Below are 48,731 nucleotides of genomic sequence, written 5' to 3'. Positions count from 1 at the left end.
AACACTAAAAACTCACAACTAAACACTCAGCACTCAAAATCACTTCTTCTTAAGAAAGTCAATCACTTCAAGGGCCGGATCAGGGCTGCCCATGATGTAGTAGTGCAGGCCGGGTACGCCCGCTTCCATTAGCTCCAGGCTCTGCTGCTTGGCCCATTCAATACCGATCTGACGCGCATTCTTTTCATCAGCGCTTACCTCATCCGCTAAAGCGTCGGGAATATTCAGGTGGAAATTTCGCGGCAGCCTGACCATGTGTCCGGGAGTGGTTAAGATCTTTAATCCCGGCACAATTGGCACATCAATTCCTGCTTTACGGCATTTCTCAACAAAAGTGAAATAGGCGCTGTTGTCAAAAAACATCTGCGTTACGATATAGTCGCCGCCTGCATCCACTTTTTGTTTCAGACGTTTAATATCCCAGTCGAGATTGGGAGCTTCAAAATGTTTCTCGGGATATCCCGCAACCCCCACACAAAAATTGGTCGGTTCTGCATTGATAATATCCTCCAGGTATTTGCCCTGGTTCATGTTTTTAATCTGGTTTACCAGGTCGATCGCAAATTTATTTACCGTGCCGTTCAGGTTCAGGGACGTTTGCGATCCTGTGTTGTCGCCGCGAATGGCCAGCACATTATGAATTCCCAGGTAGTTCAGCTCAATCAGCGCGTCTTCACTCTCCTCTTTTGAAAAGCCCTCACAGATCAGGTGGGGAACCGGATCGATATCGTAGCGGTGAAGAATTGCCGCACAGAGTCCGATCGTGCCCGGCCTTTTTCTGCGAATCACTCGTTTCAGCGTGCCGTCTTTCTGCTCTTCCACATGGGCTTCAGCTGCGTGATAGGTTACATCAATAAATGGTGGTTTCACCTTCTCAACCACCTTATCGAGCGATTCAAATACATTACTGACAGCCCCTCCCCTTTTTGGAGGAATGATTTCAAAGGAAATCAGCGGCTCTTTTGCTTTTTCGTAGTGCTCGATTACTTTCATATAACGTGTGTAATTGACCCGTAAATTGTAGATTTTATAGCGTTTCCCGAATCAGTAAATTAATAATATTTTCAGGTTATGCGTTCCACCCATCCCCTATTCAATCGCTTAAAAGAGCAAATTCTTGTGCTTGATGGTGCAATGGGCACTATGATCCAGAACTACAGCCTAACTGAAAATGACTTCAGAGGAAAGATTCTGAAAGATTTTGATCATGTTCTAAAAGGAAATAATGACCTGTTATCACTGACACAGCCTGATATAATACGGGAAATTCATTCCAATTTCCTCTCTGCCGGTGCAGATATCCTGGAAACCAACACTTTTAATGCCAACCCGATCTCACAGGCCGACTATCACCTGGAGGATAAAAGCTACGATCTGAATGTAGCTTCTGCAAAAGTAGCCCGGGAAGCTGCCGACAAATTCACACAGCAAAATCCGGATAAACCGCGTTTTGTGGCCGGCGCAATCGGGCCTACTAACAAAACCCTCTCTCTTTCACCCGATGTGGAAGATCCCGGGTATCGCGCACTCACCTTTGAGGAGCTTGTAGAGTGCTACACCGTTCAGATAAAAGGGTTGATCGATGGAGGCGTAGACGCCCTTCTCGTGGAAACCGTATTTGATACGCTGAACTGCAAGGCCGCTATCTATGCGATCCATCAGTACACCCGGAAGATCGGCAAACAGCTGCCGATCATGATCTCCGGTACGATTGTGGATCAAAGCGGACGCACACTTTCCGGTCAGACTACCGAAGCGTTCTGGCTCTCTATCAAACACGCCAATCCGCTGCTGAGTGTGGGTCTGAACTGTGCGCTTGGGTCGAAGCAAATGCGACCTTTTATCAAAGAGCTGGCCCAGAATGCTACCTGTTTCACCAGCCTCTATCCAAATGCCGGTCTGCCCGATGAGATGGGTGAATATGGGGAATCTCCCGATTATATGGCCGACCAGTTTGCCGAATACGCAAACGAGGGCTTTGTAAATATTGTGGGAGGATGCTGTGGAACCACACCAGATCACATCAAAGCAATTGCGGAGGAAGCCGCTCGCCACAAACCGAGATCCATCAAAAAACAGGAACCGTACATGCGGCTTAGCGGCCTGGAACCGCTGGTGATTCGTCCCGAAACCAATTTTGTGAATGTGGGGGAACGAACCAACGTAACGGGTTCGGCCAAATTCAAACGCCTGATCAAAAATGAGGAGTACGAAGAAGCATTGTCGGTGGCTCGCGAGCAGGTTGAGGGCGGTGCACAGATTGTGGATGTAAATATGGACGAAGGTCTGCTCGATTCGGAGCAGGTGATGAAAGATTTCCTGAACCTGATGGCAGCCGAACCCGACATTTCCCGGGTTCCGGTGATGGTGGATTCCTCCAAATGGAGCGTGATCCAGGCCGGACTGAAATGTATCCAGGGTAAAGGTGTGGTGAACTCCATCAGCCTGAAAGAGGGTGAAGAGGCCTTTAAAGAGCAGGCCAGAACCATCATGGACTTCGGGGCCGCCGTAGTGATAATGGCCTTTGACGAAGACGGGCAGGCCGATACTCTTGAACGGCGAAAAGTGATCTGCCGGCGCGCTTACGATATTCTTGTGGATGAGGTCGGTTTCCCGGCGGATGATATCATCATGGACCCCAATATTCTTACGGTAGCCACCGGAATTGAGGAGCACAACAACTACGCCGTCGATTTTATCGAGGCAACGAAATGGATCAAGGAAAACCTGCCGCATGCTAAAGTGAGCGGCGGCGTGAGCAACATCTCCTTCTCTTTTCGCGGAAATAACACCGTGCGGGAGGCGATGCACTCCGCATTTCTCTATCACGCCATCCGGGCCGGACTGGATATGGGAATCGTAAATGCGGGTCAGCTCGAAGTCTACCAGGAAATTGAGCCGAAACTGCGCGACCTGGTGGAAGATGTGCTCCTGAATCGCCGGGACGATGCCACCGAACGGTTGCTTGAATACGCTGAAAAAATTAAGGATAAATCCGGCAGCGGAGCAAAGAAGAAAGATGATTCCTGGCGGAAAGAAAGCGTGGAAAAAAGAATTGAACACGCGCTGATTAAAGGAATCGTAGATCATATCGAAGAGGATGTAGAAGAAGCCCGGCAGAAGTACGATCGCCCGATTGAGGTGATAGAGGGCCCGATGATGGACGGGATGAATATCGTGGGTGATCTCTTCGGGGCCGGCAAGATGTTTCTGCCGCAGGTGGTGAAAAGCGCCCGCGTAATGAAAAAAGGCGTGGCGATTCTTACGCCATTCATTGAGGCGGAAAAAGAAAAGAATAAGAGCAAAGAGCCGAAAGCGAAAGTGCTGATGGCAACGGTAAAGGGTGATGTTCACGACATTGGAAAGAACATCGTAGCGGTGGTACTGCGTTGTAACAACTACGATGTGGTGGATATCGGGGTGATGAATCCCGCTGAAAAAATCCTGGCCGCTGCAAAAGAACACAAGGTGGATGTAATTGGACTGAGCGGGCTGATCACACCGTCACTCGACGAGATGGTAAACGTAGCCAACGAAATGAAACGGGAGGCGTTTACCGTGCCGCTGATGATCGGCGGGGCAACCACATCGCGCATGCATACGGCGGTGAAAATTGCTCCATCCTATGACCATCCGGTCATTCATGTGCTGGATGCTTCAAGGAGCGTGACGGTCGTTAACCGGTTGGTATCCAAAACCTTGAAGAATGGTTTTGTAAAGGAGATATCTGATGAGTATGCAGATCTGCGCGTGCAGTACAAGAGCCGCGGAAAGAGAAAGAAATATCTGCCCATCGAAAAAGCGCGGGCAAACCGTACACAAATTAACTGGGAAGAGACGCCTATCCAAAAACCAAAAAAGCTGGGTGTAACCCGGGTTCGGGAGATGGATCTATCGGTGTTGCGCAACTATATTGACTGGACACCCTTTTTCATCGCCTGGGAAATGAAAGGCCGTTTTCCCGATATTCTGGAGGATGAAAAAGCAGGCGTTGAGGCCCGAAAACTATTTGATGACGCAAACCAGCTTCTGGATAAAATCATCAATGAAAAACTGCTAACCGCCCATGGCGTGGCCGGTCTATTTCCCGCCAATGCGGTTGGTGATGACATTGAGGTTTATGCTGATGATTCCCGTAAGGAGGTGATTGCACGCTTTCACACTCTTCGTCAGCAATCGAAAAAGCGGGCCGGCCAGCCGAATAAGGCACTGGCTGATTTCACCGCCCCTAAAGATACAGGCATTGCAGACTACATCGGTGGATTTGCTGTCACAACCGGTCACGGTACCGTTGATCTGGTGACAAAGTTTGAGAAAGATCACGATGACTATAATGCGATACTCACCAAAGCAGTCTCCGACCGCCTGGCCGAAGCATTTGCCGAGTATCTGCATGAAAAAGTACGAAAAGAGCTTTGGGGATATGCCAACAACGAAACCTACAGCAACAAGGAGCTGATCAAAGAGCTTTACCACGGAATTCGTCCCGCACCCGGCTATCCTGCCCAGCCCGACCATACGGAAAAAGAGATTCTTTTCAATCTGATGGATGTCCCGAAAGCCACCGGAATTACGCTCACCGACCACCTGGCGATGGACCCGGCGTCATCGGTCAGCGGACTCTACTTCGCCCATCCCGAAGCAAAATACTTCAACCTCGGCGATATCAAGCGCGACCAGGTGGAAGATTATGCCCAACGAAAGGGAATGCCCGTCAAAAAAGTGGAAGAGTGGCTGCGTCCGAATCTTGCGTATGATGAAGATGAAGCGATAAAGGCCTGATAGATAAGACCTGCCAAAGCATCCGGCGTTTTTCCGTCCCGAAGGCGTTTGGGACTGGCAGAGTCTGGGTTTAGAGAGTGAGAAGTGAAAAGGCAAAAGTGAAAAATGGAGACCTCCAAGGTTTCGAAAACCTTGGAGGTCTGGATTGTTGAAGATCTGGATTAGTGGCCCGGAAGTAATTCCATTTAACGTCCCTCCCAACTTCCTCAAACATTGGATTCTCAATTCCTTATCTTTCAATCATAAAAAGAAAATCTACTGAAATTAAGCATAAAATATGTACAATATTGTAAGGATACCCGGAGATGGAATTGGACCTGAAATTACCGATGCGGTTTGTAAAATTCTTGAAGCATCAGGCGTTCAAATCAACTGGATCGATGCAAAAGCCGGAGAGGGAGTTTTCAACGAAACAGGCAATCCACTGCCAGATGAAACAATTGAAGCAATTAAAAAATACCGGATTGTTTTAAAGGGTCCGCTGACCACACCCGTTGGTGCCGGATTCCGGTCTATCAATGTAGCACTTCGCCAAAAGTTTGATCTCTACAGCAACATACGTCCGGCAAAATCGGTGCCTAACGTAGACAGCAACTTCCGCGGTGTGGATATGGTAATGTTCCGCGAAAATACCCAGGGACTGTATATTGGAAAAGAACATTGGGTGGACGATGAAGAGAAACATGCCGAAAGCATTGCTGTTGTTACGGAAGATGCGAGCAGGAAAATAATAACTGCCGCTTTTGAATACGCCAAAAAAAGAGGCCGGAAAAAAGTTACCCTTGTGCACAAAGCCAATATCCTGAAATTAACAACCGGCCTGTTCCTGAAAGTCGGGAAAAAAGTAGCTGAGGATTACCCGGAGATTGAATTCCAGGACCTCATTGTGGACAACATGGCGATGCAGATGGTGATCAACCCAAGCCAGTTTGATGTAATTGTTACCACAAATCTTTTCGGGGATATCCTGTCTGATCTCGCCTCCGGCCTGGTTGGCGGACTCGGCGTAACCGGGGCAGCTAACATTGGTGATGATGCCGCGATGTTTGAAGCGGTTCACGGTTCAGCCCCCGACATTGCCGGACAAGATAAAGCCAACCCGATTGCGCTCCTGTTTTCCGCATTGATGATGCTGGAATATCTTGATGAAAATCATGCAGTTGAGCGAATTCGATCAGCTGTATACGCCGTCCTGCAAGATTATAAAGAAGATTGCACACCCGATATAGGCGGAGAGGGAAGCACGACAAGTTTTACCAATTCAGTCTGCCGGATACTGAAGAACTAAGCTTTTTTCCGAGATACAAAAATTGAAAAGGGCGACATGTTTGGACAATATGTCCGGCTTGTCGTCTTTTTTTATAGCTCAATAAACTCTACATGTTGTGTATCGGTATCCAAAAAGGCGATCATCGCATCATCATCAAATCCGTTCACGCTCCCTGGGTTTATCGATATCACATCACCAACCGTTTCTACGCCCGGCATATGTGTGTGACCCGTAATTACCACATCGTACATCCCTGATTTTTCAAGGCTTTTCGTGAGTTCTTCGTAGGTACCGTGGTAGACCGCAATTTTTGTCCTATCCGCTTCAAAACTGAAAAAATCACCGTGCAGCACAGCGTTGATCTCATCAAATTTTTTCATAAGTGTAAACCGGTCACCATCATTATTTCCGAATATTCCTTCCAGCGGCAGCCCTTCAAATAGTGGAATGGTAAACGGGCTGCAGTAATCCCCGGCATGAATCACCTTTTCGACCTCTCTCTGTCGAAAAACATCAGCAGCTTTTTTAATATGCTCTACATGATCGTGGGAGTCGGAACAGATCCCGATTTTCATAATATATGGGTATCAAAATGAAGATTGAACGAAATTTGCAGCGGCTCACTTTGTCTGAGTTTACAGATTAATTAAAAATATCCTCAAGTAACTCAAATATCAAATGGACTGAGTGGCAAATAACAAAACTGCTAAACCTGGTAATTATTCGCGGGTCAAACGAAGAAGAGTATATCCGCCGGATACATGGTCATTCGCCCGTCCGGTGAGGACTCTGCTGTTTTCTGATATATTCAGATTAGCACTTCCCATCGTTCCAAATACCGTCTCGTACGAAAGGCTGATTTGTGCCCCGGAGACAGTACCGTTGCCCGAGGCCGTAATTCCAAACATACCATATTCTACAAACTCCACTGTATTACCATACTGAGTAATTTCGTATACAGATCCGTCATCGCCATACCAGATTCCCGTTACCGATTGGCGTGTGGCCGATTCTTCAGTAATTGCAGTACGGCCATTTGGAGACGAAACTTCGCGGTGCACCTCAGGCACTTCCGTTCTCTGTCCAGGTGTTTGGTTGGCGATATCCGGTTCAACCAAACTTCCGCCCGCGTCGGTTAGATTCCGTTGTGATTCTATCGGTGTAACTGTTCTGTCTGGAATGGCTACCTCACCCGCACTTTGACTGGAAGGCTCGCTTCTCGAGTCGAACTCTGCTTCAAAAAAACCGGGAATAACAAGTTTTTTTAATGGCGTACCGCTCATCACCGTAAATACTACCAAAATGATAACTGCAGCACTTACAGAATAAATCAGTGGTTTTTTCTCTTTTAAATCCATACCGACTTCCCCCTGTTTTATTTAATATAAAAGTCAGTATAAATAATCTACTTTATTTCTCATGATTGAGCAATTTTAATTTCGATTATAAAATATATTAGGATTTTTGAAAGCCTTGCACCATTTGCATCCCCTCTACTGGAAAATACCCATCTGTAGGTTTTCTTTTCTGGCTGATGGGGATCCTTAACATGCACTTACTCGACAGATACCTGGTCTTTTGCATGAGCATCAATCTCTTTAAGACGATTGTGCAGTTTTTGATATTCAGGCAAATTTAACCCATGCTTCTCCCCCAGGCGGAGCAGCGCGCCGGTAAAGGCATCGTATTCCAGCTTTTTGCCGGAACGCCGATCGTGAAGCGTGGAGGTAGCAAATTCTCCCAGTTCTTTTGTTTTATGGATAATTTTATTCAAATCCCGGCGAGATATATTGGCACTTTCTCTTTTTGCTGTGATTAAGATTTCATCTGCCAGATTCCACAGCAAATCCGCAGGTTCACCGTTGCTGTAAAAATAGTCAACCGTACGATTTTCAGCAGCTGTGACCATATTAAATATCGCATTCCAGGAAAATTTCAGCCAGATTTCCCGTTCGATATCCTGACTGATTCGGCACGTTACATCCACAGCCTCAAAGGCGCGTTTAATATTCACAATTCGCTTCGAGCGTGCACCGTCTGACTCCCCGATGATAACACGCCCGCGCGTGCTATGTTTGATTTTTCCCGGCTCACTAATATGAACCCCGATCCGGCAAACTGCCGGTATGATTCGATCTTCTCCAAATGCACGTATCAGTTTCGGAATGTTTTCGATCCCGTTTTGAAGCGGCAATATTTGAGTCTGACCTTTAACTTTCGGTTTTATTTTTTCGATCGCATCATCTGTATCGTGCGATTTTACTGTGAAGATGATCAGGTCGGGGTCGGGAAGAAAAACCGGATCATCCGAAGCCGGACCGTGAATTGTAAAATCGCCATCCTTGCTGTCTGCGATCAATCCATGTTCAAGTATGGAGAGCAGATGTTCTCCCCGTGCAACCAGCGAGACCCGGCGGCCGGTATGCAGTCCAAGCCTGCCTCCAAAAAAACCGCCCACGCCGCCGGCTCCCATCACCATCACCTCTTTATAATTGATTTTACTCATAGCTTCTTATTCCTTTGCATGGAATTTATTACTTTATACCCCACAATTTTACCCCCCGGGTGAAACAGATTTTTAAATTTAATAAAAAAAACGAGTATGTCAGTTACAAAAGAGGATGTGCAGTATATGGCCCATCTTGCAAGGCTTCAGCTAAAAGATAAGGAAGCAGAAGGCCTCAAAGAGGATATGAATAAAATATTGGGTTACATGGAGAAGCTAGAGCAACTCGACACGTCCGACGTAGAGCCGCTGGAACACGTCACGGAGCAACCCACAATCCTGCGAAAAGATATCGCAAAAGATCCGCTTTCTCATGATGATGCGCTCAAAAACGCCCCGGATGCCGATTCTGATTACTTCCGCGTTCCACGGGTGATTGAATAACTCTCTGCACTATCCAAAAAACGATTGAATGACCGCCAGAAAAAGCAAGAAGTCAGCTCCTGAGATAACGGACACCTGGGCTGAATTTTCATCAAAAAAACAGCATGCCATCTGCCTCGGCTTTCTGTTTCTGCTGCCGTTTATTCTATTCTTCGCATCCACCCTGGGCGGCCAGCAATACATGGGGCATGACGTGATTCAGTGGAGGGCAGGTGCAGAATCGCTGATAGATCACCGCGAAACCCACGATGAAGTTGCGCACTGGGCTGCCAATATGTTCTCCGGCATGCCCGCTACAACCATTTCGCACCCTCCCCAGGTCTGGAACCTGGATACGCTTATCAACAGGGGATTCCAATTTCTATATCCGGCCGTAGAATACTGGGTGCTGTTTGGCGGCGCTTACCTGATGTTCCTGCTGCTTGGCTTCAGGCCCATCACAGCCGTTTTTGGTTCTGTCGTGATTGGCTTCAGCACATACATCCCCATCATCATTGGCGCTGGCCACAACGCAAAATTCCTGGCCTACATCTACATCCCCTGGATATATGTCGGCTACTTGATGATGACGCGCACCAAAGCCAACCGGTGGCTCGCTTTTTTTGCATTCGGACTGGCACTCACGCTTCATCTCCGCGCCTACCATCCACAGGTTACCTATTTCTTCCTTTTTCCTCTCGGCACGCTATTTATTGTGGATGCCGTCCGGGCTTATAAAACCGCTACATTCAATAAATTTTCCCGGCACACAGGCTGGCTCGCATTGGCGGCAGTAGTTGCAACATTAATCACCGTTCAGCTCTACTGGAGCACGGCAGAATACAGTAGCTATAGCATGCGCGGGGGTTCAGAAGTTGAAAACAGGGAAGGCCTCTCCATGGATTACGCCTTCGCATGGTCGCAGGGCCCAGGTGAATTGCTCACGCTCGTTATTCCCGGTTCGTACGGAGGAGCTTCAGGCGATGCGTATTGGGGACCAAAATCATTTACCAGCGGCCCGCATTACATGGGTGCGCTCGTGCTGCTCTTTTTCATTATCGGGTTGATGAAATCCCGCCACGAACTAAAATGGGTCTTCCTCGGGCCCGGTATCGCCACGATGCTCTTTTCGCTCGGCGAAAATTTCCTGCTTCTGAACAGCACCATGTATCACTATTTTCCGCTGTTTGATAAATTCCGTGCCCCGGAAATGTGGCTGATGACAACCGTTTTCTGTTTCGCGGTTGTATCGGTGATGGGGATGGCCTGGATGGCGGATCAGTTTGCGCTGCCCCGGAAAAAACAAAACAGCGACTGGAAACGTGCTCTTTATGCACCCGCCGGTGTGGCCGCACTCTTCATCGTTATTGGATTCACAGCACTCTCATTTGAAAAGCCCGGTGAACGTCAGCAGATCGCGCAGCAAATCGCGCAGCAAAACCAGGTTCCGGCAGACGATCCCCGGGTTGCCCAGTCGGTGAACAACTATATCAACAATGAACTCATCCCGGAACGTGAAAGATTGGCCCGGGGTGACACACTCCGTTTTGGTCTGTTTTTCGCAGCCGGACTTGGCCTGATCTGGTTTGCCGGAAATCGAAAAGTCGCACCCTCCATTGCGCTCGGGGCAATCTGTGTTATTCTTGCATTCGATATGATCCAGGTGGACAAACGATATCTTAGCGAAAGTTCTCTGGTTGATGGCGGTCTGGAGAGAGAACAGGTTATTGAACGGCAAGAGCGGGAACTCGACCGAATTATACAGCAAAATATGCATCATGAAGAAGGCTGGGCGTACCGTACGCTGCCGCTCATCGATAGCCCGTTTAACAATGCCATTCCGGCCTATTTCTATCCATCCATCGGAGGATATTCAGGCGCAAAACTCGGTTACTATCAGGATCTCATTGATGAAGCGATATTCAGCGGTCCTGCCGGAATAAATATGGGCGTTTTGAATATGCTGAACGTTAAGTTCATCACAGCACAGGGACAGGTTCAAATTCCCGGGCTTGAAACAATTCACTCCGACCAGCAGGGCACGATTATCGAAAATCAAAATGTACTGCCAAAAGCATGGTTTGTGGAAGATGTACAAGTTTTGGATAATGAGCCTGATGTACTCCGGCGAATTGCGGAGGATTTTGATGCATCAGCAACCGCATTTACTACAGAGCCGCTCTCTGCTGAATTAACTCCCGGTTCGCAGCAATCCGTTTCAGTTTCTGAATATACTGCCAACCGAATTACGCTCGATATCGCAGCGGATGCACCGGGATTCCTGGTGCTTGGCGAAATCTGGTATCCGCCGGGCTGGACAACAACCCTGAATGGCGAAGAGATCGATATCATCCGAACCAACTACGTACTGCGCGGTTTTGAAATTCCGGCCGGGGAACATCAGCTTGAAATGATTCTTGATCCTGCTTGGTATTCCATTGGGAACTGGCTGGCCCGATTGGGAACCGTGGCACTGCTTGGTGCAGGTATTTTCGGAGTGATCCTTTTCTACCGGCGTGAAGATGAAGGCGACGAGTAGGCCGCTTAATAAACTTTCGTGTTCATGGTGAGCTATCGAGAGGCCGTGAGAATTTACCCTCTCATTCGCTGGCTTTCATTTTTTATTAAGGTATGAAAGCTTGTATTGAAGCTCCCCTCCCTATCAAATCTCGTTAGGGCGCGATAGGGAGGGAACGGGGGTGGGTCAGAAAGTCTGGGAGCTGAGAAAATGGCAGAAATCTTACTTTATTTAAGTGCATTTTCTTTGGAAAACAATTTTCTCACAGCCTCTCGAAAGAAAGTCATCGGATGAGTCATCCATGAATCATATATTAATTCAGTTTGACTCCATTTTTTGAAAAACTCATCCGATGACACAACATTAGCCCTCAGAATACCATCGAATGGTTTTCATCACCAATTTTAATCTCCATGATCAAACCCATTCTAAATAAACTTTTTTGGGGTGTTTTTCGGCATTTTTTATCAGATAAGCAGTACGCGAAATTCAGATATTGGTTGGAGTTTGGCCGGGTGCCGGATATCGAAAACCCTGAACGATTCACGGAAAAAATTCAGCATATTAAACTTTATCAAAGAACGGAACTCCGAAAACTCGTGGCCGACCGGATTCGTGTTCGATCGTATGTTGCCGAAAAAATTGGAGAAAAACACCTGATACCGCTGATTGGAAATTATGATCAGCTCACCAAAGAGGTTTGGAGAACGTTACCTGAAAAATTTGTATTGAAAGCCAACCACGGCTGTAAAATGAACAAGATTGTCTCCCAAAAAAATGAGGAGGCGTTTCAGGAGGTTCAGAAATTAACAACAGAGTGGCAGGAACTGGATTATTCATCTATCGGCAGAGAGTGGGTTTACAAGGATTTGCCCCGGACTATAGTTGTGGAAGAGCTGCTTAAAAATGCTGAGGGCAAAATCCCAAAAGACTATAAATTCTTCTGTTTTCATGGTAAAGTAGAGTTGGTACAGGTTGATTTTGATCGCTATGAAAACCATAGCCGAAACTTGTATGACCGGGACTTCAATCTGCTTCCTGTTCGATTGGTTCATGAGAATTATGAGGGGAATATCGTAAAACCATCTCAGCTTGATCAGGCGGTTATGATTGCTGAAACATTGTCTGCAGATTTTGATTTCATCCGTGTGGATCTTTTCCTGATAAAAGGCACTGTATTTTTTGGTGAACTAACAAACTACCCTGCAAACGGTTTCCAGCCGTTTACTCCCGATTCCTACGATTTCTTTTTTGGTGATAAACTGCAGCTTGATCCAGTCATTCACTCATAAGAACAACTTGCGCGTAATTTCTTTAATGTAGAGTTTTGGCGGTACCGACCGAAACAGATCAACCCAGCTAACCTTTTCATCAGCCGCCATTTTCAACCGGTATTTCTGATATTTTTTATGCCTTCTACTCATCCTGTGCTCGTGTTTTTCATAGCACTGCCGGTACCCCTTCATCTTGTTGTCTGATGTTGTAATCCGGTCACGATCCTCTTCCATATTCACCACCTGAAGAGGCCTGATCACGGTCCGGATCGGCCCGAATTCCTGAACAAGCCTTATCCACAGATCGTAATCCTGAGCCGAGGGAAGCTCCTCATCATATCCCCCCAGAGCCTGTAAATATTCTTTTTTAGTCAAAACCTGGTTACCCACCATATTATAATACAGAAGATCACCCAGAGTAATCTTCGACGGTTTTTTCCAAACCACTTCACGATCATCCATAACCATTCTGTCATATGAACAAACCGCTGAAAAGCCCTCTTCAAATTTTCCCATAAGGTACTCCACCCGTTCAGGAAGCCAATAATCATCATCATCCAGCCCGGTAATGAATTCTCCCTTTGCTGCTTTGATGGCGATATTTCTGCTCGCTGCCGCCTTTTCAGGGGATGTATTTCGAATCACCTTCAGGAAATCATACTCTTCGGATAGTTTCCTGAGCAATTCGGGAGTATAATCTTCAGAGGCATCATCCACCACCACAATCTCCAGGTTTTCCCAGGTCTGTTCCAGCACGGAATTGAGGGCACGTTCCAGTAATTCTGCCCGGTTGTGCGTGGGAATAATAACAGATACAAGTGGATTATTTTCGCTATTCAATTCTGTTCTTCCGTCATTTGTTTATATTTGCCGCAAGTATACAACTATGATGAGTAAACACCCACAAATATCCATTGCAATCTGCACGTTCAACCGGGCAGACTATCTTAAGGATACATTAAACGATCTGTCTGAACAAACTGCAGCGACAGTTCGGTTTGAAATTATCGTGATTAACAACAACAGCAGTGATCACACGGATGAAGTCTGTAGTGAGTTTAAAGAAATGCATCCTGAAATCAATTTCAGGTGGGTTACTGAAACGGAACAGGGCCTCTCCCCCGCCCGTAACCGCGCATACAAGGAAGCCGCAGCAGATTACATTTTATATATTGATGATGATGTTCATCTGCCCCAAAATTTCACTGAAACAGCTCTTCAGTATCTCTCCGATCTGCCAAACATAAAAGCAGCGGGCGGACGCATTTTTGTTTCCTTTGATGAATCAGAACCTGACTGGATTCCACATCAGTTGATGCCGATGTTTGGACTGCATGATTTGGGGGATTCCGACAAAATTTATCCCCGGGATAATTTCCCGCGCGGCGGAAATATGCTGATTCATAAAGAGGTGTTCGAAAAAACCGGACTGTTCGATCCAAAACTGGGGCGCACCGGAAAATCTCTGATCGGAAGTGAAGAGAAGGCGTTTTTCGACCGGGTCCGAAAGGCCGGAATCGAGTTGCATTACCTGTCTGAACTTCAGCTCCAACACCGGATCGGGCCGAACCGCTTGGAGAGGGATTATCTCAAAAACCAATCGATCGGTATCGGAAGCAGCGAACGCAGGCGGCTGGATGGTCAGCCTGCAAGGGTTTTTGGAAAATGGTGTTCTGAAATGGTAAAGCTGTCCGGGAGCCTGCTCCTGGCAACAGGTCATCTTTTCCGCGGCAAACTCAAAGCCGCCAAATTTATCCTGATTTTCAGAATTTGGGTGTTGAAGGGGTTTTCCGGGCGTGGGTGATTATGCCCCGGGACCATTGGCAATACCACGCCCATTTTAGAACCATACCGTACCTGCGGCACGGCTGACTTTTCGCAACGTTTATGTTTCTACAAATATATCGTTCCTGACGGAACGGTTTTTGATCGTCTGATTCATTCAACACAATCACCCTTCCGGTTTTTTGACCCTTTATTTGTTGATTTCTTTTTGGATTATGTTGTCTTGTATCATAACAATTTAATCATAGATACAATGTTTAACGACGTCAGAAATTTCTGCAACTACCCCCTCCTTATATGCAAATTTGTTACGAACATCCATTGAACGCGCCATGGCCGTCCCGTCAGGGACGTTATATTTGTAGAAACACGTATTTACCCCAAACCGGGCTGTTCCGGAGGAACAAAACATTACCCATTAATTGCAATTCATCGTTTAACAAAACAGTGACATACCGTACCTACGGCACGGCTGAGTAATCGCCTTGCTGTTGTTTCTACAAATATGTTGCACCTAACGGAACGGATTTTGACCTCTTCTTTCATTTTCTAACGACCACCCCTCCAATATATATCTATCTATACATTTAATTCTTATTGACTTATATAAATACTCATCTCAAACAATCCCATTCGAAGCGCCATGTTTGATCAAATCAGTAAACCCTGTAAGCAGGTCATCCCAAAGGGAAACTAGACGTTTGTATCAATCAAAATTACCCCAACGTGATCGTCCCGTCAGGGACGTTATATTTGTAGAAACACGTATTTGCCCCAAACCAGGCTGTTCCGTAGGAACAATATGTTACCCATTCAAAGCTGTTCATCGTTTAACAAAACAGTTACATACCGTACCTACGGCACGGCTGGGGAATCGCCTTGCTGTTATTTCTACAAATATGTCGTTCCTAACGGAACGGATTTTGATCTCTTATTTCATTTTCTAACGACCACTCCGTTATAAATCTACCTATACATTTAATTCTTATTGACTTATATGAATACTCATCTCAACAATCCCATTCGAAGCGCCATGTTTGATCAAATCAGGAACCCCTTTTACGAGGTCACCCCAAAAGGAACTTCACGTTTGCAGCAGTCCAAACTACCCCACGAAACCGTCCCGTCAGGGACGTTATATTTGTAGAAAAACGTAATTATCCCCAAACCGGGCTGTTCCGGAGGAATAATATGTTTCCCAATAAAAGCTGTTCATCGTTTAACAAAACAGAAACCCGAAAATCTTGAAATTAATCTGTAAGGGATCTCTGGTTTTCAGATCATAGAATAAAGAGATCTATGCTAAAACAAGAGATCCTTTACCATGGCCAACACATATACGCAAACCTATATTCAATTCGTCTTTGCCGTGCAAAATCGGAAAAGCCTAATTCTGCCTGATTGGGAGCATCATTTATATAAATACATCACCGGCATCATTCAAAACAAACGCAATAAAATGATCGCCATTAATGGCATGCCCGACCACCTTCATATGTTTATCGGTTTTCACACAACCGATTCGATGGCAGGCTTGATCCAGGTTGTAAAGTCCGAATCATCAAAATGGATCACCGATCGGGGGTTTACAGATAGTAAGTTCAAATGGCAAGAAGGTTTTGGCGCTTTTTCATACAGCCGCAGCCAGATCAATCGGGTGTATCATTATGTAATGAACCAAAAACAACACCATAAAAAGAAAACATTCAGGGAAGAATACGTCCACATGCTGGAAAAATTCGGGGTGGAGTATGATGAGAGGTATATATTCAAAACGGTCGAATATTGAATATGATAATTTGTAATTGATGTTCTGGTTGATGAATGCCAGGTTTTCGTTCTGATGCATCAAGCAGAAACATAACGTACCTACGGCACGGCTGGCTTTTCGCAACATTTGTGTTTCTACAAATATATCGTTCCTGACGGAACGTGTTTTAATCGTATCTTTAGTTTCCCTATTACCACCCCTCCGATAAAAGACCATCAATTTGTTGAATTCTATTTTGGTTTATATTGCCTTGCATGGCAACAATCCCATCAGAGATACCGTGTTTAATCATATTAGAAATTTCTGCAACTAACCCTTCCTTATAGGCAAATTTGTTACAAACATCCATTGAACGCGCCACGGTCGTCCCGTCAGGGACGTTATATTTGTAGAAACACGTATTTGCCCCAAACCGGGCTGTTCCCTAGGAACAGTATGTTGCCCATTAAAAGCTGTTCATCGTTTGCCAGCTCAAACATATGGAAATCCCAAAAAATCCGGGCCTGCTGATCTCTGATAGATTCCATACATTCCAAACTGTTCACCGGACGTTTTCATTTTCACAAACGCATAACCAAACCTTTGGGAATTGTTCTAAAACAGAGCCTGGCCAACGCCATCATCACCTACACGGGGATTGCCCTCGGTTTTGTGCTTACCGTGCTGCTCTATCCCCACATCCTCAATCCCGATCAATACGGGCTCACGCGCGTGCTGATTTCCGCATCATTTATCAGCTCGCAGTTCGCTCATCTTGGTGTCAGGAACTCCATCATCAAATTTTTCCCCTTTTTCAAAAAAGTAAGCGGGAAAGATCATGGAATGATGTTTTGGATTCTCCTGATTCCCCTGATCGGATTCCTGCTCTTCAGCCTTCTATTCTGGGTGTTCCAGGGCATCCTTGTAGAATATTACATTGAACAGTCTCCGCTTTTTGTTGAGTACTATCTCTGGATTCTGCCGATCACTTTATTCCTGCTCTATTTTGAGGTATTCAACAGCTATCTGCGCTCGCTCCGCGATTCCACCTCCGGCTCCCTTGTTAACGAAGTGCTTCAGCGCATCTTCATCATCCTCTTTCTCGCACTCTACTCTTTTGGCGTGATCGATTTCTTCACCTTCATCCTGCTGTTTGCCCTTAGTTATGCTGCGCAGCCGCTGATCCTCATCACGCAGATCTACCGCCTCGGAGAGCTTCGCCTCACTCCCAATTTCTCTATCCTTCGAAAACCCCTGGTCAAAGGAATCTCCAATTACGGATTGTACTCCTTGCTGGGCGGTCTCACAACTATCCTGGTCTGGAATATCGACATCATGATGCTGGGATCGATGGCGGGCCTTGCCGATACCGCCGTGTACGCCATCGCTTTTTATATCGCCTCGGTCATAACCGTGCCCCAGCGCTCCATCGAAAAAATTGCTGCCCCTCTCGTTTCCGAATATATCGAAAACAACAACTGGGACCAGGTTGACCAGATCTACAAAAAAACCTCGCTCAACCAGGCACTGACCGGCCTCCTCGTTTTCGGGTTGATCTGGCTCAATGCCGACATCCTGTTCTGGATTCTGCCTGATGAATACGCCGCCGGACTCTGGGTGATCCTGATCATCGGTATCGGTAAACTAATCGACCTGATCGCCGGGCTGAACGGCACTATCCTGGTCAACTCCAAACACTACCGGGTCACCTTCTACACCAACCTGTTTCTTGCCGCGGTTACCATCGCCGCTAACTACATTCTAATTCCTGTTTATGGGATTAACGGTGCAGCGCTGGCCACTACATTTTCCATCTTTTTCTACAATGCCGTAAAACATTTCTATGTTTGGTGGAAACTGAACACCCAGCCGCTCACCGGCAAAACAGGAATTGTGTTACTTCTCGGAACTATCGGCATCCTGCTGCCGGAGTGGCTGATTCATTTTGAGATGATGATCCCCGAACTGGCCGTGAAAAGCATCCTTTTTCTGCTGATTTTCCTCTTGCCGGTTCTCTATTTTGAGCTCTCCAAAGATTTCAACACCATGATCAAACAACTCCTTCATAAAACCGGCCTCATATGAAAGCACTGATTGTTGACACCTCTTCCGAAAAACCTGTAATGAAACTTGACGATCATCCAAAACCCACCCCAAAACCGAACGAACTGCTGGTAAAGATTGAGGCAACCGCACTGAACCGGGCCGATCTTTTACAAAAACGCGGAAACTACCCCGTGCCTGAAGGAGCATCTGAAATTTTAGGGCTGGAGATGTCGGGTCGCGTGGAAAAGACCGGGGAGGAAGTGATCGATTTTGAGGAGGGAGATCTTCTGTTCGGACTCCTTTCCGGTGGCGGATATGCCGAATATTGTGTGATACCGGAAGATCACGCCATACCGATGCCCGATTCGCTATCGTTTGAGGAAGCAGCGGGTATTTCGGAAACCTTCCTGACCGCCTACCAGGGACTCTTCTGGATCGGTGAAATCATGGAAAATGAAACCGTACTGATTCACGCCGGGGCAAGCGGAGTGGGTTCGTCGGCCATTCAGCTCGCAAAAAATATTTTTAACGCCCGGGTGATCGTCACCGCCGGAAGCAGCGAGAAACTGGATCTCTGCCGTGAGCTCGGGGCCGATCTGGCGATCAACTACAAAACCGAGGATTTTGCGGCTGTGATAGAGGAAGAGATGGGCCCCTCAACTGTAGATGTGATCCTGGATTTTGTCGGTGCATCCTACTGGGAACAGAACATTCGTGTGTTGGCGATGGATGGGCGTTTGGTTCTCCTCGGACTGCTCGGCGGTGCAAAAGCGGATAGTCTCAACCTGGGCGATATCCTTCGAAAACGGCTCACCATTCGCGGATCAACCCTTCGCAACCGCAGCGATGAGTACAAAGCGCTGCTCACTGAGGAATTTTTCGATGCAGCCTTTGACCTCATCGAATCAAAACAGATCAAACCGGTAATCGATTCTGTTTTTGATTGGAAGAATGTTGAAAAAGCACATCAACGGATGAAAAATAATGAGAATGCGGGAAAGATTATTTTGAATGGGATGTAACAGTTTGATGTTTGTGCGGCGAGGCGCCCTGTTCTTAAGTCAAGAACATTACACTTGCACAACAACAGGTAAAGCTTGTTATACCGCCGTTTTGCATTTATTTCAAAAACTTTTCAGGGTGAATGGCAATCCCGGAAAATTCCCTGCAAATCTGCTTATCAAACGATACCAATTTAACACCAAGATCGTCTGCTAAGGCAACAAATTCACAGTCATAGGCAGAGCAGCTGGAATTATGAACCAATTGCAAAACCTGAGTAGAATTCACTTCATAAGCTTGTGATTCCATTAATTGTTCAGCTTCCTGTATCGATTGCACAATTGTTGACAGTTCTAAAATATTTTTCCTGAGATACAGAGCCAGTACATTGCGTAATTCTGATCGCCAAAGCAGGGGAGCGACCCAATCAGTATCTTTTCTCAAAACTTTATACGCCAGCTCTTCCATATCATTGGGCACCCACAGACTCGCAATAACGCTCGTATCAACTACAATCATGGGCGGCCCTGATCAATGGCTTGCTGGATATCTTTCAGGGTCAGAGAGCCTTTTGCCTGCCGCTTGAGTTTTTTTGCCCGGGCGATAACCTGATCCGGATCGGGGCGATGACTGCGAACCATTTGCTTTAAATAAAAGATGACTTCGCTATTGATACTTCGTTGGTGCAGCTCTGCTTGCTGTTTTAGCTTTTCGTAAACCTCATCAGGTATGTCACGAATGGTGATGTTTGTGGGCATGGCTAATTGATTTCAATTTAGTTTCATAATGAAACTACACAGAGTCGCGAATTATTGCAAGAGAAGTAAATTTCATAACAAATGCTTCTCAGACTCGTCAAACGATTACATTTCTCTCTTGATGAGCCATAGATTTAAACCAGATTTATCACCGGTATTTGTAACATAACTTATTCTTTTTCGTAAAGTTGCACATTACAAACAGTTGGCAACCCATATTCAATTCTCAAGATGCTTTCATTCCATTCTGTAGTAAAGCGCTTCGACAAGATACGGGCCGTTGACGATCTCTCATTTTCAATGCAAAAAGGCGAAATTTTCGCTCTTCTCGGGCCTAACGGTGCTGGCAAAACCAGCTGTGTACGTATGATAATGCAGGTGATGTCACCCGACTCAGGCACCATCGAATTTGATGAATCCCTGCTAAACAACGGATCCATTGACCGTTCAAAACTTGGGTATCTGCCGGAAGAGCACGGCCTTTATCAGAATGCCTCACTTTTAAAACCGGATAGCTTCGCAATTACGTTTATTGGTATTTTTCCGCTTACGTCATACGCCGTACTTCCCGCCCGTATGGTAATGACTCAAGGTGCCTGGTGGGAGCCGGTTTTAGCAATCGTACTGCTTGCCGGAACCGCCTGGATATTCAGACTTGCCGCGGGTAAAATATTTTCCACTGCTATGCTGATGTACGGAAAGGAACCTACATTGAAAGAGATGGCCTATTGGTTCCGTAAAACAAATTGAGAGTTCATCTTACACCACGGCTTTCGTACACCGTAAATTTATCGTTTTTAGCGATCACCTGTACAACTGAGAAATGCTTTTCAAGATGGGTTTTATAATTCAGGTGATTATTGGAAACAGAAACGAATCTCCCGTCATCCTTCAGAACACCTTTCACTTCGCCAAACAGTCGCGTGGTTACCTCGATATTAATCTCGTGCCCAAGATGAAAGGGAGGATTCGACAGAACCAGGTCAAATTCTTTTTCAGCGAAATGATCCAGCGTATCGCTCCAGTGAAAATGGCACATCTCCGTTTCAAGATTTAGCTTTGCTGATTCTAACGCGAGAAAGGAGTCATCGGTTAGATGAAGCTCCGTTTTTGGGTTTGAAAGCTGTACTGCCCGCGCGATAACACCATTTCCCGTTCCTAAATCCATTACTTTCGTCTCATTTTCCCGCAACTTGAGATTGGCCAGCAAAAACTGAGTGGCATAATCAATCACGCCGGATGAAAATACCCCATAATACTGTCGGAGCGTTTCGGTTTCACCTGTTGGAAATTGGTATGGAATCTGCTCGATTAGCGTATCGGATGGCGATTTTTGTTTTCCTTTCAATAATAGCAATCGCGACTTTTTGCGTGCAAGGCTTTGATTTACCTCTTCAAAGTATTCTTCAGAAATTTCCAGCATTTTAGGTGTAAAGTACCGTGTCATAAATGTACCGATAGCCTCACCGGTATCCGAAAGCAGCTGATGTGCCTGATGCAGGTAAAGTTTAAACCGATCCATCGATTTTGGAATCGAAATGATGCAAAGATCCACAGTTTCTGAAATTGGGTCGAGCGGTTTCAGCCAGCTGCAATTGTCGGGGTCCAGCCCGTTTCGCTCAAAATTCTTTCGGATAGATTTCTCCTGGCTTTTTCGATCCGTTACAATGATGGGGTGATATTCGCTGAGATGACAGCTCACATACCCGAACCTGTCATTCAGGATGGCAATGCGTTCCGGCCGTACTTCCCTCTTATTTATTTCACTCAGAACATATTCATCGGCTGCACTCCATGCCCGCAGGGAACGGTTTGATGTTGGCGGGTATCGTTTAATTTCCAAAGCCAATTCCACTTATTTCAATATTTATATTCATAAAATACTTTCTGAAAGTAATTAGCATTTTTAAACTCTCTCAGTGCAATTGAGAAAGTTCCACGAAAACGTCGGGACAGGTTGCAGCATTCAAATTTCTATTGAAAATATTATAATATTCAAAAAACTAATACCATCTTTATGACTGTTTAAAGGTTCTCTTTTTCTGGCAAATAGTGATCAACATATCGGAATTCTACCGGCCTTGTCAGTGTGAATGAGGAGGTTTAGGTTGACCGGAGCGTATGAGATTGCCTGTATAAAGCACACCGGCCGGATCTCTTAAACTGTATCCCGGAGTTGCGGACCATTGCTTTATACGTCTCATAGCGGAGAGAAACCTCCGAATGAACAATGACACAGTCCGGTGGTTTTTGGTTACTTTTTGACACCAAAAAGTAACCGGCTAAAGTAATTGTTGCGATCACATGATTTCGCGCTACCCATACAAAATAGAATAGAATAGAATAGAATAGAGCCTATTTATTCTAATGAACCGATCAAAAATTAATGCCCTATGGGTCGTCTGTTTCAAAATTCACTCAGGTTTTCAGCGGCTCCGCTTTTATCCATTTTTTTAAACTCAATCCGAAAAACCAGTCCACCGTCAACTTCGTATTCAAGCGATCCAGAAAGCTGTTTCGTAAGAAGCTGTACAAGCGATAAGCCAAGTTTTTGATTCTGGTCAATATCAAACTCATCATCTTCCTTAATTGCATCGCCATTATCGGAAATTACGCAATGAACAGATCCATTTCGTTCACTAACATCTATAAATATCACCCCTTCAGACACCGTTTTAAACGCATGTTTGATGGAGTTTGTAACCAGCTCATGAATGATCAGACTCAGCGGAATGGCCTGGTTAATGTTGATATCTACGTCGTCCACGTCCATTCGGAATGCCACACTCATATCATCATTTATCCACGCTTCTCTTATTGCCGCAAACAGATCTTTGATGTAATCTTTCAGATTTACTTTCGAAAGATTACTGTTCCTGTAAATTTTTTCATGGACAATCGCTATTGATTTGATGCGGGTCTGGCTTTTCCTGATAAACTCAAGAGTCTGTTCATCGTTGCTCTCAAACGTTTCCAGTTCAAGAAGACTGGATATGATCGCCAGGTTATTTTTTACCCGGTGATGGATCTCGGATAACATCACATTTTTTTCTTTCAGCGATTCACGGATTTTTTGCTCCATCTCCACGCGGTCTGTGATATTATCCTGGATGGCAATATACCCGAGGTGCTCCCCATTTTCATCGATAATTGGATTTGCAGAGTAATGAACATTTACCAGTTCGCCTTCTTTCGTTCTGTTGATCAATTCTCCTTCCGCTGACTCTCCGGTGGTAATTTTCTCCCAAAAATCTTTGTAAAAATCATCTCGCTGTTTACCCGATTTAAGAATACGCGGGGTTTTTCCGAGGACTTCCTCACTTGTAAAGCCATAATGCATTTCAAAAGCAGGATTTACGTACTGAATGTATCCATCCGTATCGGTAATATAGATCGGGTTAGATGACCTATTGATTCCCAACCTGAATTTTGTGAGCATCCTGTGAAGTGAAACTTGTTCCGAGATATCTTCAATCAGCCCAATTCCGCCAACGGTCTGTTCCCCTTCAATAAGCGGTGTAAATTGTGCTCTTACCGGAATGACGTTTCCAGAAGTTATGGATCTGTAGTGGCCTTCATACTGTCCATTTTCACCATTCAATGCTTTTTTTACGGCGTCTGAAACTCGCTGATCCGGCAGATCCGGCAGATCAATGCCAACAAGTTTTTCTTTTGATGAACCCAGTATCTTCACAAACTGGTCATTACAGTCCGTCAGCTTTCCGGTTTTATCAAAATGTACAATACCTATAGGAGCGTTCTCAAATATCAGGCGATATTTACTGCTTGAATGTTCAGACATCGTAAAATAGCTTTCTGTTTTTGTATCCCGAAGGTACGAAATAAGCCGTCCCACTTCTCTATTCACTTGAAGTGATATCGTGGTTTTCTGTAGCTTTTTTAAATTCTTCTGGCTGATACTCTTTTGGCAAAGCTTCTGCAAACCGGCGAAAGGCAAGGTAACCCATCCGTGTAGCTCCATATGTTTCAACAATTTCACCGTTTGGATCGATCGTTATCGGGCGCTGTTCCAGTTTCAGATAAGATCGCTGCACCGAAGACGGTCCTCGGATTTTATTCGCCCACTGCAGATAGCGATCTTCTTCGCCTTCACCACTGTACACAATTTCAAGCTTACCGAAAAAACGGACATTGATATGTCCATCCTCATCTGCCGGACGAACAATATTGCGAACAGGTGCCATACGCCGGTTGGCTGCAGGAGTTCCAAAACTGTGTCTTTGCTCCTGGTAAATCGAGAATTGCTGACTCTCTAATATGTCATACTTCAGTGAGAGCAAAAAATGACGGAGTGAACCGTTGAATGTCCGTTCCCGTTGCTCTTCCCACACCGCCACCTGCAATGAATCTTCGGTACCAAGGGGAGTAAAGAAAGAATCGCCATCCCAGCGCGTAATAGCCCCTGAGTGGCGAAATTCATCCAGGTGATAGGTAATTCTGTACCCGGTGGCACGATTCTCAATCTGGAGCGGAGCAAGTGCCTCAGCTGAAAAACGGCCCCACCAGCGTGATTCAAATCTCAACACTTCCGGATTCAGGATTTCAACTGAATCAGCCATCTTCGACTCTCCAATGAAAAGTCTTTGAAATCGCTCCAGGTATCGTTCCCAGCGATCATCGAGGTTTCCTACATAGAGTTCACCTAAGTCATAGACCACCGGTTTTAACCGAACACGTAATTCCTTTTCTTCTCCTGATGTTAAATGGATCTCTTCAGAATACCTGCCATACCCAATGATGGATACCGTTAGGGTGTGGATGCCATGCGGAAGCTGCTCCAGGGAAAAAGTCCCAGCGGGATCTGTGGATGTTCCAATTGAAGTTCCGGACAGAAACACGTGTGCTCCGAGCAATGGCATTCCCGAAACGGAATCAATAACAGCGCCCGATATGGAAGCATCGCCGATGTACTGAGCTGCGGAATGATTAACCCATACCATAGAAAAGGAAAGAGATAAGACCGATATGAGTAGCAACTTTTTCAAATTGATAACACTAAGTTCATGGACTTAATCTCAATTTAAAAGAGCTGTGGAATAAATCAAGTGCCAATAAAAAAATGAAATGCATTATAGTAACCGGCCGGTTCACTTTCTGGAAGCGTTTCCCCTCAAATCAGAAAAGAAAGATATCAAAATGATTGGATGATGTTGGTGAAATCTATATATTTTGACTCGAATTCAAATTTTGACCGACAGTCATAAGTGGAAAAAATAAGCAGAAAAGAAAAAGAACGCATTCGCCGCAGAGATCACATTCTTGATACGGCGGAAGTACTGATCAAAGAGATCGGCTTCGACAGCACGACTATGGATCAGATTGCCGAACAGGCGGAAGTGGGTAAAGGCACTCTGTACCTCCACTTCAAAAGTAAAACAGACATCTACCTTGCCATTTGTGAGCGCGGTTCCCGCCTGCTGAACGAGAAGATGGCAGCGGTAATAACCAAAGATCTTTCAGGACTTGAGATGGTTCGAATGCTGGGCACTACCTATCTCGAATTCATACAGGAAAACCCTCAGTATTTTTACGCATTCAGCTATTACGAGGGTTTAATGGCTGATGAAACGATTAATTCGAGCGATATAGTCGACATGTGTGAACAGAATGCCAAAGACGGGATGACGTTAATTGTTCGCGCCTTGCAAATCGGGATGCAGGATGGATCGATTGACAACTCCTACGATCCGCATCAGCTTGGCATTATGATTTGGGGAGCATCCAAAGGAATCATCAATATTGCTTTTCTTAAAGAGCAGGGGCATCACTACAAAATGCTCAACGAAGTTGATGTTAGCCTGAAAACTATGGTACACAGTTTTATTCAACTGATCGGCAAAGGTATTTCAGGGAAATGACCGTCAGTCATATTATTTTGAAACTATTCCACGGTCTAACCGTAATGAACGTTTTTACAGCAACTGATAATGAACTGCATTCTTAACTTAATGATCTCTACAAAATTCAGGAGCATACTGCCACTCCTCCTTTTCTTACCGGGATTGGCGTTTGCACAAAATTCACAGCAGGAACAGAATCAGCCTTACTCGGGTGAAACAGAAATTGCCATTACCGTTGAAGAAGCGATACAGATTGCGCTCGTGAATAACCACATGCTGAGAGCGGGGCAACTCGATATTGAGCTGGCAAATGCACAAATTCGTGAAGCATGGGGATCTGTATACCCGCAAATCGGTTCTTCCGGAGAGTACACACGCAACCTGCGAACACCAAACCCTTTTGCCGGATCCGATGCAGGAGGCCTGTTTGATACATTTGGAGCAATCGAATGGCTTGCTTTTAATGAGGGAGCCCGCACGGACAGTGACCCATCCACAGACCCCATACCATTTGATGAATTTTTAAGACGTCAGTCTGAGGGGTACCAGGATGCCGGACTCTCACCACCGGGAATGGACGGCACCAACCCTTTTGCGGTGGAAAACCAATTCAATTTTGGGGTTAACGTTACTCAAACCATTTATAACGGCGCAGCTTTTGCAGCCATTCGCGGTGCCCGGCAGCTCCGGGAGATGAACGAAGATGGGTATGAACGGCAACGCCAGGAAGTGGCAGATAACATACGATCAACATTTTATGGAGCACTATTAGCATCAGAACAGGTTGATGTCCTCCGGGCAAGTGTAGAACGTCTGCGGGAAACCGTGCGGGAAACATCGCGTTCAGTTGAAGCCGGTGTTGCTTCAAAGTTTGACCGTGTGAGCGCTGAGGTTGAGCTTGTAAACCTTGAAACTGAACTCATCGAAAGTGAAAACAATGCCGATCTTGCCGTTAAAAACCTGGCGCTGCAGCTTGGCATATCCCCCAGAACGGATTTAACACTCAGAGGATCTTTTGAGCTTGAAGATCTTGATCGTTTTGAGATTCAGGATGCTGAAACCGCACACGAAATCGCACTGCAGCAGCGGCCCGACCTGAAACAGACCCAGGGCCAGCTTGAACTTCAGGAAGTTGAGCGCCGGATCACCCGTTCCCAATACTTCCCCACAGTGAGTGCCTTCGCAAACGCTGCCTACATCGGCTCGGTACCGTCGAATCGGACAGAAATATCAACAGTGGAAGGCGAAGATTTTGCATTCACATCAACCGACCGGGGCTTTTTTGACGATTCCTACTGGGAGCCCGCAGTGGCTGTGGGGATTCGCATGAACTGGTCTATTTTTGATGGTTTCCAGAGACGGGCCCAGGTGCAGCAAAACAGCATTGGAATTCGGCAGACCGAAATCAACATGGAGTTTCAGAAAAATGCAATTTACCTGGAAATCGAGGAGGCAATTGATAACATTGATACCGCAATGCGGCGGATCCGCAGCCAGGAACGAAATCTTGAGCAAGCCGAACTCAATTACGAATTCTCCGTTACCCGGTTACGCGAAGGAGCTGGAACCGCTCTTGAAGAAAGACAGGCCTCCTCCCTGCTCGATCAAAGCAAACTAAGCTACCTCGCGGCAGTACACGATTACCTTGTGGCCCAAAGCAGGTACCGCAAAGCACTGGGCCAACCCATACTTAAATGATCTGCAACCACTAATTAGATATTATAATGCGTGTAATTACTTTAAACCGAATTTTACTTATAACAAGTGCCGTGTTTCTATTCGCCGGGTGCTCAGATGAAGGCGAAAACGATCAGCAGGAAGAACGTACACGCCTTGTAGCTGTAGAAACCCTCACCATGCAGGGAGATAATTTTGAAGACTACATCCGGCTTACCGGAACTGTGGAAGCGTATGAAGACGCCGTAATTTCAGCGGAATCACAGGGTCGCATACTCGAAATTACAAACCGTGGCGCAAGCCTCTCCCGTGGTGATATTCTCGCCCGCATGGATGATCGTCTGATTCGCGCCCAATATAATTCAGCCCAAACCGCTTATGAGCTTGCTGAAGATAACCTCAACCGGCTCGAAACGCTGCATGCCGATTCCATTATAAGCACGCAGGATTTTAATAGTGCCCGGGCTCAGCGCGATCAGGCAAGAGCTCAGCTTGAACAAGCTGAAAAACAGCTTCAGGATTCAAATATCGAAGCTCCGTTTAACGGGCGAATCGAAGAGCGGATGGTACAGCAGGGCGAGTTGGTGAGTCCCGGAATGCCGGTAGCCCGAATTGTTAACACCAACAGGGTACGGATTCTCACAGGGATTCCCGAACGGTACTCCGAGGAGATTACCGAAGGTACACCTGTAGAAATAGAGATACGATCCGGCGGTGAAACCTTTTCGAGCACAATTTCATATGCAGGATATGTGATCGATCCCGATACGCGAACTTTCACCGTTGAAATTGAGCTTCAAAACCCAGAGCGCCGGATGAAACCTGATATGGTGGTTAACCTTCGCGTTTTAAGACGCACCCTTGATGACGCCATGATTATTCCAAGAACTGCTGTAATCCGCAACGAAGACGGGATCAGTGTGTTTCGTGTGACTGAAAATAACGGCAATAAAACCGCAGAACTTGTTTCTGTTGAAACGGGTCAAACTTCGGGGGCTTTGGTAGAGATCGTATCAGGAATTGAACCCGGTGACGAGATTGTGTTTTCAGGTATCAGTAACCTGAACGACGGAGACAGGCTGAACATCCTCAATAACGAAACAAGTGTAGAACGTGCAGATCGGCTGGCGAATGCACAAAATCCTTTTGTCTCCTACTAAATACTAAGACTCTGGATCATCTTTCATTTCAAAACAATTTAACCTGACAGATCAATACCGGTTCACACATGAAATTAACTGAACTAACCATTAAAAATCGCACGGTAATCCTCGTGCTAACCGCTATCCTGGTCGTTGCCGGAGCTTATAGCTACAGCGCAATACCAAAGGAATCGAACCCGTCTGTTGAAATTCCGATTTTTATCGTAAATACCGTGTACCCCGGCATTTCTCCATCTGACATGGAATCGCTCGTCACTCAACCGATTGAACGTGAACTGCAGGGTATCACAGGAGTGAAAGAGATCGTATCCACCACCACTGAAAGTTTCAGCAGTGTGGTTGTTGAGTTTGAACTTGATGTCTCGATCGACGTAGCCAGTCAGCGTGTTCGCGAACGTGTAGATCTCGCCAGAAATGAGATCCCCCCCGAGGCTGAGGAACCGTTTATCGTGGAAATCGACCTGGATGATTTTCCAATTATGACGGTAAACCTGGCCGCAGATTATCCATTATCGCGCCTTACGGAGTTTGCCGATCGAATGAAAGATGACATCGAGGCTGCATCAAGTATCCGGGAAGTGGAAATGATTGGAGAACTGGAGCGGGAAGTTCAGGTGAATGTTGATCTGAACTCCCTCAACGGCTACGGTCTCGGTTTTGGTCAGCTTATAAATGCCATCCAGGGGCAAAATCTAACCATCCCTGGAGGAACAGTAGATGTGGATAAGTTCAGCTACCTGGTTAGAGTTAGCGGAGAATTTGAACGACCCGAAGAGATTGAAAATCTGGTGGTAGCCCGGCCGATGGGTGAAGGCCCCCAGGGCCCCGGCCTTGTTTACATGCGGGATGTAGCTGAAGTGATGTTCGGGTTTAAAGACCGGGAGAGTTATGCCAGGCTTCGCGCATATAAAATAGATGAAAATGGAAGAACCGTTGACCTTGATGATTCAGAAGTACAGGATAACCAGGTTATCAGCCTGAACATCAAAAAACGTCCCGGTGTAAACATTTTGCAATCTGTGGAGGAGGTGATGGAGATCGTTGAAGCCACCGCACTTCCGCCGGGAACATCAGTGATCATTACCGGAGATCAAAGTGAAGATGTACTATCACTTATTTCCGACCTGGAGAACAGTATCATCAGCGGAATGCTGTTCATTGTGCTGGTACTTGTCTTTTTCCTTGGACTAAGAAACGCATTGCTGGTTGCTACCGCAGTACCCCTTTCCATCTTTGTGGGTTTTATCGTTCTTTACAGCTTTGGTTACTCTGTGAACTTCATCATACTGTTCAGCTTAATCATCGCGCTCGGTCTTCTCGTGGACAACTCTGTAGTAGTTGTTGAGAACATTTATCGCTACAGGGAGATGGGCTACTCACGTTTTGAAGCCGCTAAACTGGCTACGGATGAAGTGGGATATGCACTGATTGCAGCAACTTCAACACTGGTAGCTGCTTTTCTGCCGATGACTTTCTGGCCCGGAATTATCGGACAATTCATGGGATACCTCCCTACCACACTTATCATCGTACTGCTGTGCTCCTTGTTTGTGGCGTTAGTGATTTACCCTATTCTAACAGCTTATCTTGTACGCCTGGACAATGAAGAGAAGAAAGAGCCTTCCGTTTTCGTGAAGGGAATCGGCCTTGCTGGGATCATCTTCCTGGCGGTTGCCATTGGAATGGCCAATTTCACCACACTCATGGTATCTATTCTCGTCATCATCTTTTTCTTCGTTACTTACCGGTACCTGATCAAACCGGCAGCCCGGGTTTTCAACGACCGTCTGTTTCCAAGGTCCGTCAAACACTATAAAGTGTTGCTGAGAACACTGCTAAAGCGTGATTATAGTGTGCGATACGCTTTTTTACGCAACACACTGGCATTAGGAAGCTTTACTCTTGCAGCACTTTTTGGCGTACTCGGTGGAGTGGTCGGGCTTTTCTCACCGGCATCATCTATTCTGTTAATACTTGCAGGGATTTTCGGAGTCATTGGGTTACTGCTGATTATCTTCCACCTGTTTGAAGCGATCTTCAGAGGCCGACTGATCTCGGTATTTTCAGGAATTGCACTCGCCTTATTCATCGCGGTGATTCTCTTTTTCGTTTCGCTCGGCACAGAAGTCACATCCACAGAATGGGTTGTCTTAATGATGCTGCCTGCCGTGCTAATTATTTTCGGGCTTCTGGGACTCATCAGAAAAACCGATCGCCCGATTATGCTTACCGATAACCGCGCGCTGCTTCTGAATTCAACCATGGGTATTCTGATCTCCATTTTCGCCCTTTTTGCCGTGATTCCAAGTGGTGTGGAGTTCTTCCCGGAAACAGATCCAAGCCCGATTATTGTTGAGCTCGAAGGGCCAATCGGGATGAATGTTGAGGCCAGCAACGTAATTGCCGAAGATGTTCAGCAGCGAATTTACCGCCTGATTGATGAAGATCCGAACGTTAAAGCAAACATCGAGAACATTCAAACGAACGTTGGTGTCGCCGGGGATCCATTCTTTGGCGGCGGTGCACAGAGCCCGGAATTGTCAAGGCTCACCATCAATCTGGTGGATTTTGGCGATCGGGCTGAACCATCCGCACTTACACTCACAAAAATTCGTGATGTGGTTCGGGATATTCCTGATATCATCGTAAATGTTGATGGCGAGCAGCAGGGTCCCCCAACCGGCCCCCCTGTGAATATCGAAGTTTCAGGGCCCGATTTTGACGAAATCACCCGCATTACCCGCGAAGTTACAGAAATATTAAATGAGGCCTCCGTAACCGGAACTGTGCCTGGTTTGGTAGATATTCGCAATAATGTAAGCGGCGGATTTCCGGAATATCGTGTTCTGGTTGATTATGAAAGAGCAAGCCGGCTGGGCCTGAATATGTCCGATATCGCTCAAACTATTCGAATTGCCAATAACGGGCTCGAAGCAAGTGAATGGCGGGATGGTGAAGATGAATACGATATCGTTGTGCGCCTGCGCCCTGAAGATCGTCAGAACCTGGAGAGTCTCCGTGATCTGAATATTCGTACTGCAGATGGCGGTAGTGTGCCTCTGGTTTCCGTCGCTGACTTTGTTGAAGGTACAGGTCTCGGCTCCATTACCCGGTTGAACCTGGAAAGAACAGCTACGATCGAAGGCCGCGCGATGCCCGGATTCAGCGGCCCCGAAGTATTGGCTGATACACAGGAACTGCTTGCAGAATACCGGGATGGGCTTCCGGAAGGGTACTCGATGAGTTATACAGGTGAGAGCGAAGACCAGGAGGAAGCTTTCGGGTTTTTGACTACCGCGCTTCTTGTCGCCTCAGCCCTGATCTTTCTCGTAATGCTCGCAAAATTTAATAATGTTGTTTCACCGCTGATTATCATTACAGCTGTAGGTCTCAGCCTTATTGGGGTTCTGCTCGGTTTGATCCTGACCCGAACACCATTCGGATTGATGACCTTCATCGGCATCATCTCACTGGCGGGTATTGTTTGTGTAAATAACATTGTGCTGCTCGATTATGTGAAACAGCTCACCGATCAGGGTATCAATAAACTGAGTGCAATCATTGAAGCTGGAACCATACGTTTCAGGCCGGTGCTTCTGACCGCCTTAACCACAATTCTCGGCCTTGTACCGCTAACATTTGGTATAAATATCGATTTTGTTGGCCTTTTTACCAGTTTCGAACCTAATTTTCAGCTTGGATCTGAAAGTACAGCATTCTGGGGCCCAATGGGAATTGCCATTATCAGCGGTCTCACATTTGCTACTTTCTTAACGCTTGTTGTAGTTCCGGTTCTTTATTCAGCATTCGATTCGGTATCGGGCCGAATTAAAACTCTGACTGAGTGATCCTTTTAAGACGTAGCTTCTGCAGAACATATTTCATATTTTGTGCGCCATATGAAGTATGAATTTGTTTCTGCTGAGGCTGCGTTATTGCCGGTAGCTGAAATAAACTCATCTATAACCAACCAGCACACAAAACAGATCCCTAACGATTTGATACAGAGACCACAATCCCTATTTCTCGCATCAGCCTTCATCCTGAACCTTATCGTTTTTTTTACACCTATCTACCGGCACGCGGTGAATGATCCATCTGCATGGATAGGAACCAGTTTTGCGGTACTTCTAACGGCCTCTATGCTGATCAGCCTTGTGGCTATTTTTCTCTATGGAAACCGCATCAACCAGCTTAAATGGGTGAAAGTTGCAACGTTCATTCAGATTGCTGCTCTTGCCGTTGCATCTGCAATATTGTTTACGATGGGAGGTTTTGGCCGGTTCCTCTGGAGAGAAACCGGAAGCACGGGCTTTATACTACTCGCGTTAGTGGCACTCTGGCAGGCCGGACGTTTTATCAAGAAAGACCAGGAGCTTGTTGAGTCGATGGACAGAATACGATAACTATTTTGGCAGCTACTGAAGAAGCCCCGCTCGGTAAAATCATTCTGTTGTTATTTGTCGGGCTGTTCACGTTTGGCCTCGCTCCAATTCTTGTCCGTTACGCGACCGACATTGAACCGATGGCACTTGCCGCACTTCGCACCGGCTTTGCCGTATTGTGCCTGCTGCCTTTCTGGCTTCCAAAGCGAGAATCCCTTTCCACGCTGCAGTCAAAAGGAATCAACCATTTTCTTCTTGTTTTCGCCGGTATTAGCCTGGGGCTCCATTTTTCATTCTGGATTGCCTCCCTTCACTACACCTCAGTTGCATCAGCATCTGTCCTGGTGACTATGCACCCGGTAATGCTCATTGTAGCCGAGAGATTTATTTTTGGAAAGAACTTCAAGCCTATTGTGTGGTGTGGGGTATTCCTCTCATTCACAGGCTCGCTGCTGCTTGGCGTGGCGGATGATGCCAGTTTAACTGAATTTCCGGATGCCCTGCTTGGAAATGCATTTGCTTTCACAGCCGCCGTCATATTTGTAGTCTATTTTATGCTCGGCAGAAAAATCCGGCAGTATACGGAATGGATCGATTATGTCTTTTATGTGTACCTCTACGCAACCCTAACCTGTGTTATACTTACGATTATTTGGGTAGGGGGATTGCCTTATCTGAGCGGCACTGCACTTATTATCGGACTCGCACTCGCCGTGGGTCCCACGATTCTGGGTCACGGATCAATGAACTACGCTGTTAAATACGTCTCCCCAACCCTTCTTTCGACCCTTGTACTTTCGGAAGTAATCTTTGCGGCACTGCTCGCATATCTCTTTTTTAATGAAATCCCAACACTATTCTCCATGGGCGCAATGGTTGTGATTATGATTGGGGTTTCCTTCACCTGGTACAGAAGAGTAAAAAAACCAACAAAACCAACAGGTTGAATTGGAAGCGGTTCTGTTAGATTCATCTATAAATTGTGGAAAATTGAATAAATTGTTGGATCTTTATACCAGACAAGAAAAAAGAGATTTAAACGATATAGCATAAATTTGCGTTTGGTAAGTGGCTTTGGAAAATATCACAAGTAAAGTATTAACAATATTTTCCGGCGCCATATAACAGGAACGAATCCGTTACTGATGATACAATGTTACAAAAAAAGATCTCTTCGGAGATCGGTTGGAGAGTGTCTCACCATCTTTCTGTTTGCTGCAATGATCAGCTGTTCGACTGCTGAAGAGCAGGATCAAATTGCTGTTTCAGAGGCCGAAGAAACATTCCCTCAAACCATTATGGAACCGGTGGAACGTGATTTCGCCGATATCAAGCAGAGAGGGACATTCAGAATGATCACTTACTATAGTTCAAATACCTATTTTCTGAATCAGGGTATTGAAGTTGGTTTTGAATATGAGCTGATCCGTGAATTCACCCGTGAAAATGATCTGGCACTCGAAGTTGTCATAGTTGGTGCAGATGAAAATCCTTTTGAGCTTCTGAATAGCGGGGCGGGCGATGTGATTGCTGCGAATTATACGATTACCCCCGAACGCCGAGAGCTTGCTCAATTTACGCGCCCATACAATCTTGTAAATCAGTTACTGGTTTTTTCAAGTGATCTGAATCCGATGCCAGGTTCGCTTGAAGAGATCGCAGAACGAGAAATTCCTATTTCCGTTCGGAGAAACAGCTCATACTATCTCAAATTACAAGAATTACAGGATGAAGGGTATGACCTCAACATTCAGCTGCTCCCGGATGAACTTGATACGGAAGCAACTCTTGTTGAAGTAGCACAGGGTAACCTCATGGCTACGGTAGCTGACGATAATATGTTCGATGCTACCAACCGTTATATGGATGGATTATTTCCCGGGCCAACCATTGCAGAGAAAGACACGATCGCATGGGCAATCCGCGATAATGCTCCCGATCTTGAAAACAAGATGAACCAGTTTCTTTACAAACATTTTCGCTTTACAGAAGACCGTGATCGCCCCAGACGTTCTACATTCCTGAACATTTTAAGGCAGCGTTACTTCCAGGAAGGCCCACAAATTGCACAGTATTACAATCCAGAGTGGCAGTATCAAACCATGGGAATTATTTCTCCGTATGATGAGATGATTCGATCCGTGGCTGATTCAATGGATGTTGACTGGCTGATGATTACAGCCATGATAGCCCAGGAGTCTGAGTTTAACCCCAACAGTAAAAGCTGGATGGGTGCTGTTGGATTGATGCAGGTAATCCCGCGTTTTGTGACAACGGATTATGATGATCTGTACGATCCGCTTACCAATATTGAAGAGGGAGTTCGAATCTTTAAAGAGCACCTGAATCACTACTCTTATATGGACAGTACGAACCAGGTTGCCTTTGCACTTGCTGCTTACAATGCGGGAATGGGACACGTTGCTGATGCCCGGAGGCTGGCTATCGACCAAAATAAAGACCCCAATGAATGGGAAAACGTAGCAGATGCCTTACTAAAACTCATGCAGCGCAGATACTATCAACAGGCTCGACACGGCTTTGCAAGGGGTATTGAAACAGTTCAGTATGTGGATGAGATTATGAACCGGTACCGTACCTACGAGACGATTATGGCGCTGTCAGAGCGACAGCAGAACCGCACACTCTCCGGAATCATCGGGAACAGAAATCTTAATATGCCTTAAATATCAGTAAGGTCAGATCATCAAACTGGGTGCTTCCGGCAAATTCATTTACTGCCTCTATGATAGCATCTCTGATCTGACCTGAACTTTGATCGCGATTTTTCCGGATAACATTCTTCAGGCGTTCCTCCCCAAACTCTTCCTCTACGCTCCCTGCCTGTGCTTCATTCACGCCGTCGGTGTAGCAGACTACCAAATCGCCGGAATTAAGCTGGACATCCGTGGATTCATACGGCATCATGCTTTCCATTGCACCCAATAAAAGGCCTCCTTCCGATAATTCTCGAAATTGTTCTTCGCCATCGCGCAACAAAAGAGGCGGATTATGCCCTGCATTCACATATCGAAACATTCGTTCTCTGTGGTGATACTTTCCCCAAAAAAATGTGATAAACTTATCGCTCGGCGTATTTTGATAGATCAGATTGTTTATCCGTTCTGTTGCAACAGAAAGTGTAATATCAAAAGGCAGCAATATGTGTAACATCGACTGCAGGTTCGCCATCAAAAGAGATGCGGGGAATCCTTTTCCGGTAACATCTGCAATCGCAAAGATGTGGTTTCCATCCGGAGTTTCTGCAATATCGTAATAATCGCCGCCAACCTGGTACGAACTCACGGTTATAGCTGACAGATCAATTCCTTCAATTTCAGGAATTCGGTCAGGCAGCAATTTATCCTGTATCGATTTAGCGAGAGAAAGCTCTTCTTCCATACGCTCCTTTTCAATTCTCTCTTCCAGCAAATACGTTCGCTGAATTGAATTCACGGCGAGATTTGAAAGGGATTTCAAAAAGTTGTAATCCGTCTCCGTGAATGGTTTGCGGTTTGCCCGGTTTCCCACGCCGATCACCGCAACTTTTTTACTTTGAACCGATATACTGACCAGCGAACAGATATCGCTATTTTTTAGTACCGGATGTTTTTCTGTAATCTCGTCATCCACTTCTGTTATATCAGCTGTTTCCTCAAAAAGAGAGTTGAGCTGGCTGCCGGTTATGGAATCGGAAAAATTGCTGGATGCGAGAAGTTCTGCGGAGCGGTCTGTTTTGTAAATCAGAAAAAAGGACCGGATAAAAAGCTGCCCCATCAGGGCAAATTTAAAAATCCTCGAAATTTTATCTCTGTCAGCCAGCAGGTTAAATTCCTTAGAAAGGTCAAATAGTGTATTCAGCTCATGAATACGCTGATCGAGCTTTCGATTGGTTTGTGAAAGCTGATTGAACATCCGGCTGTTGGCAACTGCAGAAGACGATATAATACAAAGGCTCTCGAGAAACTCAAGTTCTCCAGGCGTAAACGGCGTTTTGGTTAGTTTCTGCTGAATGACAAGAAATCCAAGATGCTGCTCGCTTGTTCTCAGGTTGAAAAGTGCACCGTCGGGATATAAGGTTTTAAGCGGATTGGAATTGTCTATGAGCTCAGATATCAACAAGTGAGAAGCTGAAAGATCTTTTTGCGAAAGATTCAGATTCAATCTATCCACATCGAGGCCTGCCGAGCCTTTTGCTAAAGAAACGTTGTATTGATCCGTTTTGGAGTCGTGCAAAAGGATAGCTGCCCGGGTGACGAGGAGTTTACCCATTGCGATTCGAAGTAAATTTTCGAACACAAACTGCTCGTCCTGGGCTTCAATCAGAACTCTGCTTGTTTCCAATACAGTTTTCAGGTCGAGTCGGGAACGCTGTTTAGAACTCTGGCTGCTATAGTTCACCGTATCAGGATCGGTATTTACACATTATCATTTCGTTGGTGCCGTTTTTGTTACTGTACGACACTTCGTCCATCAGGGAGTGGATCAGGTAGAGCCCCATCCCCCCTCTTTTTTTCTCTTTAATTTTCCGTTCTATATCCGGTTCGCTATACCTGTTCATTTTAAAAGATTTACCCGTATCCTGTATTTGAATACAGATCATATCTTTTTCAAAAGAGATTTCGATATCAATACTCTTTTTATCATCGCCTCTGTAAGCGTGTTTAATAATATTCGTGATCGCTTCATCAACCACCAGCCGAATATCTGCGATCTGCTGCTTAGTAAATCCGTGATTACCGGCATGGTCAGCAACAAAATTCCGGGCTTCCGCCAGGTTTTTCGTAGATGCGACGATTGATTTTTGATATGTAGAAATTGTGCTCAAGCGCTTACTCGTTTAAGAGTTAGAAAACCGTTGAATTGCTTCAGACTCATCCTCAAAAATGTCGTAAAGCGCCGGAAAGCCCAGCAGGTCAAAAACATTGAACACCTTATCATTCATATTTGTGAGCTTAATGTCTCCGCCATCTTTTCTGACATCTTCAATATATGCCATAAAAACTCCAAGTCCGGCGCTGGCTATATATTCGAGTTCACGAAAGTTCACGATAATGTGGATCTGGTCGCGGGCTATCAGATCCTGAAATGCCTTTTCCAGCTCAGAAGCAGTATGGGCATCCAGTTCACCCTGCAGATCTAACACGATGCAGTCATTTTCATTTCTGTGACTGATATTGAAATTTTTCATTCCTGGAAATAATTAAAATTTGGGTGTATCCCGCAATATAGAGCAATCCTTGTAAGAGGCAAAGTTCACTACGTTGTATTATCCGGGGATGTTACAGATGGGCTGTAAAAAAATAAGGCATCACACGTATCCGGTGTGATGCCCTGACTATTCATCAAGAGAGACGCTACTTGAGCGCAATTCATAATAGCAAAAAACTAAGTAAATACATAGGTAAATCTTCTCAAAAACTTGTATTTAAATAATTTAGGTTTATCAAACTACGTATTTTTCCCTATGTTTAATTCCCCTGCATAGCGCCCTGTTCAACATTTTGATCGATCCGGCTGACCCAGGATTGCGCCCCATAGTCCTCAGAAATCATGTTTTTAAAGCGCTCAGCCATATCCCGGGTTTCAAATCTGCCAATCCGTACTCTGTACCAAAGATCTCCGGTATCGCTATTTCCATACGTTACAACAAATGCCCGTTCGTAGCCTCTATCCTTCCAGCGTTCTGCCTGTTGCTGTGCTTTATTCTCTGATCTCCACGCTTCAACCTGCACCACAAAGTCTCCATCATCCGAAAAATCGACACGCCGCTGCTCTTCAGCCGCAGCAATGCTGTCAGCCCTGGCTTGTTCAATACTATCGCGGCGCATCTGTTCCATCTCTTCCTGGTATGCCTGCTGCAAAGAATCTTCAATGGCTTGCTGGTCTCTTTCTGCAACTTCCGGCTCATCTTCCCCGCACGCCTGCAAAAGTGCAATGCTGAAAAGTATTGTGAATGTATACAGTGCAAAGTTTTTCATGCCTCAACCGATTATTTAATATTATTTACGAGTTAACTTCTATTCTATTCTTATAATATAAAATAATTCTGCCAAAAAGATTCACGAATCCATTTGCACCCTTACTGCTGTTTGTCGTATCAGGCTGATATACTTAAAAAAATGCCGGGTTTAGGATATCAGGAAAATTCGGTAACTTATATAGACTAAATTTAAATAAGAATTCGTTTTCAGTTAGATCAGATTCAGATAAAGACTTTTGCCGATGCTGCTTGTCGTAAATCAATTAGAAAAATCGTTTGAAAAAGGAAATCCTGTTGTAAAACAGGCTACCTTTCACGTTGGTAAAGATGAAATTTTTGCCCTGTTAGGCCCAAGTGGCTGTGGTAAAACGACCACGTTACGATTGATATCCGGGTTTGAAAAACCAGATGCAGGTCAGGTCATTTTAAGCGGTAATATCCTTTCTTCTGTTAACAGGCACGTACCTCCCCAAAAACGAGGAATTGGCTTCGTTTTTCAAGACTACGCCCTTTTTCCGCACATGACCGCTCTTGAAAATGTAGCGTTCGGGCTTAACAATCTGCCAAAACATAAACGCAATGTTTTTGCTGAAGAGGTGTTATGCCGGACCGGAATGGGAGATTTTAAAGACCGCAGTCCGGCTGAACTTTCCGGGGGACAGCAGCAGCGTGTTGCTTTGGCAAGGGCGATCGCCCCGGAACCCGAGCTTATTTTACTTGATGAGCCGTTCTCAAATCTTGATGCAATGCTTCGTACCGTTACCCGAAAGGAGGTGCGGTCAATCATTAAAAAAGCACGAATGAGTGCTGTACTGGTTACACACGACCAGGAGGAGGCACTCTCGTTTGCTGATCGCGTGGGAGTGATGAACGAAGGACGCATCGAACAGATCGGTACTCCTGAAGAAGTGTACTATCAGCCAAAAACAAAATTTGTAGCGCAATTTCTGGGGAAAACCAATATTTTTGAAGCGGATGCTGACGATTCTGACCACGTGAATACCAACCTCGGGCTTATGAGGTTAAATTGCCGTGCACGAGGGCATATAACCTGTTCGATCCGTCCGGAACATCTAACCATTGAAAAACCCAATGGGAATACAGACGAATCAAAACTTGGCATTATTGCCGCAAGAGAGTTTAAAGGCCATGATATCACCTACCATGTGGAGTTTGGCGGAGACAGGTACATTGTACACACCGATAACCGTGTAATTTTTGAACCGAGTGATGAGGTTGTTGTGAAACCGCTTGAACCGGCTGTTGTTCTCGAAAACAGCTGATCACTTCTATATAAAAAAATCAGGCTCTTTTAATGAAACGATGATCCTGAATTATCGTACAGAGTCTGACCCAGAGGTCTCATCAAAAAACGTAACACGGTTTTTTAGCATCACACTTCAGTCATTCAACATAAAAATTTATGAGAGTTATGGGATCATTCCCGCCCTGAACCCCCAAGGAAAAAGCATTCTATGAAAAGTGAGTACTCCATTTTGCTTCTGTTGCTGTTTTTTACCTGCACGCCATTTTTCTCTTCTGTTTCCGCTCAGACGGTTCGCGGGATCATTTCAGATGCCGAATCCGGCTCCCCTCTCCCTGCAGCAACCGTACTCATTGAGAACACATACCGCGGCACAACGGCCAACCTCGATGGTGAATTTTCAATAGAAATTTCTCAATACCCTGCAACTCTTGTGGTCCGCTATATCGGTTATGAATCGAGGCAAGTCGAATTGGAGCAATGGCCGGATGAATCCATTTACATCGAAATGGAGCCCTCAGTTACCGAGCTTGACGAAATTGTTGTCACAGAAAAAGATCCCGGTCTTTCGATTATGGAACGGGTCATTGAACGAAAAAAAATATGGCGGGAAGAACTTCACACGTACGAAGTTGATGCGTATACCCGCCAGGTAATACGGAATGACACCTCTATTGTGTCGATCGCTGAGAGCGGAACACGTTCATTCTGGCATCATGAAATGGGCCATCGGGAGCTGCAGCTCTTCCGATCGCAAACCAATAATATTGGAGCTGATCAGAATTTTGCCGGGGTTCGCTTTTTGCCAAATTTTTATGATGATAATATCACCATTGCCGGATACAATATGGTTGGCGTAACTCACCCGGATGCACTCCGGTATTATGATTTTCGCCTGCTTGAAACACTTCGCCTGGATGATAAACCGGTCTATAAAATTCAGGTAATACCAAAACGAAGACTTCAGCCCCTTTTTAATGGCATTGCGTATGTGCTCGGCAGAGAGTATGCATTAATTGAAGTTGAACTTTATCCTAACGATGTGGTTAACTTTCCGCCACCTGTTCAGGAGTTTGACCTGTCTTACCGTCAACAGTTCAGCAATTTTGGCGAAAGGTTTTGGCTGCCGGTAGATATGCGGGTTTCCGGAACCATTAAAATTGAGATGGTTGGACTTCGATTCCCTCCTTTCAATTTCAGCCAGACCTCAACTCTCTCGGAATACAGCCTCAACACGGAGCTTCCCGATTCACTTTACCAACAGGACCGCGTTCTCACCCGGGCCGAACAAGATACCGTTACCGATTTTTCCAGCAGAATGATCCCCCTCACTTTTGAAGAGAGGGAAGCTTATGACACGATTGACAGCACGAACACGCTGGAGAAAGCTTTTGAACCCGAAGGATTTCTCTCAGGATTGATAACCGGCTCGGATGACAGTTCAGGCCCAATCCAAGGCGGTGGTTTTCTGCCTGCCGGGCTCAGTCCTGAGGGCAGGTTTAACCGGGTGGATGGATTTAATCTTGGTCTGAATTATTCACATACCCTGGATGCAACAAATACAACCGGTAAGATTTCAGGAAGTTACAGTTTTCATGCAGGCATTATAAATTACGGATTTAAAATCCGTCAAAAATTACCGGGATTCACTTCCGGCTCAGAAAGCGTAATTTTCAGTGAGTACAATAATGATATCCGTCCCCGATCGCACGACAGTATTTACGAAGGGTTTATGAACACTACGCAATCCCTGGCCGGCGGCAATGACTATTTCGACTATTACAAAACCGAACGGTATTCAGGCGGAGTTGAATTCAACCGCATATTTCCGCGAACGAATTTTTTGCTTTCTTTTGTTAGCCGTAAAGATGAGTCGATCTTTACCGAGATAGAGGAGGTTTATGACTTCAGTCTATTTGGATTGCACAGCCGCCGCCCTGCAAATTCACCAGTTTGGGACGGAAGACTTAACTTCTTACGTTTTGGAATCGATATTAACCGCTCTTCATTTAACTACGGTTTTAGCGGAAACCGAAGTTTGCGGGTATCAGCTGAATACTCCGATTCCGCACTTGGCAGCGAATTCGACTTCACATTTTTGAATGCCGATCTTAGCTGGAATTTCCAGACATTTTTCCCCCGCCGTGTCTTCCCAAACACGCTTGACATCCGGGCAACTGCCGGATACACGTTTGGGGACCTCCCCCCGCAGCAACTTGGAATTTTAGACGGACCGATGGGTATATTCTCTCCATTTGGCACGATCAAAACCAGAGGTGACGGCCCGTATGAAGGAAGCCGATTTTGGACCCTGATCGCCGAACATAACTTCAGATCAATACCCTTTGAACTTATAGGTCTCAACTGGTTTGCTGATAAAGGCTGGGGAATTATTCTGTTTGGAGGAGCAGTTTATTCAGAAACTCAACCCATTTACGATTTTCTCCCCGTTACACCCGACGGGGTTCATACTGAGGCCGGAATCAGTCTGAACAGCATTTTTGGAATCCTAAGATTAGATTTTGCGCTTCGACTGGACGCACCGGGTTCCTTTGTGGGCATCAGTATTCCGAGATATTTTTAATAAAAAAATACAACCAGGTAGCCGGTATGGAACTGCCAAAAATGCAACTCATCGAATCAGCATAAATTTTTTATTCAGAACTTCACTTCCGGAGTAGATTCTCGCAAAATAGACTCCGCTTGGATATCCGCTGAGTGAGAATTCCGCGGCCCTGTTATTTACATCGGTACGATGGAGGAGCTGCCCTGTAATAGAATAAATTTCCACACGGTCAACGGTTGCTGTTGAGCTGATGGTAAAACGCCCTTGCGTTGGGTTTGGGTAGAGCCTTACGAAACCTGAACCGGTGGGGGTTCCGCTGATATCAAGCATAACCGTTACGGGTTCCGACTGATTGTAACCTGCTCTGACTCGGTAGGTGAAGCTATCCTCACCTGAGCGCCCTTCATCCGGGCTGTAAACAAAGCTTCCGTCCGGTTTCAGATCTATTAAACCAAATGCGGGTGTGGTTACAATGGAGGCAGCCATCGGGCTTCCGTCAAGAGAAAGGTCGTTGCTTAGCACCCCCTGCTCTGCAGGAATATGACTATCCGCCCCTGTGCTGACTACATAACGATCTGCAACCGCAACAGGATTTCCGGGAAGAGAGGGCAGCCGCTCCTTCATCACGACGTAACTCTCTTTTATATACTCTTCTGCCTCAAGAGCGTGATTCCAGTTTTGCCACATATGCCGTTCTGATGTCTCTGCAAAAAAATCGTTGTACGCAATTGCAACGCTCAGTCCGTCCGATATCCTGGTTTCGGTTTGGGGTGTGTTGCGATCATCGTGTATCACTTCTGCACGGCTGGGATCAATCACGTTCAAGAGAGTCCACGGCAGCCGAATCTCAATTTTATCATCATAAAGCCGTACTGCATCCAAACTGCTTTTTGGCAGATCGAGCCTGTTCACCTGCATACTGCCTATGTACTGAACCTCATTTTCGAACTGGTTGTTTTTCCATCGCACAATTTTCCAGGGAGCTCCATCGGTAGCAATTGATCTGTATTGTTGTTCGGGAGCCGACTGATTGTGCCACATTCCAAACAGATCGTACGCTTCTGTAACGTAGAGTTCAGCTTTATAATTGGTAATCATCAGGGCAAATTCAGCCCTGTTTTGTACAGAGTGCCCCGAGGGCAGAATGGATTCACCGAGCCCGGCATCATACATGTCTAATCCTACCCATAGCGTATCCAACACGGACAGATGCTGTCGGGTGTTCAGCGTTAATTTCAGGTAGGCAAAGTCGGAGCCGGCTTCAATTCCGGTTACGGGACAATCGCTGCAAAACTCTTCCCAAACCCGCATTCCAGCATCTGCCTTTTTGTAACCAAGCAGTCCGTAGTTCTGTTCTGCCGCGGTTACATTGTGCCAAATGATTCGCCTGTCTGGGTTGAAATCGACGGGATCGGTAATCCAGGTACGTTTAAACCACTCATCAATCCAGGAAAACTGCAGCCCCCCGCCGCCACTTGCCATGTCGATATTTTGCAGCATCCGGATGCTGTGTTCCCCCTGCGATTTTTCGTCATGCCCGCCGTGATGAATTCCGTTATGCGCGTAATGGGCGATTCCCCAGCTGGAGGGTGCGCCGAACTCTGCAATAATTAGCGGAGTGGACTTATAGTGTTCCTTGAGAAAGGTCAGGTATCCGAGATAGCTGTTCTGGCCCAAGTGATCAGAAAATGGAGTGTATTTAGGGTCGCGGCTGATATAATCCGGATAGTATGGATAGGCGTGGTAGCTGATGAAAAATCCAGCTTTGGCGCCACTGAAATCAACCTTAGACAGATCCACCGATGCGCTCACTTCATATTCGTTTACTTCGCCGGGATGTTCAAGCGGATCGAGTGACGGCCAGCTCGAAAAACTAACGGGGCGCTGCGTGCCGTAATTGATCTCTTCAAACGAGACGAGATTATCGAGTCTTTCCGTAATCCACGATTCTGAGGCTCCGGCATCTTCAATGGAAAAATAAGATCCATGAAATGAGGTTATTTCAGGGTGGGTCTGGTCGGTATGAAGAATTTCGGGCGGATGAACTTCGCGCCCGATAATGTATCCGATCATCCACTCAGATGTGTCAACGGTGTAGGTTCCGTAAGCCTTTCCCTGTCGCTCCGGAATCACAGCATTTCCGTGAACGCTGTTTACATTGTCCTCAATCTCCTGATCAAAAAGCTGGGTAAGCGAGTAGAGATCATCATCATAGCCGGGTATGGTCTCCTCAAGCCACACACCCTGGAAATAGTAGAGCGGATGGTTCGGGTTTTTTCGGTTAAATTCTGAGAGAGCTTCGTAGAAGCGCGGGAAATGAAGGGTGTAGAGCCGGATGGTGTTGAATCCCGCATCACGAATTAGCTGAAGCCAGCGGTCATAATCTTCGCGCGTTGCGGCAAGCTGGCCCGGGAAAGTTCCGGGCAGAGCCACCCCAAGGTTCACTCCTTTGATGAACAGCGGCACATGGTCATCACCATTCCAAACGGTGATATGGGTTTTATCGGTAGAGAATGGGTAAATCTCCTGTGCTTCAACAGGCTGGCTGAATAGGACAAGAATTAAACTACAAAAAGCGGCTGCCGATTGATTTTTGTAGTTGGTTACTGCTTTCTTAAAAAAATTATCTGCGCGTCTCATTAAGATGTTGGCACCCTCATTACAAGAAAGTTGAGGTTTGTTTATCGGCCGAATATTGAGATTGCATTAACAGATAGGCTCCTTCTTTTTAAAACATAGTAGTAAATATTGCTCGAAACAGACTACTCGGTGTTTGAGAGCCTCAGCACAATTCTAATTCATTCTTAAATGATTGATAAGGACCGGATCGTACAAGATGGGTGGTTTTCAGAAAAGAGTGTATAGTCGGCAGCCCCGCCGGAAGATTTGAAAAGAAGATTGCTACTGATAAATATGCAGAAACAATTTTTTAATATGTATTTGGGTATTTGTTTTCACCCAAAGTCTGTACGGTACCAACCCTGCATAATCGTATACGAAAAAATGACTGGACAAAAAAAAGGCGAGCCATTAAGGCTCGCCTTTTAAAATCGTTCAGTTTAGGAAACAACCGATTTAGTATTCGATTGGATCAACTGCCTGGTGATTCTGTGGCGTAAACTGATATGGGTTGAGCGGATGTGTTTCTGCTCGTCTGTTTCTTTCACAACCCGGAGTATCTGCGTCACGCTCAGCTTCGGCACACGGTGTTGGGGCTTTACCCAGTCCGCGGCTGTCAATTCTGTCTTCGCTCACGCCATTGTCCTGGTAGAAATCGACAACAGCATTTGCTCGTCGCAGACTCAGTCGCAGGTTGTACTGGTCGCCACCAACGTGATCAGTGTAAGCATCTACACGAACTCTGAAAGCAGGTGTTTCAAGCAATCTTTCTACGTTATCTGCAAGTCGCTGTGCAGCTGCATCTGTAATGTCTGAACGGTCGAAACCAAAGTTGATCGTTGCAAGCTCTTCGATATACGGAGGATCATTAGGATCGAGAGGATCTGTACCCATTTCAATCTCCTGTCCGTCAGTAAACCCATCGCCATCGGTATCTGGATTCAGAGGATCGGTGCCGTATTCATGAACTTCTTCACCGTCTGTAAGTCCGTCACCATCAGTATCAGGATTCAATGGATCTGTGTAGTACTCATTCACTTCTTCACCGTCAGTGAGTCCGTCACCGTCCGTATCTGGGTCCAGCGGATCTGTACCGTACACATTTACTTCATCGCCATCTGAGAGTCCGTCGCCATCGGTATCGGGATTAAGGGGATCGGTGCCGTGTACGTTAATTTCGTCGTAGTCACTGAGTCCGTCTCCATCTGTATCAGGATTCAGGGGATCTGTGCCGTGCACGTAAATTTCGTCGTAATCGCTAAGACCGTCTCCATCTGTATCCCGCTCCATGAGCTCTTCATCGGAAAGAGACATGAGCCATTCTAAGGTTACCGGATCTGGCTCGGGTCCTGGCCCGCTTGTGCCACATCCGTATAATGTAAGCCCTGAAATCAACAGAGCGGTTAAGATGTATTTTGGTGATTGTAGCATAAAGGATTCCTCTGTACGGTTAGTATATTATATGAAACACTTAATTTATTGAATAAAAACAAAAATACACAAGAATGCGACTCAAACAAAAGCTTTTTTTGGGAAGTATTTAGAAATCCCCCTATATTTGGGCGTGACGAAATTGGGGCTATAGCTCAGCTGGCTAGAGCGTCGCGCTGGCAGCGCGAAGGTCCGGGGTTCGAATCCCCGTAGCTCCACTTAATCTATTTCCCCGCATGGACATAAGGCCTTGACGGGGATTTTTTTTGGCTTGATAGATTTTGAGACCTTTCTGATAGTCTGTGATGAGTATTGATCTGAGCGTTGATCTTGCGAAGGCATGCTTCGCGGTTCGAATCCCCGTAGCTCCACTTAATCTATTTCCCCGCAAGGATATAAGGCCTTGACGGGGATTTTTTTTGGTTTGATAGATTTTGAGACCTTTCTGATAGTCTGTGAAGAGTATTGATCTGAGCGTTGATCTTGCGAAGGCATGCTTCGCGGTTCGAATCCCCGTAGCTCCACTTAATCTATTTCCCCGCAAGGACATAAGGCCTTGACGGGGATTTTTTTGGTTTGATAGATTTTGAGACCTTTCTGATAGTCTGTGATGATTATTGATCTGAGCGTTGATCTTGCGAAGGCATGCTTCGCGGTTCTGCCTTGATGACCATCGCATTGCGTTTCTCGAACCAATCGTATTGCAATGCACTGCACGTTCTATAGCAATGCTGTATCCTTTACCTCATCCATTCCTTACGGTATACGTGATCAACGATCCACCTGACCAATTCACTTGTACCTGATCTCTGATTTTGCTTTTATTGAGTTCTAAACCTTAATAAACCAACGGTGGTGATATGAACCGAAAATTTCTACTCGCTGCAGAGACCTTCAGGTATAGTTTTAATAAATACGCTGATAAGCTTGAGGTTAGGGCCGAAAGATTTTTAAAAATTATGCCCTCACATATTGATATTCTTGAAAAATCAGAACAAGAAAACTGGCCTCTTGAGAAATTGGCAGACGCTATGGATACCGATACAAAATTAGCCGAATTCTACCGCAGAGAATATGGCAAAGCCAAAGAGATCGTCAATGCACCAAATCCGGCTGAGTCTTTTCGTAGGGGTGTCAGGCACTCCATTCAACATGCGGTTCATGAAGGGCTCAAAACTGACGAGGATATTGAAAAGCTTGTGATACAAATCTGTTACCGGGCGGCTGATCTGAGTTATCTTTTAGATCAAACGAATCAGAAACTTTCCGTTTACTCCGAAAATTTCCGGAAAACACCCGATAATCTGGATTTATTGGAGGATATTTGAAACCGGATCAAAGAACGTTACCCACCCTGGCTTGTTGAAGTCCGGAGGATGGTCCAGCATCGTAATCCATCACGGGTAAACGCTATGATTTCGTTATTCCCATCCCGGTAAAGATCCGCAATCAGCGGATAGCGCATTCCGGTAGTCGGCAGATCATACAGGCGCTGTTCTGTAATAATATTCCATGCATAGAGACGCCCAAAATCAGCCAGTCCTACAAGATCCATTCGCTGATCCCGGTTAACATCAATAATCATAGGTGCGGTATCACCGGAAGCAGGCTGACCAAGTGACCGGGTAAACTTAAGTTCCCCATCGGGATTATATAAAAATAGTGAACCGTTTCTGCTCTGAACTGCTATCAGGTCATTTCGGTAAAATCCCTCGTCATCACGTAAAA

At 45.8% G+C, this 48,731-nt stretch carries 38 protein-coding genes and 1 tRNA gene (1 of these 39 cut by a window edge); 21 read left to right on the top strand and 18 right to left on the bottom strand.

What is annotated here, in order from left to right:
* Positions 1-39: 39 nt before the first annotated feature.
* The gene (locus tag DYD21_RS17210; RefSeq protein WP_116038237.1) at positions 40-993 is read right to left on the bottom strand and encodes a methylenetetrahydrofolate reductase; all 954 of its coding nucleotides are present in this window, start codon (positions 991-993) and stop codon (positions 40-42) included.
* A gap of 78 nt (positions 994-1,071) precedes the next feature.
* Here DYD21_RS17210 and metH point away from each other — a divergent pair, with 78 nt between their 5' ends.
* Positions 1,072-4,782, top strand: coding sequence for a methionine synthase (gene metH / locus DYD21_RS17205; protein ID WP_116038236.1), 3,711 nt, complete (start codon positions 1,072-1,074; stop codon positions 4,780-4,782).
* A gap of 277 nt (positions 4,783-5,059) precedes the next feature.
* Positions 5,060-6,070: an isocitrate/isopropylmalate dehydrogenase family protein gene (locus DYD21_RS17200; RefSeq protein WP_116038235.1), complete on the top strand. Its 1,011-nt coding sequence runs from the start codon at positions 5,060-5,062 to the stop codon at positions 6,068-6,070.
* Between the two features lie 71 nt (positions 6,071-6,141).
* On the opposite strand, the gene DYD21_RS17195 is transcribed toward DYD21_RS17200, so the two are convergent.
* From DYD21_RS17195 to DYD21_RS17185, 3 genes are all read right to left on the bottom strand, one after another.
* Positions 6,142-6,627 (bottom strand): metallophosphoesterase, encoded by a 486-nt coding sequence (locus tag DYD21_RS17195; protein ID WP_116038234.1) that lies wholly within the window; start codon positions 6,625-6,627, stop codon positions 6,142-6,144.
* Between the two features lie 144 nt (positions 6,628-6,771).
* A complete protein-coding gene (locus tag DYD21_RS17190; RefSeq protein ID WP_116038233.1) occupies positions 6,772-7,410 on the bottom strand; it encodes a hypothetical protein in 639 nt (212 codons plus the stop codon).
* 197 nt (positions 7,411-7,607) lie between these two features.
* On the bottom strand, positions 7,608-8,558 hold the full coding sequence (locus DYD21_RS17185; protein WP_116038232.1) for a ketopantoate reductase family protein: 951 nt from the start codon (positions 8,556-8,558) through the stop codon (positions 7,608-7,610).
* Positions 8,559-8,654: 96 nt separating this feature from the next.
* On the opposite strand from DYD21_RS17185, the gene gatC reads away from it, so the two are divergent.
* The 3 genes from gatC (at position 8,655) to DYD21_RS17170 (ending at position 12,731) form a co-directional block, all read left to right on the top strand.
* Entirely contained in the window at positions 8,655-8,942 is a 288-nt protein-coding gene (gene gatC, locus DYD21_RS17180) for an Asp-tRNA(Asn)/Glu-tRNA(Gln) amidotransferase subunit GatC (protein WP_116038231.1), read from the top strand.
* Between the two features lie 28 nt (positions 8,943-8,970).
* Entirely contained in the window at positions 8,971-11,460 is a 2,490-nt protein-coding gene (locus DYD21_RS17175; protein ID WP_116038230.1) for a YfhO family protein, read from the top strand.
* 392 nt (positions 11,461-11,852) lie between these two features.
* On the top strand, positions 11,853-12,731 hold the full coding sequence (locus tag DYD21_RS17170) for an ATP-grasp fold amidoligase family protein (RefSeq protein ID WP_116038229.1): 879 nt from the start codon (positions 11,853-11,855) through the stop codon (positions 12,729-12,731).
* Here DYD21_RS17170 and DYD21_RS17165 read toward each other — a convergent pair.
* Positions 12,726-13,553, bottom strand: coding sequence for a glycosyltransferase (locus DYD21_RS17165; RefSeq protein ID WP_116038228.1), 828 nt, complete (start codon positions 13,551-13,553; stop codon positions 12,726-12,728). The genes DYD21_RS17170 and DYD21_RS17165 overlap by 6 nt on opposite strands.
* Positions 13,554-13,599: 46 nt before the next feature.
* Here DYD21_RS17165 and DYD21_RS17160 point away from each other — a divergent pair, with 46 nt between their 5' ends.
* Complete coding sequence (locus DYD21_RS17160) at positions 13,600-14,517, top strand: glycosyltransferase (RefSeq protein WP_116038227.1); 918 nt, start codon at positions 13,600-13,602, stop codon at positions 14,515-14,517.
* Positions 14,518-15,822: 1,305 nt separating this feature from the next.
* Entirely contained in the window at positions 15,823-16,287 is a 465-nt protein-coding gene (tnpA, locus tag DYD21_RS17155; protein ID WP_116038226.1) for an IS200/IS605 family transposase, read from the top strand.
* Positions 16,288-16,459: 172 nt separating this feature from the next.
* Here the strand turns inward: tnpA and DYD21_RS21150 are convergent, their stop codons facing one another.
* Positions 16,460-16,630, bottom strand: a complete 171-nt coding sequence (locus DYD21_RS21150; RefSeq protein ID WP_158607345.1) for a hypothetical protein — start codon at positions 16,628-16,630, stop codon at positions 16,460-16,462.
* A gap of 221 nt (positions 16,631-16,851) precedes the next feature.
* On the opposite strand from DYD21_RS21150, the gene DYD21_RS17150 reads away from it, so the two are divergent.
* Both DYD21_RS17150 and DYD21_RS17145 read left to right on the top strand, forming a co-directional pair.
* Positions 16,852-18,333 (top strand): lipopolysaccharide biosynthesis protein, encoded by a 1,482-nt coding sequence (locus DYD21_RS17150; RefSeq protein ID WP_158607344.1) that lies wholly within the window; start codon positions 16,852-16,854, stop codon positions 18,331-18,333.
* Positions 18,330-19,316, top strand: coding sequence for an NAD(P)H-quinone oxidoreductase (locus DYD21_RS17145; protein ID WP_116038224.1), 987 nt, complete (start codon positions 18,330-18,332; stop codon positions 19,314-19,316). The genes DYD21_RS17150 and DYD21_RS17145 overlap by 4 nt, the downstream gene beginning before the upstream one ends.
* Positions 19,317-19,413: 97 nt before the next feature.
* On the opposite strand, the gene DYD21_RS17140 is transcribed toward DYD21_RS17145, so the two are convergent.
* Both DYD21_RS17140 and DYD21_RS17135 read right to left on the bottom strand, forming a co-directional pair.
* Complete coding sequence (locus DYD21_RS17140; protein ID WP_116038223.1) at positions 19,414-19,815, bottom strand: type II toxin-antitoxin system VapC family toxin; 402 nt, start codon at positions 19,813-19,815, stop codon at positions 19,414-19,416.
* Positions 19,812-20,054: an Arc family DNA-binding protein gene (locus DYD21_RS17135; protein ID WP_116038222.1), complete on the bottom strand. Its 243-nt coding sequence runs from the start codon at positions 20,052-20,054 to the stop codon at positions 19,812-19,814. Before DYD21_RS17135 ends, DYD21_RS17140 begins: the two co-directional genes overlap by 4 nt.
* A 231-nt stretch (positions 20,055-20,285) precedes the next feature.
* Here DYD21_RS17135 and DYD21_RS17130 point away from each other — a divergent pair, with 231 nt between their 5' ends.
* Positions 20,286-20,804, top strand: a complete 519-nt coding sequence (locus DYD21_RS17130) for an ATP-binding cassette domain-containing protein (RefSeq protein WP_116038221.1) — start codon at positions 20,286-20,288, stop codon at positions 20,802-20,804.
* Positions 20,805-20,808: 4 nt separating this feature from the next.
* On the opposite strand, the gene DYD21_RS17125 is transcribed toward DYD21_RS17130, so the two are convergent.
* From DYD21_RS17125 to DYD21_RS17115, 3 genes are all read right to left on the bottom strand, one after another.
* Positions 20,809-21,897, bottom strand: a complete 1,089-nt coding sequence (locus DYD21_RS17125; RefSeq protein WP_116038220.1) for a class I SAM-dependent methyltransferase — start codon at positions 21,895-21,897, stop codon at positions 20,809-20,811.
* 564 nt (positions 21,898-22,461) lie between these two features.
* A complete protein-coding gene (locus tag DYD21_RS17120; RefSeq protein ID WP_158607343.1) occupies positions 22,462-23,856 on the bottom strand; it encodes a PAS domain S-box protein in 1,395 nt (464 codons plus the stop codon).
* 58 nt (positions 23,857-23,914) lie between these two features.
* A complete protein-coding gene (locus DYD21_RS17115) occupies positions 23,915-25,015 on the bottom strand; it encodes a carboxypeptidase-like regulatory domain-containing protein (RefSeq protein ID WP_116038218.1) in 1,101 nt (366 codons plus the stop codon).
* A gap of 264 nt (positions 25,016-25,279) precedes the next feature.
* Here DYD21_RS17115 and DYD21_RS17110 point away from each other — a divergent pair, with 264 nt between their 5' ends.
* From DYD21_RS17110 to DYD21_RS17080, 7 genes are all read left to right on the top strand, one after another.
* On the top strand, positions 25,280-25,933 hold the full coding sequence (locus tag DYD21_RS17110) for a TetR/AcrR family transcriptional regulator (RefSeq protein WP_116038217.1): 654 nt from the start codon (positions 25,280-25,282) through the stop codon (positions 25,931-25,933).
* Between the two features lie 90 nt (positions 25,934-26,023).
* A complete protein-coding gene (locus tag DYD21_RS17105) occupies positions 26,024-27,613 on the top strand; it encodes a TolC family protein (RefSeq protein ID WP_158607342.1) in 1,590 nt (529 codons plus the stop codon).
* A 26-nt stretch (positions 27,614-27,639) separates the two neighbouring features.
* Positions 27,640-28,752 (top strand): efflux RND transporter periplasmic adaptor subunit, encoded by a 1,113-nt coding sequence (locus tag DYD21_RS17100; RefSeq protein ID WP_116038215.1) that lies wholly within the window; start codon positions 27,640-27,642, stop codon positions 28,750-28,752.
* Between the two features lie 68 nt (positions 28,753-28,820).
* Positions 28,821-32,603: an efflux RND transporter permease subunit gene (locus DYD21_RS17095; protein WP_116038214.1), complete on the top strand. Its 3,783-nt coding sequence runs from the start codon at positions 28,821-28,823 to the stop codon at positions 32,601-32,603.
* A gap of 51 nt (positions 32,604-32,654) precedes the next feature.
* Positions 32,655-33,161, top strand: a complete 507-nt coding sequence (locus DYD21_RS17090) for a DUF4293 family protein (protein ID WP_233505577.1) — start codon at positions 32,655-32,657, stop codon at positions 33,159-33,161.
* Between the two features lie 5 nt (positions 33,162-33,166).
* A complete protein-coding gene (locus DYD21_RS17085) occupies positions 33,167-34,087 on the top strand; it encodes a DMT family transporter (RefSeq protein WP_233505576.1) in 921 nt (306 codons plus the stop codon).
* A gap of 198 nt (positions 34,088-34,285) precedes the next feature.
* A complete protein-coding gene (locus DYD21_RS17080; protein WP_233505575.1) occupies positions 34,286-35,827 on the top strand; it encodes a transglycosylase SLT domain-containing protein in 1,542 nt (513 codons plus the stop codon).
* Here DYD21_RS17080 and DYD21_RS17075 read toward each other — a convergent pair.
* The 4 genes from DYD21_RS17075 to DYD21_RS17060 form a co-directional block, all read right to left on the bottom strand.
* Positions 35,814-37,541 (bottom strand): GAF domain-containing SpoIIE family protein phosphatase, encoded by a 1,728-nt coding sequence (locus DYD21_RS17075; RefSeq protein WP_116038213.1) that lies wholly within the window; start codon positions 37,539-37,541, stop codon positions 35,814-35,816. The genes DYD21_RS17080 and DYD21_RS17075 overlap by 14 nt on opposite strands.
* 4 nt (positions 37,542-37,545) lie before the next feature.
* Positions 37,546-37,968 carry an ATP-binding protein gene (locus tag DYD21_RS17070; protein WP_116038212.1) on the bottom strand — a complete coding sequence of 141 codons (423 nt, stop codon included), beginning with the start codon at positions 37,966-37,968 and terminating at the stop codon, positions 37,546-37,548.
* A gap of 12 nt (positions 37,969-37,980) precedes the next feature.
* A complete protein-coding gene (locus tag DYD21_RS17065) occupies positions 37,981-38,331 on the bottom strand; it encodes an STAS domain-containing protein (RefSeq protein ID WP_116038211.1) in 351 nt (116 codons plus the stop codon).
* A 280-nt stretch (positions 38,332-38,611) separates the two neighbouring features.
* Positions 38,612-39,121 carry an SPOR domain-containing protein gene (locus DYD21_RS17060; protein ID WP_116038210.1) on the bottom strand — a complete coding sequence of 170 codons (510 nt, stop codon included), beginning with the start codon at positions 39,119-39,121 and terminating at the stop codon, positions 38,612-38,614.
* A 244-nt stretch (positions 39,122-39,365) separates the two neighbouring features.
* Between DYD21_RS17060 and DYD21_RS17055 the strand changes: the two genes are divergently transcribed.
* Both DYD21_RS17055 and DYD21_RS17045 read left to right on the top strand, forming a co-directional pair.
* Complete coding sequence (locus DYD21_RS17055; protein WP_116038209.1) at positions 39,366-40,406, top strand: ABC transporter ATP-binding protein; 1,041 nt, start codon at positions 39,366-39,368, stop codon at positions 40,404-40,406.
* 192 nt (positions 40,407-40,598) lie between these two features.
* The gene (locus tag DYD21_RS17045) at positions 40,599-42,971 is read left to right on the top strand and encodes a DUF5686 and carboxypeptidase-like regulatory domain-containing protein (RefSeq protein WP_116038207.1); all 2,373 of its coding nucleotides are present in this window, start codon (positions 40,599-40,601) and stop codon (positions 42,969-42,971) included.
* Between the two features lie 48 nt (positions 42,972-43,019).
* Here DYD21_RS17045 and DYD21_RS17040 read toward each other — a convergent pair whose 3' ends face one another.
* Both DYD21_RS17040 and DYD21_RS17035 read right to left on the bottom strand, forming a co-directional pair.
* A complete protein-coding gene (locus DYD21_RS17040; RefSeq protein ID WP_116038206.1) occupies positions 43,020-45,593 on the bottom strand; it encodes an Ig-like domain-containing protein in 2,574 nt (857 codons plus the stop codon).
* Between the two features lie 435 nt (positions 45,594-46,028).
* Positions 46,029-47,003, bottom strand: coding sequence for an OmpA family protein (locus tag DYD21_RS17035; protein WP_116038205.1), 975 nt, complete (start codon positions 47,001-47,003; stop codon positions 46,029-46,031).
* Between the two features lie 144 nt (positions 47,004-47,147).
* On the opposite strand from DYD21_RS17035, the gene DYD21_RS17030 reads away from it, so the two are divergent.
* Positions 47,148-47,221 (top strand) — tRNA-Ala (locus tag DYD21_RS17030).
* Between the two features lie 642 nt (positions 47,222-47,863).
* Positions 47,864-48,331, top strand: coding sequence for a hypothetical protein (locus tag DYD21_RS17025; RefSeq protein ID WP_116038204.1), 468 nt, complete (start codon positions 47,864-47,866; stop codon positions 48,329-48,331).
* A 17-nt stretch (positions 48,332-48,348) separates the two neighbouring features.
* Here the strand turns inward: DYD21_RS17025 and DYD21_RS17020 are convergent, their stop codons facing one another.
* Positions 48,349-48,731 carry the end of a VCBS repeat-containing protein gene (locus DYD21_RS17020; RefSeq protein WP_158607341.1) on the bottom strand. It continues 2,284 nt past the right edge of the window, so only the last 383 of its 2,667 coding nucleotides appear in the window; the start codon falls outside the window, past its right edge — the gene reads right to left on this strand; its stop codon occupies positions 48,349-48,351.

Origin of the sequence: Rhodohalobacter sp. SW132, assembly GCF_003390325.1 — a bacterium.
Taxonomy (GTDB): domain Bacteria; phylum Bacteroidota; class Rhodothermia; order Balneolales; family Balneolaceae; genus SW132.
Note: the sequence above shows the minus strand (reverse complement) of the source record. Positions and strands in the feature narration are given on the sequence as shown.

Bases quoted from the DNA above. Each gene is read 5' to 3' on its own strand.
- DYD21_RS17210 (WP_116038237.1), bottom strand. From the start codon at position 993: ATGAAAGTAATCGAGCACTACGAAAAAGCAAAAGAGCCGCTGATTTCC.
- metH (WP_116038236.1), top strand. From the start codon at position 1,072: ATGCGTTCCACCCATCCCCTATTCAATCGCTTAAAAGAGCAAATTCTT.
- DYD21_RS17200 (WP_116038235.1), top strand. From the start codon at position 5,060: ATGTACAATATTGTAAGGATACCCGGAGATGGAATTGGACCTGAAATT.
- DYD21_RS17195 (WP_116038234.1), bottom strand. From the start codon at position 6,627: ATGAAAATCGGGATCTGTTCCGACTCCCACGATCATGTAGAGCATATT.
- DYD21_RS17190 (WP_116038233.1), bottom strand. From the start codon at position 7,410: ATGGATTTAAAAGAGAAAAAACCACTGATTTATTCTGTAAGTGCTGCA.
- DYD21_RS17185 (WP_116038232.1), bottom strand. From the start codon at position 8,558: ATGAGTAAAATCAATTATAAAGAGGTGATGGTGATGGGAGCCGGCGGC.
- gatC (WP_116038231.1), top strand. From the start codon at position 8,655: ATGTCAGTTACAAAAGAGGATGTGCAGTATATGGCCCATCTTGCAAGG.
- DYD21_RS17175 (WP_116038230.1), top strand. From the start codon at position 8,971: ATGACCGCCAGAAAAAGCAAGAAGTCAGCTCCTGAGATAACGGACACC.
- DYD21_RS17170 (WP_116038229.1), top strand. From the start codon at position 11,853: ATGATCAAACCCATTCTAAATAAACTTTTTTGGGGTGTTTTTCGGCAT.
- DYD21_RS17160 (WP_116038227.1), top strand. From the start codon at position 13,600: ATGATGAGTAAACACCCACAAATATCCATTGCAATCTGCACGTTCAAC.
- tnpA (WP_116038226.1), top strand. From the start codon at position 15,823: ATGGCCAACACATATACGCAAACCTATATTCAATTCGTCTTTGCCGTG.
- DYD21_RS17145 (WP_116038224.1), top strand. From the start codon at position 18,330: ATGAAAGCACTGATTGTTGACACCTCTTCCGAAAAACCTGTAATGAAA.
- DYD21_RS17140 (WP_116038223.1), bottom strand. From the start codon at position 19,815: ATGATTGTAGTTGATACGAGCGTTATTGCGAGTCTGTGGGTGCCCAAT.
- DYD21_RS17135 (WP_116038222.1), bottom strand. From the start codon at position 20,054: ATGCCCACAAACATCACCATTCGTGACATACCTGATGAGGTTTACGAA.
- DYD21_RS17130 (WP_116038221.1), top strand. From the start codon at position 20,286: ATGCTTTCATTCCATTCTGTAGTAAAGCGCTTCGACAAGATACGGGCC.
- DYD21_RS17120 (WP_158607343.1), bottom strand. From the start codon at position 23,856: ATGTCTGAACATTCAAGCAGTAAATATCGCCTGATATTTGAGAACGCT.
- DYD21_RS17115 (WP_116038218.1), bottom strand. From the start codon at position 25,015: ATGGTATGGGTTAATCATTCCGCAGCTCAGTACATCGGCGATGCTTCC.
- DYD21_RS17105 (WP_158607342.1), top strand. From the start codon at position 26,024: ATGATCTCTACAAAATTCAGGAGCATACTGCCACTCCTCCTTTTCTTA.
- DYD21_RS17100 (WP_116038215.1), top strand. From the start codon at position 27,640: ATGCGTGTAATTACTTTAAACCGAATTTTACTTATAACAAGTGCCGTG.
- DYD21_RS17095 (WP_116038214.1), top strand. From the start codon at position 28,821: ATGAAATTAACTGAACTAACCATTAAAAATCGCACGGTAATCCTCGTG.
- DYD21_RS17090 (WP_233505577.1), top strand. From the start codon at position 32,655: ATGAAGTATGAATTTGTTTCTGCTGAGGCTGCGTTATTGCCGGTAGCT.
- DYD21_RS17080 (WP_233505575.1), top strand. From the start codon at position 34,286: ATGATACAATGTTACAAAAAAAGATCTCTTCGGAGATCGGTTGGAGAG.
- DYD21_RS17065 (WP_116038211.1), bottom strand. From the start codon at position 38,331: ATGAAAAATTTCAATATCAGTCACAGAAATGAAAATGACTGCATCGTG.
- DYD21_RS17060 (WP_116038210.1), bottom strand. From the start codon at position 39,121: ATGAAAAACTTTGCACTGTATACATTCACAATACTTTTCAGCATTGCA.
- DYD21_RS17055 (WP_116038209.1), top strand. From the start codon at position 39,366: ATGCTGCTTGTCGTAAATCAATTAGAAAAATCGTTTGAAAAAGGAAAT.
- DYD21_RS17045 (WP_116038207.1), top strand. From the start codon at position 40,599: ATGAAAAGTGAGTACTCCATTTTGCTTCTGTTGCTGTTTTTTACCTGC.
- DYD21_RS17040 (WP_116038206.1), bottom strand. From the start codon at position 45,593: ATGAGACGCGCAGATAATTTTTTTAAGAAAGCAGTAACCAACTACAAA.
- DYD21_RS17035 (WP_116038205.1), bottom strand. From the start codon at position 47,003: ATGCTACAATCACCAAAATACATCTTAACCGCTCTGTTGATTTCAGGG.
- DYD21_RS17025 (WP_116038204.1), top strand. From the start codon at position 47,864: ATGAACCGAAAATTTCTACTCGCTGCAGAGACCTTCAGGTATAGTTTT.